This is a genomic window from Pseudomonas cichorii (assembly GCF_015471405.1).
Classification (GTDB): domain Bacteria; phylum Pseudomonadota; class Gammaproteobacteria; order Pseudomonadales; family Pseudomonadaceae; genus Aquipseudomonas; species Aquipseudomonas serbiensis.
The window spans coordinates 57,672-115,342 of record NZ_BLVZ01000006.1 but is presented as its reverse complement, the minus strand read 5'-3'; the positions used below and the strand labels follow the sequence as shown (position 1 = coordinate 115,342).

The window sequence follows — 57,671 nt, the reverse complement described above, 5'->3', positions numbered from 1 at the left end:
CCCCATGCCTGCACCGATGAGAATCTGCTCACCAATCAACAGCAGCGCGCTGAGATCAAGGGCTTCGACCGGCGGCATGGCCGGCAGCACAGGCGCGACCACCACCGTGACCGCCACCGCAAAATACAGACGCACGCGACGCGGTACCAGGGTCGTACCAATGATCGGCATGGTCATCAGAACCGCGACGATGCGAAACAGAGGCAACATGAAGCTGGCGACCCAGGTACTGATCTGGGTGTCGGTCAGCGCAAGCAAAGGTTGCATGCAGTATTAGCCGATCAAGGTCGGAATACTGCCGTACAACGACAGGATGTATTCCATGAATATTTTCAAAAGCCAGGGACCCACGACAATCAGGGTCAAGAGCATCACGATCAGACGCGGAAGAAAACTCAAGGTCTGTTCGTTGATCTGCGTGGCCGCCTGAAACATCGCGACCAGCAGACCGCAGACAAGGCTCGGCACCACCAGAATCGCAACCAGCACAGTGGTCAGCCACAACGCTTCACGAAACAGATCGACTGCTACTTCTGGCGTCATCAGGCAGACTCCTCGTCAAAACGACTCATACACCACCAAAACTTCCCGCCAGCGTACCGACGATCAACGCCCAGCCATCCACCAGCACGAACAGCATGATCTTGAACGGCAAGGAAATGATCAGCGGCGACAGCATCATCATACCCATGGCCATCAGCACACTGGCGACGACCAGGTCGATGATCAGGAACGGGATAAAGATCATGAAGCCGATCTGGAAGGCCGTCTTGAGTTCGGAAATAACGAAGGCCGGGACCAGAATGGTCAAGGGTGCAGCGTCAGGCGTCTGAATATCGGTACGCTTGGACAGGCGCATGAACAGGTCCAGATCGCTGGTGCGGGTCTGGGCCAGCATGAAGTCCTTGATCGGCACCTGCGCCTTGGCCACTGCGTCCTGCGCACTGAGCGTTTCTGCCAGATAAGGCTGCAAGGCATCCTGATTCACCCGATCGAACACCGGCGCCATGATGAACATGGTCAGAAACAGCGCCATGCCGGTCAGAATCTGGTTGGACGGTGTCTGCTGCAAGCCAAGGGCCTGACGCAGGATAGAGAAGACGATGATGATCCGCGTAAAGCTGGTCATCAGCATGACGAACGCCGGGATGAAACTCAGCGCCGTCATGATCAGCAGGATTTGCAGGCTGACCGAATACTCCTGCTGACCGGCAGGATTGTTGGACAGTGTGATCGCCGGTATCGACAACGGATCGGCAGCGAACGCGACAGGTGCTGCCATCGTCAACAGCAGCAATATCAGGAAACGCAAGGCACCCATCACTTCTTGTCCTTATCCTTGCCCATCAACTCCAGAAGCCGCTGGGCGAACTCAGGGGTTGCCTGCTCGCGAACCGGAACCTGCACCGGCTCCTTGAGCACATGCAAAGGCGTGATATGCCCCGGCGTGACACCCAGCAGAATCTGCTCGTTACCCACCTGAACCAGCAACAGGCGATCACGTGTCCCGAGCGCCCGGGAGCCAAGCAGCTCGATCACCTGACCACTGTTTGGCCCAACGCTCTGGACACGACGCATGACCCAGGCCAGAACGAAAATCAGGCCGACCACTACCAGCAGACCGAGCAGCAGTTGCAACACTTGCCCGCCCATTCCGCCAGAAACCGTGTTGGCGACCTGCGGGGCGGCAGCAGCCTGAGCCACAGGCTCGGCCGCCCACGCCAGCGAAGGCAGCGTCAGCAGAACACCCAGCAAGCGCCTCACTTAGCGCAACTTCTTGATGCGTTCACTCGGACTAATGACATCCGTCAGACGAATGCCGAACTTCTCGTTGACCACCACCACCTCGCCATGAGCAATCAAGGTGCCGTTGACCAACACGTCCAGCGGCTCGCCAGCCAGACGATCCAGCTCGATCACCGAACCCTGGTTGAGCTGCAACAGGTTACGGATGTTGATATCCGTGCTGCCCACCTCCATGGAAATCGACACCGGAATATCCAGAATCACATCCAGGTTAGGGCCGTCCAGAGTGACGGGCGCATTGCTCTTGGGCACGCTGCCGAATTCTTCCATCGCCATGCGCGACGAAGAATTGCCTTCATCGGCCGCCAGCAATGCGTCGATATCAGCCTGACCTCCCTCACCGGCTTCACCCAGTGCCGCGGCCCATTCATCGGCCAACGCCTGATCTTCAGCAGACGTCATTTCGTTTTCATCAGCCATCGGTTGTCCTCAGCGGGCATTTATTCAGTTACGCAACAATTCCGGCATCGACCTGACAGATCAACGCCGCTCTATGGGTTCGATTACTTGCAGGGCAAGGTTGCCCTTGTGCGAGCCTAGCTTGACCTTGAAAGAAGGCACGCCATTGGCACGCATGACCAGCGTTTCGGGCAACTCGACCGGAATCACATCGCCAGGCTGCATGTGCAGGATGTCGCGCAGCAACAGCTGACGCTGAACGATGGTCGTGCTCAGCGGAACATTGACGTCGAGAACGTCTTCCTTGAGCGCCTTGATCCAGCGCTCGTCCTGATCGTCGAGGTCCGACTGGAAACCGGCGTCGAGCATTTCGCGGATCGGCTCGATCATCGAATACGGCATGGTCACGTGCAAATCACCGCCACCACCATCGAGTTCGATATGGAAAGTGGAAATCACTACCGCCTCGCTCGGGCCGACAATGTTGGCCATGGCCGGGTTCACTTCCGAGTTGATGTACTCGAAGTTCACTTCCATGATCGCCTGCCAGGCTTCCTTGAGGTCGATGAACGCCTGATCCAGAACGATACGCACCACGCGCAGTTCGGTCGGCGTGAATTCGCGCCCTTCGATCTTGGCGTGACGACCGTCACCACCAAAGAAGTTGTCCACCAGCTTGAACACCAGCTTGGCATCGAGGATGAACAGGGCCGTACCACGCAGCGGCTTGATCTTGGCCAGGTTGAGGCTGGTCGGCACGTACAGCGAGTGAACATACTCACCGAACTTCATGACCTGGACACCGCCCACCGCCACATCAGCCGAGCGACGCAACAGGTTGAACATGCTGATGCGGGTGTAACGGGCAAAACGTTCGTTGATCATTTCCAGGGTCGGCATCCGACCCCGCACGATCCGGTCCTGGCTGGTCAGGTCGTAACTCTTGATGCTGCCAGGCTCATTGTTACTTTCGGTCTGGACCATCCCATCGTCAACGCCATGCAGCAGCGCATCGATTTCGTCCTGGGACAGCAGGTCTTGAACGGCCATGTCAGAGTCCTACTGCAATACGAAGTTAGTGAAGAGCAACTGTTCGATCACGGTCTTGCCGAGTTCTTTCTGTGCCACTTCCTGGATGCTGGCGGTCGCTTTCTGACGCAGCATTTCCTGGCCGATTGGCGTGGCCAGCGACTCGAAAGGAATCGCAGCGAACAACATCACCAGATTGTTGCGAATGACCGGCATATGAACCTTCAAGGCCTCCATGTCCGCAGCATTGCGCGCCAGCATGGTGATGCTGACCTGCATGTAACGCTGACGACCATTGGAATTGAAGTTGACCACGAACGCCGGAGTCAGGGCTTCAAAGACTGCCACTGGCTTGACGTTGGCTGCCGCCGCTACCGCCGCCGGATCAGGCGCGCTCGCAGACTTGTGCATGATGAACCAGGTCGCGCCTACCGAGAGGCCTACAGCAAGCAATAAAGCCACGACTGCGACGATGATGAGCTTGAGTTTGCCTTTGGAAGCGGGGTCTTTAACTTCTTCGCTCTTCGCCATGCCAATAATCCGTCACTATTCAAGGGGTTCGCTGATGCGTGAGAGAGGCAGAGCAAGTGTTATGCCAGAGTTGCGAAGAGGAAGGCGGGAGCGTGAATGAATTCGTTACATATGCGGAGGTTTATCGCGAATGAATTCGCTCCTGCGGGCGCAGGAGCGAATTCATTTGAGAAAAGATCAATCAAGCGTAGAAATCGATCTCGCTGGAGCCGATCACGCGAGCCGCTGGCTGGCTGACCGGAGTGGCGGCATCGGCAACAGCGGTATCGTCCTGCCCGTCACCGGACCCCGAACCACCGCTACGGCCACCGCGCTGTGCGCGACTGGCCTGTTCCTGCGCCTGCTGTTGGGCTTGCTGCTGAGACTGGTCGGATACGTTGACATCCACCTGACCAAGCCCTTGCTGCACAAACGACTCACGCAAGCGTGACATCTGGCTTTCCAGCGCTTCGCGCACACCCATATGGGCGCTCATGAAGGTCACCTGGGTCTGTTGCTCCGGCGCCATATTGACGCGAATGTCCAGACGACCAAGCTCGGCAGGTTCCAGCTTGATTTCAGCCGACTTCAGGTTCTGGCTCGACAGGTACATCACGCGATCAACGATCCCTTCGCTCCAGCCGCTCTGGTTCATGGCCAGAGGCTGGTTGATCAGAGGCGCAGGCGAAGCCGCAGTCCTGGCAGGCTGCGCAGCCTGACTCAAGGCCGCCAGACGCTCGGCGAAGTTATCGACCCGCGTATCGCCAGTGACGCTCTTGGTGTCTTTCAGGCCGTCGCTGATCAGGTTGCTGAACGACTTGTCGCTGCTTTCGGTGCTGCTCTCGTCCGACGGCAACTGCTCGCTCAAGGCCGCCAGGTTATTGGCAACATTTTGACTCGGGTCATTATCGGCATTGTTTGTCCGACCCGACGCATGAGCCTGTTGCGCCGCCTGCGCCTTGGAGTTGGCGTTTTCCAGCGCAAGCTGCACCGCATGCAAGCCGTCCAGCGGATCGGCCTCAGGGTCGAACGAATCATCTTCAGCAACAGGCGCCGCCACGGACAACGCCGCCACGACCGGCAATGCCTGGACCGCATCGACGTCAGCCTTTGCCGCCGAAGTAACAGGCGTCTGGGCAGCAGCGAGCTGCAATGCCGGATCAAGCGCGGGATCGGTGACCACAGGCGTCACCACCTCGGCGACCGCTTCACCCTCGGCATGAGACTTGTCATCGGTGCTGGCACTGGCCGAGTCGGCAGGCAAGCCCTTGCCGCTTTCGGCAACGCTCGAGTCATCAGCGGCAGTTGCCGTGTCAGTGTCGGTCTTGTCCTTGCCAGCGACCGTCTTGTCCTTTTCAGGAACGGACTTGTCACGCGCAGGCTTGACCGCAGTATCGTTGCGATCAGCGACCTTGTCCTTGGCCTGCTTGGCGTAGACATTGGAAAAGCTGGAAGCATCGCCCTTGCCGCTGTCAGCAGACTTGATCGCATTATTGGCCGCACTGGACTTTGACGCCGCAGTCACATTGGCCTGAAGAAGCACGTTAGGGGCAAGGGGCATTTCGATCTCCGCACATAAGCAGCTGGTTACCCGAATGACAGCAAGATACGGGCCAGTTTTGCCAGAAAGCGGAAACGAGGGGAAATCAGGTTTGTCCGATGAACAATTGGCGCTCGGCGTCGAATAACCGGCGGATGGTCAGGTACTCGCTGTCGATCCTGCCAATCAACTCTTCGAGGCCTGCGCGCTGCTGCTGACGAGCACGCTCTTCAAGCTCGCGACACAGATCCGACAAGAGCAAGGCGCCCATATTGCTGCTGCTGCCCTTGAAGCTATGAGCCGTCAGGCTCAACTCCTGCAGGTCCAGCATCTCGGTATCGACAGCCCGACGCAATTGAGTCACGCGCTGCTCGGAATCCTTGAGGAAAACATCGAGCAACGTTGGATATTCGTCTTCCATGACTTCCTGCAAAACGCTTAACACGCTGTAATCCAGATGAATCGACACTTGCTCACTCCTTGATCAAGACTCTGCAGGCGATTATGCCATTGCTCTCCAGAAAAATTCCACGCAAGCAACCCGGCCGTCCTTAGACCATTGCGCCTGCTGGCTCAACTCACGAATCAACTTCAGACCACGACCATGCAGCCCATCCAGCGAAGGCGGCATGGCAAGCACCTCCTGCACATCGAACCCCTGGCCACTGTCTTCGACACGAACAGTCAGCCGACCACCCTGCTCTACAGGCTCGACCTGCAGATGCACGCGAATGAAGCCCGACTGCAACGCATCCAGACGCTCCGTCCGCTCTTTATAATAGCGGGCAAATCCGGTGGCATCCTGCTTGAGTGCCGAATCCAGCCCCAAAACACCATGCTCCAGCGCATTGCTGTACAGCTCGGTGAGAACGCTATGCAGCGCAGCACTCTGCGCCTGAAGCGCCGGCACCTCAAGCAATAACTGCATCAGATAGGGCAAAGGATTGAATCGGCGCAGAGTCGAAGCCCGAAACTCGAAGCTGACCGACCAGTCCAGAGGGCGCGACGCCGCACTCTCGAAATAATTCGATACCGCCGGTGTGTCCTGCGCCTCATCGATGACACTGATTTCCAGCATGCTGACGTCATCACGGGCACGTCCGCCAAAATCGTTCAGCGCCTGAAGAATCTCCTCAATCAACAAGGGCGGCTGACGGTTTGCCGTCAGGACTTCACGCAGGCGCTGCACACCAAACAACTCTTCGCGATTGTTGCTGGTATCCAGCACGCCATCGGACAGCAGAAAAATGCGATCCCCCGTCGACAGCGGATAAACCTCCGTCCGGTCATCGAAAGAACTGGCACTCAGTATCCCAAGCGGCAAATGCCGCGACACCATCGGCAAGTGACTGCCATCGGTCACTCGCAACAGATAAGCATCCGGCAACCCGCCATTCCATATCTCGACTTGTTGCTGCTTGAGATCGACCGAGAGCAGCGCTGCACAGCAGAACATGTCCACCGGCAGGATGCGCTTGAGCTTGGCATTCATTTCCCGAAGCATTTCAGACACGCCGTAGCCCTTGGCGGTCATGCCGTAAAACACTTCGGCCAAGGGCATCGCTCCCACTGCCGCAGGCAGGCCATGGCCGGTGAAATCACCGAGCAATACATGCATATTCCCGGCCGGCGTGTAGGCAGCAAGCATCAGGTCGCCATTGAACAGCGCGTAAGGCGATTGCAGATAGCGGATATTGTCCGCCCCCAGACACCCCGAATGCGCTACCTGATCGAATACGGCCTTGGCGACGCGCTGTTCGTTGAGCAGGTAGTCATGATGCCTGGCGATCAGGTCGCGCTGATGCAGGACGGTTTCCTGCAACAGCCTCAGCCGGTTCATGGCATTGATCTTGGCAGCCAGAACCAGCGGGTTATAGGGCTTGGAAATGAAGTCATCACCACCGGCATCCAGGCAGCGCGCCAAGGCTTCGCCTTCAGTGAGAGACGTCAGAAAGATGATCGGGACCAGCGACTCGCCGGACAGGCTCTTGATACGCCGCGCCGCCTCGAAACCATCCATGACCGGCATCATCGCGTCCATCAGGATCAGCTGCGGCCGCTCGGTCTCGAATATCGCCAATGCTTCGATGCCATTGGCCGCACTCAGGACTCTATGGCCCAGCCGCCCGATGATGGTCGACAGCAGCAGACGATCACTGGCGCTGTCATCGGCGATCAGTATGCACAACCCCCTGAATGCCGAGGACAAGGGCGTCAACTCAGCTGGAACAGCTTCGAGAAATTGGAAATGGTGAGAATCTTGACGATATCGGGTGTGCAATTGGCCAGCCGCACCACGGCATCATCACCGCCGGCGTGATCACGCAGCAGCAACAGCATGCCCAGTGCCGAACTGTCCAGATAGTGAGTTCCCCCCAGATCCACCACGTAACTCAGGCTGCCAGCATGCCCTTCATAAGCACCGCGAAAATCTTGATGAGTGGAAAAATCGAAACGCCCCTCAATGAATACGGTCAGTTGCTGACCGTCTTGAGAAAGCCCGGAAGTGATCTTCGCCATAAGGATTCCTGAAGTACGCCATCACACCTCTCGCAAGCGTAGCCGAGAGAATCGACATATCAATACTGCTCATGGCGCGGCAGGCGCTGGGACAACTCATCGAGCAGCTTCTGCTCGCGCTTGTCTTCAAGTTGACGCGCTTCGTCGATATAGCGCTGCACCAGCTTGCGCAGCCCCTCGACTCGCGCATAACACTCCTGCCAGGCACCACGAGCCTTTTCGAGGTTGACCTTGTGCCACTCCAGGCTCTTGTTCTGCTGGCCGACGGCAGTCTCCAACTGATTGAGAAAGCGCTGGTAGTTGGTCAGCCATTGGCCGGACACACCGTTACTGCCCTGGTTGATCCATTGTTCCTGATAACTCAGGCGGAACCGCTCCAGCTCTTCAAGCTTGCTGTAGGCCAGGTTGACCTGCCCCTGAAAGTGCCCCAGACGCTGGGCCGCCGTACGCTCGGCGGCCTCTGCCATCTCGACCACGGGCGCCAGACGCGCCGCACGACTCTGGGCCATGATCTATCAGCCGCCAGGAGCCGGAGCGAACACGGCCGCCAGTGCATCGCTGCTGGCCTGCATGCTTTCGTTGTCGCGCAAACCCTGGCGCAGGTAACGCGCAAGGGCGGGTTGCAGGGCAATGGCCGTGTCGGTTTCCCGGTCGCCACCTGCCACATAGGCACCCACGCTGATCAAATCGCGACTCTGCTGATAACGGGACCACAGCTGTTTGAAGAACTGCGCACGCCCCATGTGATCAGGGCTGACAACCGCCGGCATGACCCGGCTGATGGAAGCTTCAATATCGATGGCCGGGTAATGCCCCTCCTCGGCCAGACGCCGGGACAACACGATATGACCGTCAAGCACACCCCGCGCGGAGTCGGCAATCGGGTCCTGTTGATCGTCACCTTCGGACAGCACCGTATAGAACGCGGTGATGGAACCGCCACCGGCCTCGGCATTACCGGCACGCTCGACCAGCTTGGGCAAACGGGCAAATACCGAAGGCGGATAACCCTTGGTTGCAGGCGGCTCACCGATGGCCAGGGCGATTTCCCGCTGGGCCTGGGCAAAACGGGTCAGAGAGTCCATCAGCAGCAGAACATTCTTGCCCCGGTCACGGAAATACTCGGCAATGCGCGTGCAATACATGGCAGCGCGCAGACGCATGAGTGGTGCATCGTCAGCAGGCGAAGCCACGACGACAGAGCGTTTGAGCCCCTCTTCTCCGAGGATATGCTCGATGAACTCCTTGACCTCACGACCCCGCTCACCGATCAGGCCGACGATAATAATGTCCGCCTCGGTAAAGCGCGTCATCATGCCCAGGAGCACACTCTTACCCACGCCAGTACCGGCAAACAGGCCGAGACGCTGGCCGCGACCGACCGTCAATAATCCGTTGATACAGCGAATCCCCACATCCAGCGGCTGGCTGATGGGGTCACGCTTGAGCGGGTTGATGGCCGGGCCGTCCATGGGCACCCAGTCTTCGGCCTTGATGGGCGGACGTCCGTCCAGCGGTCGACCGGCACCATCGAGTACACGACCCAGCATGCTCATGCCCATCGGCAGGCGTCCGGTATCGGCAAGCGGTACAACCCGCGCACCCGGCGCGATACCCGCCACACTGCCCACAGGCATCAGGAATACCTTGTTACCCGAAAAGCCCATCACCTCGGCATCGACTTCGACCGGATGATGGCTGTCATCGTTGATCACCACACAGCGACTGCCCATGGCTGCACGCAACCCTTCGGCTTCGAGGGTCAGGCCGACCATGCGCAGCAGGCGCCCTTCCACCACCGGCTGGGCAGGCAAGGTGATGGAGTCGGCATACGAGCCCAGGCGCTTGCCGAAGCTGGTGCGATCAAGGCGCATCGTTTTTCTCGATATCGACTGCACTGGCAGGAGTGCCGGTCAGTTCGATATTCAGATCGGCTGCGCCGGGGTGTGCGACCTGCTCGTGCAATTGGTCGTACATTTTGGAGATGGCCAGGGAAATGCGCGTCTCGACACTGGCATCGATGCGACTATGTTCGGTTTCGATCCGGCAGCCGCCGGGCAACAGGCTATCGTCCTCAAGGATTTTCCAGCTTTCCTCATGGCGCTCACGCAACGCCTTGACGAGCCCGAAGTCTTGCGGATTGATAAAGATACGCAGGTTCTGCGCGCCCATCGGCAGCAGTTTCAAGGAGTCACGCAAGACATGGGCGATCTGCTGCGAGTCAGTCTGCAACTCGCGCTGAATGACCTGACGCGCGATGTGCTCGACAAGGTGGATAACCGCCTTTTCGATCTGCGTGTCCTGCTCGGCAACCGGCTCCAGCAGATTGAGCATCAACTGCTCAAGGCTGGCGATCTTGGCCGCCAGCGCCACTTCCGCTTCCTGGCGAACCTTGAGTTGTGTGCTGTGAAAGCCTTCTTTTTCGCCCGTGGCGAACCCTTCGTTCCAGGCTTCCTGGCGAATGCTTTCCAGCTCTTCCAGGGTCAGCGGCTGAACCTCCTCCAATGGAACTTCTTCCATTTCGGCAGGTTCTTCCTCCACTGGCTCCGGCTCGGGTTCCGGCTCAGGTTCTTTATGTGGGTCAAAGCTGGGCAATGACCACATGTCGAAACCAACGACATCCTTGGCGCGAATAAGATCGCTAACCGATTCTTTACTGGAGCTGGACATGAGTCAGGGCAATCCTTAGATCATTTCCTCGCCACCTTTGCCACCGAGCACGATCTCGCCGGCCTCGGCCATACGACGTGCAATGGTGAGGATTTCTTTCTGTGCGGTTTCCACGTCGCTGACACGCACCGGACCCTTGGCTTCCAGGTCGTCGCGCAACAGTTCGGCAGCACGCTTGGACATGTTCTTGAAGATCTTTTCCTTGATCGCCTCGTCCGAACCCTTGAGCGCAAGCACCAGTACGTCCGAAGACACTTCGCGCAGCAGCGCCTGGATACCACGGTCGTCCACGTCGGACAGGTTGTTGAACACGAACATGAGGTCTTCGATCTGCACCGACAGGTCTTCATCGACCTCGCGGATCGAATCCATGAGCGCGCCTTCGATAGAACTGTCGAGGAAGTTCATGATGTCGGCAGCGCGCTTGATACCACCCAGGGTAGTACGCGAAGTGTTTGCGTTGCCGGAGAACTGCTTCTCGAGAATCTGGTTGAGCTCCTTGAGAGCTGCCGGTTGAACGGTATTGAGCGATGAAACGCGCAGGATGATGTCCAGACGCACCTTATGGTCGAAATGCCCAAGCACTTCACCCGCCTGGTCGGCATCCAGATACGCCACCACAATCGCCTGGATCTGCGGGTGCTCGAAACGGATCACATCGGCGACCGCACGCGGCTCCATCCACTTGAGGCTGTCCAGGCCGCTGGTGTTGCCACCCAGCAGAATACGGTCGATCAGGCCGTTGGCCTTGTCTTCGCCCAGGGCCTGGGTGAGCATCTTGCGGATATAGCCATCAGAACCAACGCCAAGGCTGGTCTGGTCGCCGACGATATCGACGAACTCGCTCATGACCTCTTCGACCTGCTCGCGATGCACGTTGCGCATCTGAGCCATGGCCACACCCACTTTCTGGACTTCCTTTGGTCCCATGTGCCGAAGCACCTGGGCCGCATCGGTTTCACCCAGAGAAAGCAGCAGCACGGCTGCCTTCTCCACCCTGCTCAGTTTGGCTACGACGGCTCGATCATTCATCAGTGTTAATCCACTCTTTCACAACCTGGGCCACACGACCCGGGTCTTCGGCCACCAAACTCTTGATTGCATTCAACTGTGCGTCATAACCCTCGGTCGGGCTAGGCAGCAGGATACTTTGCGGACCACCCAGGCTGACGCGGTCATTGGACAGTTCGCCATCCATGCCACCGCCGCCCATACCACCGAAGCCACCCAGCTCCGAGTCGCCGAACCCGCCCAGTTCCTTGCCCTTGCCGCTGGTGATGTTGTTCAGCACTGGACGCAGAACACCGAACACCAGAATCAGGATGAAGATCACACCCACGGCCTGTTTGAGGATGTCCCAGAACCATGGCTGCGAGTAGAACGGAATTTCCGGAATCACTTCACCGCGCTCAGTAGAGAACGGCACGTTGATCACGCTGACACTGTCACCACGGCTGGCATCGAAACCGACGGCATCCTGAACCAGGCGCGTGAAGCGGGCCAGATCAGTAGCACTCCATGGCGCACGGGTCACTTCGCCATTGGCCGGGTTGGTCTTGACCATGTCATCGACGACCACCGCCACCGACAGACGAGTCAGACGACCCTGCTGTTGCTTGGTGTGGCTGATAGAGCGATCCAGCTCGAAGTTCTTGGTCGACTGCACACGCTTGTCGGCCGGGTACGGAGCCAGGGCAGGCTGACCGGTAGCCGGGTCCATGATCTGCTGGCCGTTGGCATCAAGCAGCGGCTGGCCGGGCGCGATAGCCGCTGCGGCACCGGCAGCACCGCCACCGGCAGTCTGAGGTGCGGTCGCAGGGCCTGGAGGCTGGTTGCTCAAGGCACCCGGCACACCTTGCGGGCCGGAACTGCTGGAGCGCTGTTCATTGACCGACTGCTCGCTGCGCAGGGCAGGCTGGTCAGGATTGAAGCTTTCGGCTGTCGATTCGACGGCGCTGAAATCCACCACTGCCGAGACTTCGGCCTTGTAGCGGTCACTGCCCAGAATAGGTTGCAGGATATTCTGCACGCGCTGGGTCAGCATGCCTTCCATGCGACGGCTGTAGTCGAACTGCTTGCCAGCCATGGTCAGCTCGGAGTTTTCGGCCTGATCGGAAAGCAGGTGGCCCTTCTGATCCACAACCGTGATCTGCGATTTGCTCAGTTCGGGAACGCTGGTCGCAACCAGGTTCACGATAGCCACGACCTGACTTGGCTCAAGAGTGCGCCCGGCGTACAGCTCGACCAGAACCGAAGCACTTGGCTTGCGATCGTCGCGTACAAAGACCGAACTCTTTGGAATCGCCAGGTGCACGCGCGCAGCCTTGACGTTGTTCAAGGACGAAATGGTGCGAGCCAGCTCACCTTCCAGGCCACGACGGTAGCGTGTGGCTTCCATGAACTGGCTGGTACCCAGGCCCTGGTCCTTGTCCAGAATCTCGAAACCGATGTTGGAGTCGTTCTGCACCACACCTGCCTGAGCCAGCTGGATACGCGCACGCTGCACGTCATCGGCCTTCACCAGCAAGGCACCGGAGTTGGGCTCGACGGTATAGGAGATGTTCGCGGCAGTCAGGGTTTCCATGATCTGCTTGCTGTCCATCCCCGCCAGGCTGCCGTAAAGCGGCCGGTAATCGGGTTGCTGGGACCAGAGCACCACGGCAAAGCCAATGGCCACGCTGGCAGCCAGACCGACCATGAGGCCAATCTGACGCAGCATGGTCATTTCAGAAAGATTTTCCAGAAAAGACAGACCAAACAATGGCTTCTTGTCTGGAGAGCCCGCTCTTGCCGGAACGGTTTCGGCTGTTGCTTCGGCCATGACTCAGTACGTCCTTTAAACCGGCATCTGCATGATGTCTTGATAGGCTTGAACCAGCTTGTTACGAACCTGGGTCAAAGCCTGAAACGAGACGCTGGCTTTTTGTGAGGAAATCATGACGTCAGTCAAATCGACACCACTCTTGCCGATTTCAAATGCGTTAGCCAGCTGACCTGCGGCCTGCTGGGTTTCGGAAACCTTGTTGACGGCCTGGCCAAGCATATCGGCAAAGCTGCTGGTGCCGACTTCCGGCGTAGCGGTCACTGGTTTGGAGGCCGCCATGGCATCCATCTGCATGGCCCGCATATCCAACATCAAGCGATTAAATTCAACACCTTGGCTCATGGACATTTTCTCTCGTAAGGCCCGCAATTTTTTGACACTGATTCAGCGGATAGTGAAGACATAGCAACAAGAGTGCCAAATAGATAACGACATCTCGTTTCGCCCTGCTCTCACCCGCGACCCAGACCTTCTGGGTGAACCCCTTCCCTTGCACCAATGACGTCAATATGCCATTGAATTACATCATTCATACGACAAAGCCAAAAGAAAGGATCACCCTCCCCGACCTGCCTGAACAACTCAAGTCGCGAACAGATAACCCTCGACATCCATGCCCGCATCACGCATCTGCGCCAGCTTGTAGCGCAAAGTCCTTGGGCTGATCCCCAATCGCTCGGCCGCCTCCTTTCGACGCCCACGCTCAGTACGCAGCGTGTCAATAATCACTTGAAACTCACGACGCCTGAGATCATCTCCCAGCGCACCAGCCGACTCGGCACTCGCGCCTGCCTGCACAGTGTCGACCGCAGCCACAGGCGCCGACGGCAGCGAAGCTACAGACTGCACGGCCCCCGTGACAGGTCCCGCCAGACAGAAATCCTCGGCCTCGATCACGCCGCCCTGCTGCAGGATCAAGGCCCGCTGCACGGCATTATCCAGTTCCCGCACGTTGCCCGGCCACGAATACCCCACCAGACACGCCTGCGCCTGGGCAGACAACCGCACAGGCGCATGCTTCATTTTATTGACGTGCTTGGCCAACAGACGCTCAGCCAACGGCAGAATATCGGCAGTCCTTTGACGCAGCGCCTGCCATGCCAATGGAAATACCGATAACCGATAAAACAGATCCTCACGAAACCGCCCTGCCGACACTTCACCCGCCAGATCACGGTTGGTGGTCGCCAGCACCCGAATATCCAGACTGATCGGTTTACGGGCACCCACACGCTCTACTTCCCGCTCCTGAAGCACTCGCAACAGTTTGGCTTGCAAGCCCATGGGCATCTCAGAAATCTCATCAAGCAGGATCGTACCGCCATCAGCCTGCTCGAACTTGCCTGCCTGCGCCGCAATGGCGCCGGTAAACGAGCCCTTCTCATGACCGAACAGCGTCGCCTCCAGCATGTTGTCCGGAATCGCCGCGCAGTTGATCGCGATAAAAGGCTTATCGGCACGCGGAGAATTTTGATGAATGAATCGCGCCAATACTTCTTTGCCGGTCCCGGACTCGCCTGAAATCAGCACGGTGGAATCGCTTTTCGCCACCCGGCTTGCCAGATTAAGAAGCTGAATACTGGCGGGCTCCACAGCAATCGGCCCATCGCTTTCAACAGGCCCCAAGCGCCCAAGCGCATGCCTGGCAACCAACGCCAGCAAGGCTCGCGGCTCGAACGGCTTGACCAGATAATCCGCCGCCCCCTGACGCATGGCATCGACGGCACGCTCGACAGCGCCATGAGCCGTCATCAGCAGAACAGGCAATTGCGGATGGCGAGTGCGCAACAGCGCCAGCAATTGATGCCCATCCATGCCCGGCATGTTCACATCACTGATGACCAGACTGAACGGCTCCTGATCCACCGCGAGCAAGGCATCTTCAGCCGAACCCACCGCACGGTAGCCGTATCCGGCCAACTCAAGAGTCTCACCCAGCGCCTCGCGCAATGAACGGTCGTCTTCGACCAACAGCACCTTGATCGACATCAGCTATTACTCACTGAGGCGCAGACCGGAATCAACGGCAAACTGACGATTGCACAAGTCCCGCGATTGACAGTGGAACGGTACTGCACACCACCCTGGTGAGCCCGTGTTACCGCCGTGACCACCGCAAGACCAAGGCCGGTGCCGGTCGTCTTGGTAGTGAAAAACGGCTCACCAATACGCGATAGCGCTGACTTGTCCATGCCGCCGCCGTTATCACTGAAGCACAGGCGCAAGGTATTGCCACGGCTGTAGGCATGAATTTTCAGGCGGGTCCTGCCCACACTGGCCTGCACTGCGTTTTCCACCAGATTGAGCAACGCACCCACCAGCGTGTCGCGATTGCACAGCAACTCACCATCAATCGAATCGCACTGCCAGCGCACCGCCACATCCTGGACATGAGTCTGCGCCGCAGACTGCAAAGCCTGGAACAACTCGCCCGGCGTCAGACGATCGGTCAACGGCAGTTCGCCACGCGCAAAGACCAGCATGTCACGCACTTGATGCTCAAGCTCATGCAAGCGCTCCTTGAGCCGCGAAGCAAAACGCTGCTGGGTTTCGACTGGCAACTCCTGCTCGGTCAAATGACTGGCATAGATCATGGCTGCCGACAGAGGTGTGCGGATCTGATGCGCCAGAGAAGCGACCATTCGCCCCAGAGAAGACAAGCGCTCATGGCGCGCCAGTTGCTCCTGAAGATGACGGGTTTCAGTCAGATCGTTGAGCAATACCAGTTGCCCTGGCTCTGCATCCAGCGATCGAGTGGCAATGGACAGACGACGCCCGTCCCGTAGAGAGATTTCGTGCCCGTCATCTTCACGAGGGGCAAAGCAGCGACTGATAACGTGACGCCACAACATGCCCAGCAAAGGCTGACCCAACATTTCGATGGCCGCCGGATTAGCCTCGCGCACAACCCCCATGCCGTCTATGACGATCACGCCACCGGGCAGCAGATCCAGAAGATTCTGCAAACGGTTGGCCAGGCGCTCTTTCTCTGCCAACTCCTGCATACGCTGAACACCAGCCTCGGCCAGCTCTCCTTTCAACTCCGCGACGCGAGTTTCCAGCAGGCCGTAGGAATCAGACAGTTGTGCTGACATCTGGTTAAACAACGAGAACGCCTGCTCCAGCCCCTGGCGACTTTCCAATTCCAGGGAAGGTTGAGCTTGGCTGGGCAAGTCAGAAGACATTTGGGCGGCCTTGGACATAAATCATCTCTCGCATGGCGAACCGTCATTAAACGGTATGTTGAGAGTGACTTAGCAATCCTCGTGCCTAAAAAAAACCCCTGAAAATTCAGAGGTTTGATTTTTGGCACCCGAAAGAAGCGTCAATCATCCGCCTGATCATCACCTTCCCGGCGACTCATGCCATATTTGCGCATCTTTTCCACAAGCGTTGTACGACGAATCCGCAAACGCTCTGCAGCACGGGCCACGATGCCATTTGCATCATCCAGCGCCTGCTGAATCAGACCTTGCTCCAGACCACCCAGGTAGTCCTTGAGGTCCAGACCTTCCGGTGGGAGCACAGCGCCGGAAGCGAAGTTCGGCGTATGGCCATTGATAGCCACACGCTCTTCCAGATCACTGCGCAGGCTGTCGACCATCTGCTCGTCTTCATCGTCGACATAGCGGAATTTCTTCGGCAGTTCCGCAACACCGATAACACCATATGGATGCATGATCGCCATGCGCTCCACAAGGTTGGCCAGCTCGCGAACGTTACCCGGCCAGGCATGGCGACACAGCGACATGATGGCGGCCGAATTGAAACGGATCGAACCGCGCTTTTCGTGCTCCATGCGCGAGATAAGCTCGTTCATCAGCAACGGAATGTCTTCGACGCGCTCACGCAGCGGTGCCATCTCGATCGGGAAAACGTTCAGACGATAATAGAGGTCTTCACGGAAACTGCCGATCTCGATCATGTTTTCGAGATTCTTGTGAGTCGCAGCAATGATTCGCACATCGATACTTTGAGTCTTGTTGCTGCCGACCCGCTCGAAAGTGCGCTCCTGCAGGACACGCAGCAGCTTGACCTGCATCGGCAACGGCATGTCACCGATCTCATCGAGGAACAGAGTACCGCCATTGGCCAGTTCAAAGCGCCCGGCACGACTGGTGATCGCCCCGGTAAATGCACCCTTCTCATGACCGAACAATTCGCTTTCCAGCAACTCGGCCGGAATCGCACCACAGTTCACCGGAACAAAAGGCGCGTCGCGACGCTTGGAGTGATAGTGCAGGTTGCGAGCGACCACTTCCTTGCCCGTACCCGACTCACCCAGAATCAGCACGCTGGCATCAGTATCGGCAACCTGCTGCATCATCTGCCGCACGTGCTGAATGGCACGGCTGGTACCTACCAGGCTGCGGAACAGATTGGGCTCGCGATGCCGACCACGCTCGCGGGCCTGATCGTACATTTCACGATAAACCTGGGCACGATGCAGAGCATCCAGCAGCTTGCTGTAGCTGGGAGGCATTTCGAGGGTGGAAAGCACACGCCGACGCAGGTCTTCGGGAAGGTCGACAGCAGAATTTTCGCCCATCAACAGAACGGGAAGGAACTCATCCCATGCAGCGACTGTCTTAAGGAGTCCTTGCAGGCTACCTGGAGCGCTCACACTCCCCACGAGGACGCAGAGAACTTCGCGAGTGGAGGCCAATGAACCGACAACCTGCTGCCAGTCCTGGCTGGAACAGGATAAATTTTCTTCGCCCAGAAAATTCAGGATAACCGCCAGATCCCGGCGGCGCTGGCTATCGTCATCGATTAGCAGAATCTTGATTTCACGCCACATGCAATAGCAACTTCCCTAGTCAACTCAATGCCCGAGATCGGGGGCAGCTTGGCATCTCAGCCGTAATATCCGATAAGACGCCAGAAAATAGTGAACATCACTAGTTAAGTCAAAAAAACATACACAGTCAAATTTATGGCGAAACTATTGTCGAACAATCAAACCGACAATTAAAAGCTAGCCAAACAGATGGTATACCTTCGCGGCATTTTTGGCATTGCGGATTTGTGTCATTTCATCGGCGATTGCCTGACGCTCATCTGTAGCAACGTCAATCAATTGTCGATATACACCCAGCAGCTCTTCGAGATTGCTACGCAAACCCGGCTCATCGGCAGGCGCTTCGCTGACAACTGCTTCAACACATTCACGGCACGCCAGATCAAGCTTGACGATTGCTTCCCAGTCACGCTCGGCCAAGGCCCCGACCAACGCTTCACGGGTTTCTTCGATACGCTTGAGCGCAGCACTCATGGTGTTTTTCTCCAGAAGACAGCGAACTTATTGTTGTACAGCGCCGATTGCATCCCAGCCTTCCTTGACAGTAATCAGCAGGCCGGCAACTTCATCGAGCATTTTTTCATCGTTCTTGGCATTGGCTTCAGCCAGGCGCTTCATCATGTAGTGATAAAGACTGTCCTGGCGAACCAGCGTCGGGTCGTTTTCCAGATCCAGTCCTTCACGCAACCCACCCACAATGCCAATGGCCTTGCCGATAAAAATGCATTTATTGGGGATATCCTTACGCGCCATGGCGCCCTTGGCCTGGGCGATGCGATCAAGGCCACCCTCCATCAACATCTGAACCAGACGGTGAGGGCTGGCTTCAGAGGTCTGTGCCTGGGAGCCAATCTTCTGATACTGACGCAGTGCTAACATCGGGTTCATAGGGGGCCTCGTAGCAGATCCATATTACGTATACCCAAGCTATCGACGTACGGTCAAAAAACTTTAGCCCAAAAGCAAAAACCCGACACGGGGTCGGGTTCTTGGCATCATCTTTAATTTACGAAGCGTTTTTCTGTGCATTCATCGCCTCGAAAATCGAGGTGATACTGCTGGCCGTTGCCTTGAGCTTACCTACCGCCAGGTCCATCGCGTTGTACTTTTTGGTCAGCGTATCAGTCAGCGTATCAATACGACGATCAAGAGCCTCTTGCTCAGCAGTGAGTCGAGTCTGAACCTGAGTCAGCATGGTTTTCTTGGAAGCAAGAACCCCTCCCGACTTCGTGTAGGGTTCGAGGGCTTTTTCCATACGCTCGATCAAGCCACCACTACCGGTGAATAACTGCTGAATATCACCGCCAAACTTCTTTTCATTCAGAGCAGCAGTAAATTCAGTGGTATTCAAAAACAGCGTACCGTCGTTTTGCTGAGTCGTGATACCCAACTGAGCCAGAGACCCAAGACCACTGCTGGAGGTCGCCGTAGCAATCTGGTTACGAACAACCGCGAGCAAGGCACGAGGCGTCGAATCACCGGTCATGGCAGCTGCAGTGAAGCTTTTCCCATCGGCAGATACAGTGCCTTTGGTCAGCGTCGTTACAAGCTTGGCCAAGGTGTTGTAGGAGTCGACAAAAGTCTGCAGCGAGGTTTTCAAACCCTCAGTGTTGGTCGCGACCGTGATCGCAGTGTTCGTGTTGGCGTCGACGCTCTTGGCCACCAGCTCGAACGTCAGACCGGATACAGCGTTGCTGACCGTATTGGTCGCACTGGTAATCTTCAGCCCGTCGATAGTGAACTCGGCATCCATGGCCAAGGCCGAAATCGCGCCGGCGCCTGGAATAGGATTGCCATTGGCGTCGTTCGAGGTACTGGTGGTGCTCATCAACTTGGTGCCATCAACACTCAGCATGCTGAGGTCTGTACCACCATCCACTGAAATATCACTGCCCTTGCCGGTAGTCGTCGAGCTATACACCAACCGAGAGCCGTTGCTGTCGGTAATGATGTTCGCCGTAATACCCTTACCCTGGAGCGTGGAGTTGATCGTGTCACGCACCTGCTGCAGCGTAGAAGTCGAAGTAATCTTGACTTCGTGAATAGTGCCATTTTGAGTGATTTTCAGGGTACCACTCGGAATAGCACTGATTTGAGACGAATTGAGCGCAGCCGTCGCAACCTTGGAACTGGTCGCCAACTGGCTCACGTTAAGAGAGTAAGTACCACTGACCGCCGCATTACCCGCAGTTGCCTTGACCACAGACTCATTGGCCGAAGTGGCGGCAAAACCCTGAAAGGCAGGTGTTGTGGTGCTCTTGAGAGCGGTCATCGCCGTCTGGAAGGCACTCAATGCAGCAGTCAGCTGATCGACACCACCAGAAGCCGCAGTATTGACACTTGTCTGCCTGGTGATCTGGTTTTGCTTGGCAGCCTTCTCGACCCCAACCAGACCATCAACGATATCTTTGATATTCAGACCAGAGTTGATGCCTGTACTTGCTGTAATTGTAGCCATGATGCTTACCCCTCAAGAATGTCGCCGATCTTTTGACCCTTTCCAAGGAATCGGAAAACCTGCAACAAGTTTCGTGCCAGTAGTCAGGCCTTGACGTGAAACAACAAGCTATGCGCGTTGTTCAAGCTATCGGCCAGTTTCAGGATTTCCGCATTGGGAATCTGTCGAACCACCTCACCGGAGTCACTCGCAATCACTTTGACAATGACTTTTCCAGAATCTTCGTCAATCGAAAATTCGAGGTTACGCTTGAACGACTGAAAGAACTTCTGAATGTCTTCCGCCGCAGCTTTCACCTTCTCCTCATCCTGTGAGTCGTCCTTTTGCAAGTCGGAACCCTTACTTTCGGACGTCGGAGCCACTCGCTCGACGGAAGGCTTATCAACTGGCTTATCCGTTGCTACAACAGGACTTGCCGGTTGAGCGGGTGGATAAGACACGTTCAGCTTTACACTCATATCCATGACCATCACCTCCGAAAGTAAAAAAGCGAGAGAGCACTGTTAAGCACTCCCCCGCCAAACTCATTCCGATATTACTGAAGCAGTTTCAGTACAGCGGAAGGCAGCTGGTTAGCCTGAGCCAGAACAGAGGTGGAAGCCTGTTGCAGGGTCTGTTGCTTGGTCAGCTGTGCAGTTTCAGCAGCGAAGTCGGTATCTTGTACACGACCCAGTGCAGCACTGGCGTTTTCGTTGATGTTCTGCAGGTTGGAGATGGTGCTGGTCAGACGGTTTTGTGCAGCACCGAGGTCAGCACGAGTGGCGTTGATGGTCGACAGAGCGGAGTCGATAGCGTCCATTGCAGCAGAGAATTTCAACTCTGCATCAGCGCTGTCGGAACCGGCGATGCTGATAGTCGAACCAACACCCAGGGTGCTCGCATCAAAGCTGGAGCTCAGAGTCAGAGTGATCTGGTTCGAAGCGCCAGTGTTGGAGCCGACCTGGAAGGTCATGGTGCTGGCAGTACCGTCGATCAGGTTCTTGCCGTTCAGGTTGGTGCTGTTTGCGATACGAGTCAGTTCTTCACTCATCGCGGTGAATTCTTTGTTCAGAGCGTCACGGTCAGTAGCGCTGTTGCTGTCGTTTCGCGACTGGACAGCCAGTTCACGCATACGCTGCAGAATGTTGGTGGACTCTTGCAGAGCACCTTCAGCGGTCTGAGCCAGGGACATACCGTCGTAGGCGTTCTTGATGGCCATGGTCTGGCCTTTGATCTGCGAGTTGATACGGGTGGAGATTTGCAGACCGGCAGCGTCGTCTTTGGCGCTGTTGATTTTCAGACCGGAAGACAGACGAGTCATCGAAGTCGACAGTGCGTCAGAGGCGCGACCCAGGTTCTTCTGAACGTTCAACGATGCAACGTTGGTGTTTACTGTTAAAGCCATGATGAATTCCTCGTTGGTTGGGTACTACGTGGCTTCCGGCCCCTGCAAGCGCCGGGTGTGCCTAGAGAACCTTCGTAATAGTTATCGTCGCGGTGGCAGGTTGCTTGAGCATTTTTTTGAAAATTTTTGCCAGCAATCTGCCAGCCCTTATAAAACAAGGGCTTGGGACCCTGCTCACGAGGAAATAACACCGGTAAACGGCCTTGCATGAAAGGACTTGCAAGTATGGAAAAAGCAGAAACTCAAAACTGCTGCTATTACGCAACCACTCTTTTTCATGAAAAAAGCGCTTGAGGGAGGCCCCGCAAGCGCTTTTTTTGAACAGGCCGGGATCAGGCCCTGTAGATGATCGCCGATCCCCAGGACAGTCCGACACCAAAACCGCTCAGTGCAACGCGCTTCCAGGAAGAGTCGAGCACATGTTTTTCAATCAGCAGCGGAATGCTCGAAGACACCGTATTGCCGGTTTCGACCATGTCCTTGAGAAACTTCTCGGGCTTGTCTTCAAAACGACGCGCCACGGCATCAACGATGGCTGCGCTTCCCTGGTGAATACAGAAGGCATCGATATCGTCAGGCTGCAGACCGGAATCACCCAGCAATTCATGCAGGTGCGCAGGCACTTTAAGCAATGCGAAGTTGAAGACCTGACGACCATTCATGAAGAACACGCCATTGCTGACCTTCAAGTGCGGCGCACCGGAACCGTCAGTACCGAACTTGGCCTTGCCCAACTGCCAGGGAGCATCTTCACCCATCCAGGTCGCAGTGGCGGCATCGCCAAACAGCATGGTGGTGTTGCGATCTTCAGGGTCGACGATCTTCGAGTAAGGGTCGGCAGTCACCAGCAGGCCGTTCTTCAGGCCCGCGGCTTCCATGAAGCCCTTGATCGCATAGATGCCGTACACATAACCGGAGCAACCCAGGGAGATATCGAACGCAGCGACACTGGTCGGCAGGCCCAGCTTGTCCTGCACGATGGCAGCAGTATGCGGCAGCCCTTCTTCGTCACCGTTCTGAGTGACAACGATGAGCACATCGATGCTTTCGCGTGTCAGCTGAGGATTGTTGGCCAGCAGTTTATTGACCGCTTCCACGCACAGATCCGACGTCTCCTGTGCGGAATCCTTGCGCGGGAGAAATGTGGAGCCTATTTTCCCAAAGATGAACTCTTCATCCTTGCCGAATCTGGCACCTTGAGCGTAGTTATCCACGCCATCTGTGGGCACGTAACTCGCTATGCTTTTTATGCCAATCATCATGGCTTCCCGATTAGTAAACAGGTAAATGTTCGTCCCAAAGAAATCAGGGCGCTACCGAATAGAGGCGATTTGCGGGCATTTTCAGGGGGCGGTGCATGCTTACGCAAGTCGAACGCACGTCGCTCCCTGTAACACGATACAGTGGAGATGCACTTTATGACCCGCAGGTCACTCCGAGATGCGTGCTTTACGGTTTGTGGAGCATGGAAAAACAGAAAAAAGCGTCTCCCCTGACCTTGCCAGGGAAAGGTGATCCGCCTGCGTTACAGACGGATCACCTGATCAGGCAGGATTAACGCGCAGCCAGCGTGAAGCCCGGGCCATTGAGGTCAAGATTGCGACTGTAAGCTTCATCATGCGCGAACTGTGCCGACCATTTGTCGATCAGTGCCGCAAGCGCCTCGTCAGGAGCATTCACCACGCCGGAATGCACGACCTGGACATGGGGCGTCCAGACCGTCAGATAACCGGCCTGGGAAGCCTTGAGGCACAAATCGACATCGGACAGGGCCTCGGCAAAATCACCTTCATCCAGACCGCCTACCGAGTCAAACAACGACTTCTCGATCATCAGGCAAGCCGAGGACACAGCCGAGTAATTCTGCTCGACCACCAGACGGTGCATGTAGCCTCTGGATTTTTTCGACTCACCCACGAAGCCTGAACCGACACCGCCATTCAAGCCCAGAATCAGGCCCGCCTGCGTCACGGTACCTTCGCGATCCACCAGCCTGACACCAACGATACCGACTTCCGGACGCTGGGCCTGGTTGAGCAACGACTCGATCCAGCCAACGTTGACGATCTGGCTCTGGGCATCAAGCAGAATCAGGTACTCGCCCTTGGCTTCCTGGCTGACGAGGTTATTCAAGACCGCCGGGCTCAAACGCTGGTCAGACCTGAACACACGAACCCGGTTGGACAACTTCTCTTGCTGATCGAGCCAGGTCGACAGCTCAGGAGAACTGCTGTTGTTATCGGCAATCAACACTTCAAAGCGCTGATAACGGGTGCGCTGCAGAATGCTTTGCAGGCAGCGTTGCAACTGCGGCAGGTTGTCCTGGCTTTGCAGCAGGATCGAGACCATCGGCCGATGAGTGTGGCGGTAGTCGATCTTGTAGGTGCCCGGCAGTATCGAACTGACTTCAGCCTGATAGCCGCGCTTGCCAAGATGGCGAGTCAGCACCTTTTTCTCGTCTTCATTCTCCACAAGCTCGGGCGCTTCACAGATCAGAACCGGCTCACTCAGGTGCGCCAATCCGCTCATGCCACCCTGCTCGATCAAGCGCAGCAGCAGATCGAACTCCAGCGCTTTCGGGAATTCACGGGAGTAACCACCGGACTCGACCAGCAAGTCACGGCGGATCAGCCAGTGAGGCGCCATCAGCGCAGGCAGGCTTTGCAGCAGATCCAGGTTGAAGCCCGGACGGAACAGAGGTGCCAGCGTACCGTTAGGCTGACGATGGATTTCATCTACCGCCACCGCCCGGCATTGGGATGCGTCGATCAGTTCGATACTGGCCTGGAGCAGGCCGCTTTGGGTGAACTCTTCACCGGCACGCGCCAGCATCAGCCAGTCACTTGGAGACTGCTTGACCACCTGATTGATCTTGTCGACATAGTTGCTTTCGGTGACTTTCACGAAATGCAGGGTATTTTGCAGCGTGGTGGTCGCTGGCAGCTCACCCGTGGTGAAAACAATGACCTTGAACGCTCGATAATGACCATTGATCAAGCTATCGAAAGTGGCCTGCAATTTGAAAATATCGGCGTCAAGATCAAGCAGCAGAATGCCGACCTGCGAACCCGCCGGCTTTTTCTCCAGCCGGGCATTGAGCTTCTTCAGCTCTACAGGGCTCGGGCTGCGCGCACCCAGCCACTTGAGCAGACGACCGGAAGCCATGCCGTCGAGCAGTTTGCCGTTGTCATTGCCGGAAACAGCCTGCAGGCGCTTGCCCCAGGCCACGAGCCGCTCTGCCTCTTCCTCATCGTCTGCAGACTTGCCCAGCTCCTGAGCCAGTTTCTGCACAACGCCATGACTGAAGGCGTAGGCTCCATATGCCTGCCAGAGCCGGCTGACCAGCGTCTCGGCATCGGGGTTGCTTTGTGGGCGCAGCAGCTCGCTCTGCTTGAGTAACGCAGCTTCCAGCCCCTCCAGTTGCTGACGACCGGCCGGCAGGATATGAATCAGAAACTCGATCCTTGCCAGCTCGTCGAAAAATGACTGGTTGTAAAAAGGCATTTCGACGAACTGCTGGGGCTCGAAACGCGGCTCGGAACGCTCGAAGGCAACGCTCCATACCGCACTGACAATTTTTTCCTTGCCTTGAAAGCTCTGAGTGTCCAAGGACTCGCCCATAACCTCAAAACCGGCCAGAATCTGCTTTTTACCCTCTTCGCCCGCAAAGCCCGCAGCCGAACCCAGGACAGACACCAGCGTCTGGGCAAAACCTTCGCGCCCAGCCCTGGCCTTGGGATCCATATGCGTAAGCGCAGCATTGATCGCAGCATTATGACTCGACAGCACTTCTTCACTTTCAATGAAGTGCAGTCCATAGGGAACGGGCAGGACACGCAGTTTGGCAGCCGCTGCCAGATACGCCATGTAGCCGATTTCCTGCCAGTGCAGATCCGTATTTTCGGGTACAGCGGCGAACCACTGCCGGGCCAGTTCAGTTCGGGTGACGGCGTTGAGCAAGGAAATGCCCTCCCTCAGGAAGCCGACAAGCCGCTCACCCGGCTGATCCGATGAATGATCCTCGATGACCTTGCGATCGCGACGCAGATAATCCACCTGACCAACCTGGGCCTGATAGCTCAGGCTATAGCCCTGGCTAGCACCGTATTGGTCATTCTCTTCAAGAAAGCGCAATGCCTCAGTCAGTGCGCCTGGCAACAGGAAACTGCCGGCATCGAGATAGGCAACAAAAGGCGTGGTAACACGCTTGATGCCCTCGGCAATCCGGGCGCTCAGAGCCGCCTCGGCGAGTGCCGCATCGTGCAAGTACTCAAGGCCTGGGGTCCTGGCGATTTCGGTATCGGGTGCCCGAGATGTATCCACAACCACCAGAGCGCAGGGATAGTCGCTGTAGTACTTCAAGGCTCGGCGCAGGAAATCCGGCTGATCCTGAGCCAGCAACACCAATGTCAGACGCTGATTCAACGGCGTAGCTTCATTCCCGAAATTGCTTTGCATAGTCTTTCCCATAGCGAACCGATGACTCTCTCAACAGAGGGGACTGCTCGGCCCGCTGTTGAAGCAAGAGCAAAAACATAGCATCTCCAGCACAAGTCCTGCGCTGGAGAATATTCATTTTGTGCAGATCAATCCGGCAACCAGCCGTTGGCCCAGTACTGCAGATTCTCGCCGCGCAGCATGAAGTCACGCAGCACGGCTTCGCGCAGCTCGTCACCCATGCGATAGCTGGCATTGGGGTCGGACAGGTGCATGCGGATCGCCTGCAACCACTCATCCGAACTGTTGGTGTGGATGCGCGTGGCTGGCAAGTGACCGCGATAGGCCTCGGTATCCGAACAGATTACCGGGTAGCCGCAAGCCCCGTACTCCAGCAGACGCAGGTTACTCTTGCAGTCGTTGAAGATATGGAACTCCAGCGGTGCCAGAGCCAGATCCAGATTCAGGCTCGCCAGTTTGGCCGGGTACGTGCTCAGGTTTACAGCCGAATGGAATTCATGGATGTAAGGCCTGAGCAAATCAGGACACATGCCGAAGAAGACCCATTCCACTTCATCGGCCAGCTCGCGTATCACATCGACAATCAGCTCCAGATCACCCCGGTGGCTGGTTCCGCCGCCCCAACCGACCCGCGGCTTGCCGGAGCTACGACGCAAACTCCTGAGGTTGCTCCACAGATGGGGTGCCAGCATGTTGGGCACCACGCGAATATCGCTGTGCATGCTGGACAAGGCCTGAGCCAGTGGATGAGTCGACACCACGACCCGGTCACAGAGCCCGATCCCCTTGCGCAACATGGCCGCAATGTTGTCCGGCATATTGCGGCGATGCTCGTTTTTCTCGGGAACATCGGCGATGTAGTCATCCAGCTCGAAAATACGCATTGCGCTGGAGTAATTCTTTGCCAGGACAATATCCGGCACCTTGCCTTCGCTGTAGCGCCCCTGGAAGACGATGACATCAGGGGTCTGGCGCTCGATCTCGATAGCCGAAGGCGACTCGTAGGTCATTTTCCCGAGCACACGCCCGGCGGCCACCAGCTCCAGCAAAGGCTGACTGACCCGATAGTGACCCACCGCCGAGGAATTGACGGCCATGCCCAGAATCGAGGGCAAATGGCGAGTGCAGAACGGGTTCCAGCCTGCCAGCAACCCGGTTTCCAGATTGAAGGAGGATACCTCGCCCAGACACAGATTCGGGTTATAGGCCGGATCCCTGGCCATTTTCGGCAGCCATTTCAGGTAAAAGGACTTCTGCTCGTTATCAAGCTTCTCGCGAGAAGACTCCGAACGCTGAGCAGCGGCGGGCTCGGCCAGGACTACAGAGGAACATGGTGTTCCGACAATCAGATAACCTTCGCCACCAACGCGCATACACAGGTCAAGATCATGCAGCCCCAATGAGAATGAGGCCGCATCCATCCCGCCAACACTGTCAAATACCTCTTTGCGCACCATCAGACAGTTGCCGCTGACAGCACTCCAGTTTTGCGTCAGTTGCAGCCGATGCATGTAACCACTCGCCCCTGCGGGCAAGTTGATGAACGGCCTGCCTGCCAGCCCTTCCAACCCCAGCACCATACCGGCGTACAGGATATTGCCCTGCGGGTTGAGGATCCGCGAGCCGACAATACCGACCTCCGGACGCTGGGCATGATTAAGCAACTCGTCAAGCCACTCGGCCTGATGAATCAGCGCGTGAGGGCTGAGAGTAACCAGATACTGGCCGCGGGCATGGGAAGCCGCAAAGTTCTGCGTGGCCGCTTCATTACCAGCATCGGGCGAAACGAAAATCCGCAGTTTCTCGCTACCCAGTTCACCCATGGCAGCAAACCAGGCCCGGGCCTCGTCGCTCTCGCTGGCCTTGTCGACAATCAATACTTCGTAATTCGGATACCGGGTCTTGCTAAGCAAGCTGTCGAGGCAGCGTTCCAGATCGGCCAATTGATCACGGGTGCTGATGATGATCGAGACCAGAGGACTGGACGCATGCAGATACTCGATACGGTTGAGCAGCGGCAACTGGTCATGATGGATGACATGCTCCAGGCCGATACGCTGCAGATGAGTCGACACCAGAGGCTCGCTACGCTCGATCACTTCAGGCAGTGACAGCCATTGAGCAAACGACAGGCTGGACTCAACCTGTATTTCAGCAATGTGTTCGATGGTTTGCGGGCCAGCACTTTCCACCAGACGCCAGATCACATCATGGGGCGCCAGCTCGCCATGGGCCGAGTCAAAACCGCCCATTGTCAGCAGGTGTCGACGCTCGAACGCCAGCGTACGGCCCACATAAGGGTAACCTCGCATCAGATCGAGGTTGAAGTCCGGCTTGAACACCGGCTCCTGCGACTCGTCATCAACGATTGCGCCTTCATCACTGTAGACACACAACAGACCTGAAATCTGGGCGACACGCTCGGCCAGAACCAGCAGTGCAGGCTGGGTCAGACGGTCACCGGCACGCAGCAGGTACACCCAGTCGGCGTGCTCCAGCAGCGGCAGCACATCGTTCAGTTGCTGCGACCAATCGGCCTGTAGCGGGAAACGCAATACCTGCTGATCCTCAAGGCTGGCCGCATTGGTCAAGACCACAACGGACTCAGCCGGGTAATCCTGATCGGCAATGCTCTTGAGGGTCATTTCCAGCGCGTCGGGGTCATTCTGCGCATCGATCACCACAGGCACAATGCGTGGATTCCATGCCCAGCGCGCGATACGCTGCTCCAGTAGCTTTTTCTGAGGCTCAGTGAAGAGACGGCATGACAACCACTCGGCATAGAGCTCGGCGTAACTTTGACTGCCACTGCCGACCCGGCTGCGCATGATGCCTTGCCGGCTGGCCATGACGCCGTTCATGTCAACCTCATCCCACTCCCTTGGAGACTCCAGAGCCTTGTGCAAGGCCATGAAGCGCACCCAACCCTTGGCCGGTGCCTGCTCGCCGCTACGCGCCTTGAGCATCTCGTTCAGCCAACCCCATTCCGTGGTTGCAATGTGGTACATGTCCGGCTGACTGCTGAGGCGAGCTGGATGCAAGCGTTCAAGACATTCAAGACTGTTCAGCGCAATCAGGTTGCCGCGTCGCAAAAGGCAGTTGAACAACGCGAAGTCGAGCAGTGCAACAAAACCCTGCCCCGGCTGCGCCAATGATGGCAAATACTCCAGAACATCGGCTCTGCGCATCAGGGCGCTACTGAAACAACCCAGAGTATTGCGTGAGGTACGCTCGAAAATCGCCAGCATGTCCTCACCCTTGAACAGGGCATCGTAGGGAACAAGACCAACGTTCTCCATACGGGTCGGCAGCACATAGTCATCGACATCGACCAGATGTCGCTTGCCGACCACCAACTGGACATCAGGGCACATATCCAGTGCCTGAGCCTGGCGTGCGATGCAGTACGTGTACAGACGATCGTCATCACACAGGAACTTGATGTACTCGCCCTTCGATTCTTCAAGACACTTGAGCAAATTGCCTTGAAAGCCCAGGCGATAAGGATTGCCTACGTAGCGTGCAATGCCATCCGATGAGGGCACCAACTCGTCGAAGATCTCTTTGATTTCACCAGTCTGACAGTCGTCGCAAACTATGATCTCAAGATTGTCGTAGCTCTGAACCAGAGCACTTTGCAGCGCTTCGCGGAAGAACCGTGGATTGAGGGCGGGAATGACAATGCTGACGAGAGAAGTTTGATTCACAGTACGAACTCATGAGCGGCGGGAAACCAGCCAGTCGAATGGCTTCCCTCACCGCTGAAAAAAGACGGCGGATGCTCAATGCCAGGAATCAGATCTGGCTGAACAGGTTCAACTTGGACAGTTGGACAAAAACTGCCTGGGATGCGTCCAGCATAGTCTTCTGCAACGTCAGCCGGGTGGTTGCCTCAACCATGTCCGAGTTGACGAACGTACCCTGCTCAACCTCGTTATTGCCCTTGAGCAAGTCGTTGGTCACGCCTTGCGCAGTGGCAGCGACCTGACGCGCACCGCCAGCCGAGCGCGCAGTGGAAGCCTGCTCCATGCTGCTGATGATGTTGCCCAGCGCCGAGGACAACGCCGAATCCAGATTTTGAGAAGCAACCAGGTTGCCATCGGTAGGCGTAGTCAATGCCTTGATCGCGGCAGACAAGGTGTTCAGCACGTTTTCGGTCTGATGCGTAGAGGATTGCACCACGAACTGGTCACCGTTGGCCGGCGTGCCGCTGATGGTGAAGTTGACGCCCGCCGCATTGGCGGTTGTTCCGGTCAGCGTGCCTGTGGACACCGGCGTACTGCTGCTGGTGACGGGCGAGGCATACAGTTCGTAATTCGTGGCACTGGTGAACTTGAGAATCGCACCCGTGGTAGGGAATGTATTGTTGAACGCGGTCAGGTCCGCAGCGCTGGTCCCCACTACCGAACTGCTGATGTTCGCAGTCGAAGGGTTGCCCGGGCTACGGGAGGTGGTCACGCTGTCCGGCGTAGAAGCCAACTGATAGGTACGGTTGGTCAGGACCGCATCCGCAGCCGCAGTCGTGGCCCTTTCCGCCGCCGTCAGGTTGACGTTCATGGTCAGCTCGACACCGCGGAAAGTGAATGACTGATCATTGAAGCTGCCGTGGGTAAAATTACCCGCCGTCGAAGCATCGGCGGTCACATCATTGCCCGAACCATCCGTGATCTTGAACTGGGTGCTGCTCAGGAAGGTCAGCGTGTAAGGCTCGCCTGCCTGATAGTTGTTGTTATAGGCGTTGCTGGACTTCACCAGACCACCGGTCAACGAGACCTTGCCATCTTCCACAGCAGGGGAAGTCAATGTCGCCGAAGTACGGGAGGTGTTGACGGCCTGCTCGAACGCCTCGAAACCGGTGGTATTGCTTGCCAGGACCAGGCCATCACCCACCGCGAGGTTCACGTGGGTCTGGTCACCGTTGTAGCTGTAGGTGCCGTCGGCATTCTGCGAGTACGGAGGAATAGACGACTTTGAACCCGAGAACATGTACTGCCCGTTGGAGTCCTGGCTGTTCATCAGGCCCAGAATCTGGCTTTGCAACTGCTTGAGTTCATCTGCCGTGGAGATACGGTCCTTGTCGGTATACGAACCGTTACCGGCCTTGACGATCAGCTCCTGAGCAGTCTGCATGGCATCAATGATGCTGCTCAGCGCAGTTTCAGAGTTGGTGGTGTTGGTATTGATCGTGCCGATGTTCGACGAGTACTGGGTCAGCATGGAGTTCTGCTGTGCCAGTTGCAGCACACGCGACGCGCCCACCGGGTTATCACTGGCGGTATTGAGCTTGATCCCGCTGGAAACCTCTTCGCCAGTCTTGATCATGTTCGAATAGTTGCGCTGATAGTTTGAAGTCGTGGCTTCGTAGAACTGGGAAGTTGAAATACGCATGGTTCACGACTCCTTAAAGACTGTTGATCAGCGTGCTGAAAATGGTTTGTGCCGCCTTGATGATCTGCGAAGAGGCGGTGTAGTACTGCTGATACTTGATCAGGTTGGCCGCTTCTTCATCCAGGGACACGCCCGATACCGAATCACGCGCTGACTTGGCCTGAGCCAGAACGGCATCGGTGGCCGTCACATCACTCTTGCCCTGACTGGCGCGAGTACCGATCTTGGCGACCAGATCCCCGTAGGCACCCGACAGGCTGGTGCCGACACTGCCACCGGTCACGTCAACACTCTTGGCGGTCTGCAAGGCCACACCGGCCAGGGCGTTACGGTTGTCGGAAGAACCGGCACCGGTCATATCGATACTGAAGGTGTCATTGACGATTGGAGACCCCGAGAGCGTCATCTCGATCTCGAATGCGGTCTGGGTGCTTGGCGTGGTACGGGTATCGGTGTAGCCCACGCTGAGCTTGATATTATTGCTCTGCCCCTGAACGATGGAACCGCCCACGGCATTGCCATTCTGGTCGAGCACAGCTGCACCGGTGGAATCCACCAGCGTATAGCTCTGCACGCCTGTGCTGCTGACCGAGCCCATCACCAGTTTCATCGGGGTGGAGTTTTGCAGCGCATTGCGCAGATCACTGGTCTGGGTCGAATCGTAGATGTCGGCCTTGGTATTGAGGACCGGCTGGGTAAAGCCACCAGTACCGGAGTTGCTGACACCCGCCTTGGCGGTCAGTGGCGCAGCAGCGGCAATGTCCTTGGCGTCGGTCAGGGCAACAGCGATCCCCGAAGCACCGTTACGTGTTGGCGAGACCTTGAAAGAATCACCTGCGGCCAACGTATTGCCGTTGAGGCTTACAGTGAAGCCCTCGAACTGGGTCGGCGGGTTATCCGTCAACGAACCGGTGCCGACGCTTTCGCCATTGGGCAGGCGACGCACAGTGAAGTTGTTCGCATCGCTGAAGGTGACTTCGTAATCGTCGGCCGTCAGTTTGCTGGTGTCCTTGATCGTGACATCCAGATTGCCCGAACCTGCACTGTTACCCACCTTGCCGGTGCTGCGCTGTGTGATCAGATCAGCGCTGTTGATATTGGTGAACAGGCCCGAGCCGAAATTGCCCTTGCTGTCGATACCCTGACTCATCTGGCTGTTCATCTGATCAGCCAGCACCAGCGCCACCCGACCCAACTCATTGGATGCAGGCGTCAATACTTCGGAGCGATAACGCAACAGACCACCGATGGCGCCACCTGTCACTACCGAGGTAACGTCGGTGCTGGTCTGGCCTATCTTGATCTGCAGGTTGTACTGCAAAGGGTCGGTCTTGCTTGGACCAGCCGAAAGGGTCGCCGCTGTAGAACCACTCACCAGGGACTGCCCGGTACCAGTCATGACATCATAGTTGCCATTACTGCTTTCAAGCACCTTGACACCGATCAGCTCGTTGAGTTTGCGCACGGTTTCGTTGCGCGTATCAAGCAATGTGTTGGGTGTGGTATTTCCGGCAGAAGCTGCAGTGATCTGCTTGTTCAGGCTGGCAATCGTACTCGTCAGTTCGTTGACCTGAGCGGTCAATGTAGTCAGCTGTGCATTGACGTTCTCGTTCTGCGACGACAACTGTGAAGCAATCGAATTGAAACGGGCGCTCAACGCGCTTGCCTGGGTCAGGAAAGTCGAACGCTCTGCCGACTGGGTCGCATTGGAGGCAACGGATTGCAGGTCGGTAAAGAACTTCGACATCTGCGCCGCAACACCCGTGGTGCTGTCCGACAGCAAGGTATCGGTCTTGCTCGCCTGACCAGAGTAAGCCACTGCATCGGCACTGAGCGCCGTGCTGGTTTGCAATTGGGCGTCGAGATAGCCGTTGTAGATACGACGCACATCGGACAACGTGGTACCGGTACCGATGTAGCCGATACCCAGGCCAATGTTGATCTGCGCCGAAGCCGTGGTCATTACCTGCTGACGCGAATACCCGGCAGTGTCCACGTTGGCCGTGTTGTTACCGATGGTATTGATCGCGGCACTGCTGGCGGTAATACCCGAGAGCCCAATTGAAATCAGCGACATGATTCAAACCTTATAAAGTCGTGGAAGAGCCCGTTGCGGCGGCGTAGTTCTGGTAACTCTTCATCTGTTTCGCAATCTGCGAAATCTTGCTTGCGTAGGCCGGGTCCGTGGCGTAACCGGCCTTCTGCAATTCTTTTACATACTGTTCAGAGTTATCGGCGGAGTTGATGACTTCTTTATAACGATTGTTGTTCTGCAGCAGACTGACCAGGTCATGGAAGCTGTCAGCGTAGGAATCGTAGGAACGGAAGTCCGCCGTTTCCTTGACCATCTTGCCGTCACGGAACTCGCTGGTAATCGCACGAGCCTGCGCGCCCTGCCAACTGCCGGTTGCCTTGATGCCAAACAGGTTGTGGCTGCTACTGCCATCCTGTTGACGCATGATGGATTTACCCCAGCCGGTTTCCAGCGCAGCCTGCGCCACCAGCATGACGGGATCGACCCCGATACGCGCTGCCGCCTCCTTGGCCAGAGGCAACATGGTCGCCACAAACTGGTCGGAGTTGCTGAAGGCGCGCTTGGCAGGAGCCAATGGCGGCTGAGCCATGGTACGAACATATTGTGGCTCGGCAAGATTGGGGTCCAGCGTCCAGTCACCATTGCTGCCAGTCGCCGTCGCGCGCTGCGCAGACAATGGGCTATTGGTGTTGGCCGTTGCCGTCGAAGGCACAATCCCCAGCAACAATCGGTCAGTAAGCTTGCTGGGCAATGCCAGACGACGCGAATTGAGCAGCGCCATGTCATTGCGCCCCTCGACAGAGCCTGTAGCGCCCACCTTGTCTGCTGCCGCCGAGCGCGTCGCCCACAACGGACGCTGATAGACACTGGTGGCCAATCCCGTCTTGGCGGCATCCGCAGCGGCAGCCGGGCTTTCAGTCGTCGCAGCCGCGTGATTGACACCCTTGTCCTTGGACAACTGACGCATCAGCACATCCTGCAAGCCGATACCATTGGCGCGGGTCGACAAGGTCACTGCCAACTGCTGGTCATACATGTCCTGATACTGCCGTGTTGCCGCAGTATTCAGCGGATTGTCCTTGGCCAGGACTTCGTTGGCCGAACGCATGGCCTTGAGCATCTGGCTGACGAACAGCGACTCGAACTCCCGGGCAACCTTCTTCAGGTTTTCCGGGCTGTCCTTGTCGCCATTCTTCAAAGCGGCCAGACGATTGACGTCGGTATAGGCACCCGAATCGACCGTCGTGGAAATTCCGCTCTTGGGCATATCCATGCTCGATTCCTCAGATCACGATCAGGTCGGCTTGCAACGCGCCAGCCTGCTTCAATGCTTCAAGAATGGCCATCAAGTCGCCAGGAGCAGCGCCCACCTGGTTCACCGCACGGACGATCTCATCCAGCGTGGTGCCCGGGCCGAACTTGAACATCGGGTGCATTTCCTGCTGGGCGTTGAGCCTTGAACGCGGCACGACAGCCGTCTGCCCGTTGGAAAGCGCGCCGGGCTGACTGACGATCGGATCTTCAGTGATGGTCACGGTCAGGCTGCCGTGAGTCACGGCGGCTGGCGATACCTTGACGTTCTGACCGATCACGATAGTGCCGGTACGCGAGTTGATGATGACCTTGGCGGCGGTCTGGCCCGGATCGATTTCCAGGTTTTCCAGAATCGACAGGTAATCCACACGCTGCCCCGGATCCAGAGGCGCGGTCACACGAACCGAACCACCGTCCAGAGCCTGGGCGACGCCTGGGCCAAGCATGTCGTTGATCTTGTCCACAATGCGCTTGGCAGTGGTGAAGTCGGAGCGATTGAGGTTCAGCGTCAGGCTGTTGCCCTGATTGAAACCGCTCGGCACTGCACGCTCAACCGATGCACCACCCGGAATACGACCAGACGAAGGAACGTTGACAGTAATCTTCGAGCCGTCGCGACCTTCAGCATCGAAACCACCGACCACCAGGTTGCCCTGGGCAATGGCGTAGACGTTGCCATCGACACCTTTGAGCGGAGTCATCAACAGGCTGCCGCCGCGCAGGCTTTTGGAGTTACCGATGGACGACACACTGATATCCACCACCTGACCTGGCTTGGCGAATGGCGGCAGGTCCGCATAGACCGCTACTGCAGCAACGTTTTTCAACTGCACGGTGCCGGAACCGCTCGGCACCTTGATACCGAACTGCGACAACATGTTGTTGAAGGTTTGCAGAGTAAACGGCGTCTGAGTGGTCTGGTCACCCGTACCATTGAGGCCCACGACCAGACCATAACCGATCAATTGGTTGGCCCGGACGCCCGAGATACTGGCGATGTCCTTCAGGCGTTCGGCCTGAACACCGAAGGCGGTGGACAGCAGCAGGGTTGCCGCAATCAGTTGCTTGAACTTGATCATGTCTATCCCGCTATCAGAAAGGGAACAACGGGCTGAGGAAGAACCGGTCGAACCAGCCTGGCTGGTTGGAGTCGGCAAATGCACCAGTACCTGAATACGTAATACGCGCATCAGCCACTCGCGTGGATGACACAGTGTTATCGGTGGCAATGTCGTCGGCACGAATCAAACCGGCAATACGGACCAGCTCGTCACCGGTATTGAGGGTCAGCCATTTTTCGCCACGCACTGCCAGAATTCCGTTAGGCATCACATCAGCCACCGTCACCGTCACCGAACCGGTCAGGCTGTTGCTCTGGGCGGCCTGCCCCTGACCTGCGGTAGAACGTGCTCCTGTGTAACCGGCATTCAGGCTCAGATCGTTACTGCCGATCGGGTTATTGGTCGTCAACCCGGAACCGAACAACGAAGTCAGACCCAGGTTGGCAGTGCTGTCCTTGGTAATGGCAGAACTGGCAGCCTTGCTGGAAGCCATACGCTCGGAAAGCGTGATAGTGATGATGTCACCCACCCGGAAGGCCTTGCGGTCGCCGTACAGGTTCTGCTCGAAACCGGCCTGATAGATCGCGCCATTGTTGGCAGCGGCAGACATGGGCGTGCGCGGCAACACCGGCGCGTAATAAGGGTCATTAGGCTTGGCAGAAGGCGCCACACAGCCTGACAGCAAAGCGATCCCGCACAAGGGGGCGATCAATACTGAAAAACGCAGAACACTAAGGCGTTTCATGACACTTGAAACCTCGCGGTGTAGCAGGCGCCGATCGGGCGCCCTGTCGATTTGAGCAGATACATCAGGGTCTTACAGATTCTGAGTCAGGTTCTGCAACATCTGGTCGGCAGTGGAGATCACTTTGGAGTTCATCTCGTAGGCACGCTGAGTGGTGATCATGTTGACCAGCTCTTCAACCGTGCTCACGTTGGAGTTTTCCAGAGTGTTCTGCAGGGTCGTACCCAGGCCGTTCAAGCCAGGAGTACCCACTTGAGGCGCGCCGCTGGAACCGGTTTCCAGGTACAGGTTGCCGCCAATGGCCTGCAGACCGGCCGGGTTGATGAACTCGGCAGTCTGAATATTGCCGATGACCTGCGGCGTTGCAGTAGCACCCGCCACAGTGATCGAAACAGTACCGTCCTGACCGACCGTGAAGGTCTGGGCGTTTTGTGGAACGACAATCGCAGGCTCCAGGGCATAGCCATTGGCAGTCACGATCTGGCCGTTGGCATCCAGGTGGAAAGTACCGTCGCGGCTGTAGGCGATGGTGCCGTCAGGCTGCGAGATCTGGAAGAAACCGCGACCATTGATTGCCAGGTCCAGAGGGTTTTCCGTGGTTTGCAGGCTGCCTGCGGTGAAGTTCTTTTGCGTGCCGACAATGCGCACACCGGTACCCAGTTGCAGACCGGACGGCAGTTCGCTGTCCTGGGTCGACTGAGCACCTGGCTGACGCTTGATCTGATAGAGCAAATCCTGGAATTCGGCACGATCACTCTTGAAACCTGTGGTCGAAACGTTCGCCAGGTTGTTGGAGATTGTGGTCAGGTTGGTGTCCTGAGCAGCGAGGCCGGTTTTCGCAACATATAGTGCAGGAAGCATTCGTTTTCTCCTCAAGCGCCGGATTGTCGACGCAAGCTGTCAATGGTTAGCCAAGTTGCAAGACGCGAGCCATCGCCTGATCATCTTCTTCAGCTGTTTTCATCATTTTGACGTGCAATTCAAACTGCCGGGCCAAGGCCAGTACCGAGGTCATTTCCTCCACGGCATTGACGTTGCTCGCCTGCAGAAAGCCGGACTCGACACGCACATTGGCGTCGACCGGCGCAGCCTGGCCACTCTTGGTGTGGATCAAACCGTCAGGGCCTTTTTCCATGGTGCTCAGGTCAGGGTTGACCAGCTTGATACGGTCAACTTCCGCCATGACCTGCGGGCTTTCACCCATCGAGCGAATACTGATCGTGCCGTCGGCACCGATTTCGATCTGCTGCTCAGGCGGCACGGCAATCGGCCCGCCGTTGCCCATGACCGGCAAACCACTGCCGTTGCGCAGCACACCCAGAGCATCGATATTCATGCCGGCACTGCGGGTATAGGCCTCACCACCATCGGCAGTCTGAACCGCAATCCAGCCATCACCCTTGACGGCGACATCCAGCTCACGACCGGTCTGGACCAGCGCGCCACCGGAAAAGTCAGTACCCGGACGTTCGCCCATCGCATAGGCACGCGAAGGCATGACCTCGCCAAATACCGGCATCGAACGGGCCTGTTGCAGGTCGCGCATGAAGCCATTGGTCGATACGTTAGCCAGGTTGTTGGCATGAACCTTTTGCGACTGAGCGTTTTCAGACGCCCCGCTCATTGCGACATAAAGCAACTTGTCCACAGTCTTCCTCCTCCGACAGACGCTTGCCGCCTGTAGCTGTTCTGCATGGGAGAAAGCAATTTTTGAACCAACTTTTCAGAATGGATACAAACGCCTGATTCTCTTGTAAAAACCGGAGCATGCCGGACAACCTTCGGCACCGCGCCACACAAGAGCGGCGGTAGATTGCCGCCACCCAGCAAACCGGCCTGACACACCGCCAAAAAAACTTCGCTCACCCTGACCGATACGCCTGACGAGGGTGATAATCTTGCCGGGAACCCACATAACGGGAATCGTCATGCACTTTCGAGCGCGTCTTCTCGCCAGCATTGCAGCCCTGCTGATGACCAGCCCCCTCCTCGCCCAGGCCGCTCCTGCGCCTTATTACAGATGGCAGGGCGACAGCAGGATCGTCTGCGCCCAGACCAGCCCGGGACCGGGATGGAAACGACTGAACGGCTCGTTTATCAAGTCCGACTGCTCGGTCTGAACAGCACCCCGAAAAGCGCTCCCTGCATCGGATTTCACAACCGCCACAAACAAGAAAGCCCCTCGCAAGGGGCTTTCTTCAACACTTCATCAAACCTGATTATCAGGTCATCTGAATAGTGGTCTGCATGATGGTGCTTTCAGTCGAAATGGTTTTCGCATTCGCCTGATAGTTGCTTTGCGCCTTGATCAGGTTGACCAGCTCCAGTGTCAGATCGACGTTGGAGTCTTCCAGCGCCTGGCCCGTGATGTAACCCAGAGTGCCTGACTGCGGAACACCGGTCACAGGCAAACCAGAGGCGAAGGTTTCACGCCAGTTAGTACCACCCGCCGGAGAGAGCCCCTGCACGTTGGCGAATGTCGTCAGAGAAACCTGACCAATCACCTTCGACTGACCATTTGTGTAGGACGCAAACAGGTTGCCACTGGCATCCACGCTCATATCCTTGATCTGTCCGGCTGCATAACCATTCTGGGTCTGAGTGATAGGACCCGAAACAGAAGCCGTCTGGGTAGCCTGAGTCATGTCCAGCCTGATACCCGAAGTGACGCCAACAGCACCGTTGGCAACCCAGGTCGCCGAGGTACCCGTACCGGTTTGCATGGCAGGGACCCAATTGTTGACCTGGAAAGTACCATCGGCATTGACTGCAACGTTGGTACTGGCCGACGGAACAGACGGGGTTGCCGCCGTATTGATGACCATGTTGCCGGACGTGTCGAAAGTCAGGTCGTTACGGTCAGCTGTGGTACTGGCCGGGTTGCTGATACTGCGACCATCGATCAGCGAATACATGGCCCAGGTGTTGGTACCTGTTTTAGCCAGGTAAGTTTCCAGAGAGTGCTCGTTACCCTGAGAATCGAAGACCTTGGTGCTATAGGTAAAGTTATAGCTATTGGTATTCGTCGCATCGAAAGGCGTGATAGTCGGAACTGTAGAGGTCGAATTAAGGTTGGCGACGTTGGTGATAATGCTGGTCGGACTCGCCGCCTGATTTGAACTGTCAACCCTCAGGTTGCCCGAGACACCAACAGCAACATTGCCGTTCGCATCAACGTTGTAACCCTGAAGATTCATACCCGCACTATTGACGACGAAGCCATCCTTGTCGGTACGGAATGCACCGGCACGGGTATAGAGCGTCTCGCCGCTGTTGCTGAGCATGAAGAAGCCATTACCGTTGATTGCCAGGTCCAGACTGTTACCCGTCCCAGTGGTAAGACCGCCTTGGGCAAACTGCTGAGAAACGGCAGCCGTGGTCACGCCACTACCAATACTGGTGCCGCCGGAAGTGCCACGAATCGACTGAGCATACTGATCAGCAAACTCGATACGCGATTGTTTGAAGCCTGTTGTCGCCACGTTGGCAATGTTGTTGCCGGTAACGTCGAGACTTTTGTTTGCCGCATAGAGCCCACTAAGGCCGATATTGAATGACATGTACCACTCCTACGCCGTCTAGTCGGCTCTATATTCCGATTGATTGCACTTTGGACAAAGCGATCGAACTGCCGCCAGCCAGGTTTAGAGTCATTTCCCCGCCACTCACAGCCGTGGTCACACTGTTGACCGTTGCTGGAAGATAAGTCGAGAGACCATTGTTTGTGCCGTTGATAGTGCCATTTGCAATAAAACTGTAGGTACCGGACGGCATGGCGGTGCCCTCACTATTGAGGCCATCCCAGGTGAAACTTGCATTGCCTGCACTTCTGGAACCCAAATCGATGGTATCGACCAGATTATTGCTGGCGTCGTAGACCTTGACCGTCGTCGCTGACGTTGAAGCAGGCACTACAACAGAACCAGTCAAACCTTTACTGGTATCCACCTGAGCGGTACCGGTTTCGACAATCACCGAACGACCCACCAGCGAAGAAGCCTGCAATGCCTGCGAGGACTTGTAGCTGGTCGCAATCGAGTCAACGGTCGACGTCAGGTTCTGCATGCTTTCCAGACTACTGAACTGCGCCAACTGCGCAACGAATTGCGTGTTGTCCTGCGGATCCAGCGGGTTCTGGTTCTTCATCTGCGTGACGAGCAACTGCAGGAACGCATCCTTGCCCAGCGCTTCGCCCGAACTGCTCGCACTGGCTTTGGGGTTCTGCAGCGAACTTATAAAATTCGTCGAGACATCGTTTTCAACGGCCATAACTTTCGCCCTTTATCACTGACCGAGGGTCAGAACCTTCTGCATCATGGATTTTGCGGTGTTCATGATTTCGGCGTTCGTCTGGAACGAACGGCTGGCGGAAATCATGTCGGCCATTTCTTCCACGACATTGACGTTGGGGTAATAGACATACCCGTTCTTGTCGGCAGAAGGGTGATTAGGCTCGAAGCGCGCCTCAAGGTTGGAACTGTCTTCAATGATGCCGCTGACCTGAACGCCCTGACCGGCATCGCCCTGATCCTGAAACAGCGAGCCACCGTTGGACTGCTGACCCTGCAACACGGTCGCAAATACCGGGTGACGGGCACGGTAAGTCTGATCCATGCTCGATGAAACAGTCTCGGCGTTGGCGATGTTACTGGCCGTGGTGTTCAGACGTGTGGTCTGGGCACTCATGGCGCTGCCGGCAATGTTGAACACATTGGCTAGTGACATGAATTATTCTCCGCGCAGGGCTGAAACCAGCCCTTTGAACTTGCTGTTAAGCAGGGTGAAACTGGCCTGGAAACCCATGGCGTTATCGGTGTAGCTGGCCTGCTCGACCTGCGAATCAACGGTGTTCTGGTCCAGCGAAGGCTGAGACGGAGTGCGGTACATCAACGTACCGTCGCCACTGCTCATGCCCTCGGCTTCGATATGACGGCTATTGGTCATGTTCAGCGCAAAACGACCGTTCTGAGCCTTCTCGCTTTCGGCGGCCAGCACCGAGGAGAAATCCAGATCACGGGCCTTGAAGTTCGGGGTATCGGCGTTGGAAATGTTGTTGGCCAACACCTCTGCACGCTGAGCCCGGAAGTTAAGGGCCTTTTCGTGTATGCCTAATGCTTTATCGAAGCTGATGCTCATTTCGGGAAACCTTTGCCGGTTGACCTGATTCTCGTATCACTGAGAAAGCAATCAGCGTGCCAAATCCACAAAACCAGTGTTTACGGGGGTTGTAGCGACGGCCAGAGCGGCAATGCCAGAAAAGCGGCAAGGCATTTCCGCTATGAGAGGGTAAAGCGGCAAGGGATGTGTCGTTTTTTTGCCATGTCAGCGGCAGGCATGGCCGGCCGCTGACAGCAGAAATCCCCGAGCCCGTCACTGTGCAGTGGCAGGCAACTCGACATAACCGGGTTTCAAGCCCGAAACTTCGACACCCTGAGGCATCGCACGGCCGACAGTGACAATGACCTGCTGCGGCGCATCGGCCATTTCCTGTCGATAGACAACAAAGGTCCTGCCTTCAGCATCCTGGCGCAAGGCTTCAGGAGCAAGTACGAAACCGTTTTCAGCGCGGTAAGTCACGATAGCCAGCCGCGCACTCATGCCAAGGCGCACTTTCGATTGCTGAGCAGCGGTCAAGGAAGCGATGTTTATGACAACTTCATAAGTCGTACCGCCACCGAACATATCGGAGGCCACACCCTGGGCAGCAATGGAAGAAATGGCCCCATCGAGGGTAATACCATCGAAACCATCACCCGTGACCTGCACAGGCATACCCTCAGCCAACTGATGCAGATCCGCCTCTTCGACACGAGCAACCGCCCTGATCTGTTCCAGGCTGGCCAACTCAAAAAGCGGTACACCCTGAGCCATGCGCATTCCTTGCTGGACCAAAGGAGAGGCGCCCCCTTCAGGCCTCTGGGGACGCAATACAATGCCGGCAAACGGAGCCTCGATTGTGCGCCGGGCATGCAGCGCCTGCAAAGCCTGATAGCGTGACTGGGCATTGGCCAGTTCCATTTCAGCTATCTGCCGGTTTTCCCCTTTCCCCTTCTCCATCACGGTGCGTAACTCCGCCTGAGAGGCAACCATATCAAGCTGCTGCATTCTGGCTTGTTGCTCAAGCGCCTCCACATCCATGCGAGCCACAATACCGCGCTCAAACAAGCGGCGAGTGTCAGCCAGTTTTCGCTCGGTATCACTCAAACCATATTGCGCAGTGGTCACGGTACGCCGCGCCCGTGCCATTTCCTCGCCCTGCGCCCAGTTCTGCATGTCCTTTACTGACCGCTGAAGCTTCAATTGAGCGGCAAGCGCCTCACGCAACTGAATATCCAGTTGTGCCGTATCCAGCGTCAGCAAATGCTTGCCACGCTCGACCTGCTGCCCTTCGACAACAGTAACCTCCTGCACAACACCCTCAAAGGGAGCCGCCAGAGTCGAGCGGCTGGCAGCTTCGATTCGCCCAACCAGCCCCAACTGGTTTTCCAGCAACTGCGGCTGCACAGGAACCCAGCTGACACCCGGAGATATCGGCTCAAGCCGCGATTGATAGCCATAGACAATGCCCGCAAAAAGCCCGGCCGCAACAACACCCGCGACAATAGCCCGGCCACTGACGCGAGATATGCGTAATCGCGCCAGATACTTAGTCATTGAGATCAATCTCCCAGCTCTCCAGGGTCGTACCCAGCCTCTGATCCAGGTCAGTCTGAGCATTAAGATAGGCAATCAATGCATTAAGGCGAGCATTCTCCGCGTTACGCAGATCCGCCTCGAAACTCAAGACCTGGAAGTTACTGGAACGACCGGCCTGCAACTTTTCCCGTTCGATATTCAGCTTGCGCAACGACAATTCACGGGCGCGCTGGGAAATCTCATACTGCCGCCAGCGCGTCCCCAGATCGCGCACCCCGTCACCGACATCACGCGCCAGGGACTGATTGGCCTCAGCCAGAAGCAGATCCTGATTTTCCACATCGACCCTTGCCCGAACCTCGGCTTGCCGCCGACTTAAATCACCAATCGGAATGTCGACCTGAATACCGGCATAGCCTTCCCAGGTGCGTGTAGTGCCCGGACCAAAGTCATTCTGAATGCGATCACGGATCTGAGAAGCACCGCCGATCAATGACACATCCCACAGCCGATCATTGCGGGCGACAGCGAGGTTGATTTCCGCCTGCTTGGTGGCGATCAACCGCGTGAGATAGGCAGGCTGTCGCTCTTGGGCCGTTGCAAGCGCCTGCGTCAGCCCCACCTCTATGCGGCGAGCCTCAAGCACCTCCGCCGCTCGCACTCGCGTCCCGAGGTCCAGAGCCAGAAGACGCAGCAACTCAAGACGACTGGCATCCAACTGATTGGAAGCCTCTTCGATGGCCAGCTCCTGAGTGGCGACATCGGCTTCAGTCTGAACGATATCGAACTCGGCCATCTGCCCCGCAGAAATCATGGCCCTGTTCGCGTCAAGCAACTGGCGTGATCGCTCCAGAGCATCGCGCGCGATACGCACCTGCTCCTGAGCGCGCAGCAACTCACGATAACCCGTGATGATCTGGGTAATGGTGTCCGAAACCGTCGACTTCAGAGCCAGACGGTTGACCTTTTCTGCAAGCACAGCCAGACGCACGGGAGCGGTGGCAATATCTTTCCCGGCACCGCGCAACAAAGGCTGAATGATGGTCAGGGTTGCACCATCATTACGACTGCGGCCGGTACTGTCGGCAAGCGTCAACTGGTTAGTCCAGGCCAGACTGAGCTGGGTACCGTACTCACCCAGCATTGTGGTTTGCGGGATAACCTGGGTCTGGCGATAGCTATCACTCTGACTGCGGTTGGCCAGATAACGACTGCTCAGAACGAGCTTGGGTGTAAAACGGTCCTTGGCAACCCGCAAGTCGAATTTCTGCGCAATACGCTCCAGATAAGCACTGCGGATGGAACGGTTTGCGCGCAATCCCAAAAATACGGCATCAGCCAGAGTAAGGTCGATCGTCTGCTCATTCAGCGAAACAGTCCTGGCCGGCATGCTCGGGGCATCAGGAGCCAAAGGCGCAGCAAGCGAAGGCTGGACACTGTAAAAAACCAGGCAGATCACTGCCGCGAAACGATAAAGATCAGTCATCGCGCAACGCCTGTACCGGCTCAAGCCGGGCTGCCATGAGGGCCGGGTTCAAGCCAAAGAAAAGCCCCACCAGCAGCGAGCTGGTAATGCCAAGGGGAAGAGAAGGAATAGAAAGCGTAAAGCCCCAGCCCGACACCACCGAAAACAGCCATGCCGCCAGCAAACCGATGCATGCACCCACCGACGCTCCAGCGATGGACAGCACAGCAGCCTCCAGCAAGAACAGCCGCCCGATATCCAGTGGCCTTGCCCCCAGCGCCATGCGAACACCGATTTCCCGGCGGCGCTCGGAGACATTCATCACCATCACGTTCATGACCCCGACCCCGCCGACAAGCAGGGAAATACCGCCAAGGCCTGCCAGCAGATAGGAAAAGGTGCGGGACTGTTGGGCCATGCCGTCAATCAATTGCTGGGGAATCTGCACCTGAACATCTCGTCCCGGCGCCAATGGCTGCAGAAAGTCCGTCAGGGCTTTGCCATCCTGCTCAAGGGTTTCACTCCCTCTCCCCCTGGCGACGATATTACTGATTTCAGGTTTTGAACTGATCCGCCGCATGCCCTCTATCGGCACGACAATAGCCTGATCGACAGCGACGGGAATAAGTGGATTCTGCCCGTGATCGGCCAGTATCCCGACCACTTCGAAGAGATAACTGTCGACCTGTATATGCCTGCCTGCCACATCCTGAATATTCAGGATGCCCAGATCCCTGGCCACTTGCGCGCCCAGCACGGCATAAGTACTTCTAGCGTCATGACGAGAAAGAAACCGGCCTTGAGTTACCCGAAGCCCCAGGACCGCCTTCAAATCACTGGATGTGCCGACAACACTTGCATTGTGCGCACGGCCATCAAAACGAACCCTGGTCGAAAGCACGATGAGGGGCGCGATATCAAGGATTCCGGGGACTGCATCCATGACAGCCTGGCTATCCAACGTAGAGGGCGCCGGACGCACCTTGACCCCAGGCATTGCCGCAAAGCTGACGACCAGCATATCGCTGCCGAGCCCCTTGAATGCACTGATTGCCTCGTTGGCCGCGTTCTGACCGATATTCAGCAAGGCAACTACGGAAGCGCACCCCACAGCGATCCCCAACAAGGCAAGCAACGACCTGCGCCCCAAAAGACGCAAACTGTTCAAGGGCTCCATGAAGATCTGCCCAAGCGACGGGCCGTAACGTACAGACTTATTCTCAGGCATGTGCAATCCCGACAGACGACACATGCTCTTCAAGGCAACCGTCTTTTACATTCAGGCATCGCTGCATGTGCCGGGCCATGGCGTTATCGTGAGTCACCACGATCAGCGTGACGCCCTGCTCCCGATTCAAGGAAAGCAGCAAGGCAAGAATCTCGGCGGCGGTCGTGCTGTCGAGGTTTCCGGTAGGCTCGTCGGCAAGAATCAAAGCAGGCTGCCCGACCAGAGCGCGAGCAATCGCAACCCTCTGACGCTGCCCGCCCGACAGTTCGGCAGGCCGATGGTGAGCCCTGTCGGCCAGGCCAACGCGCTCTATTTCACGCTGCGCCGCCACTCGCGCGGCATGACGGGAATAACCGCGATACAGCAACGGCAAGGCTACGTTATCAAGGGCATTGAGGCGCGGCAGCAGGTTGAAGCTTTGAAAGACAAACCCGATAAGCTGATTGCGCACCCTGGCTCGCTGCTCTGCCGAGGCGCTCCCCATATCCAGGCCATCAAGAAACAGACCGCCAGAGGTTGGACGATCAAGGAGACCGAGGATATTAAGCAGCGTGCTCTTGCCTGAGCCAGAGCTTCCGACGATGGCGCAGCTCTGGCCGCGCTCGATGGAAAGAGAGACATCGCGCAGGACCGCATGTGTCACGGCTCCTGCCTGATAGGAGTGGCAAATACGCTCCAGTTGAATCAGGTTTGCGCAAGGTAGCGGCGTGGCGCTTCTGCATTGCTCCTGAGTGACTTGCCCTTCCATTGCGTACAGCCTTCTCCATGACCTCGTATTCGCCCGCCCTTATAGCACTTCAACAGAGAAGGTTGGAGTATTTTCAAAAAAAGAATTCAACACCCGCCTCCCACATCCTGAGCAGACTTATTAACAACACGATAAGGAAAATCAAAATGTGACAAGAGATTTCAATTACAACCAACCCTTTCAGCAGGGCCTTTATATCAAAACTACCATAACCTCATGAAAATAAAGCACCTGTATGAAAACCTCCCAAGACAAGCACTTCCAAAGCTAAGTCAACCCGCCCCGCCCACCACATGACGCAACTATTTCGGCACGAAGAATGCTATAAAACCTTAAGCATCCTTAATATTGTTTTTTTATAAAACCTCCTTGTTTCAGTGAAAATGAGAAGGTATAAAGTGCCAGCCTTCCCGTGCACGACGGGAGGTAGCTGGTAATACAATATGGAATATAGGGATTATTAAAGATGAAAAGAAAAGGTATTTTAGGATGTCTGGCAGCACTGGCGATGGCAACAGTTGCCGGTAACGCCGTTGCGGCAGGCGGCGCCTATTCTGGAAACGCAGTCGTTAGCCCCACCTACTCCTCCAACCTCTGGAACACCACTAACTTTCCGATTCTGGGCGCACCTCCCGCCAGCGGCAGGATCACATCCATCAGCTGGAACTACTCGATCGGCACCATCCCAGCAAATGCAACTTTCACTGCCTACCTGTGCCAGGGCAGTACCAGCGCCTGCATCAACGTGACTTCCATGAGAAGCGGAGTGACACAGGCGTTCAACAACAGAGCGCCTAATCAGGCATTCTTCCTGTATCACCAGATCTATCGCTCAGGCACCTTCTCTCCGGTATCGGGTGGCCCGGCACAAGTCATCGTGAACTGGGATAATTAATACCGACCAGAAACTTGCAGAATCATCGACATTCAATTATCGGTGACTCTGCAAGTCTCATGAGACTCTTCGCTCGTTGCCTCCCAGAAAACCTGTTCAATCATATAAATCAGTCTTCACAACATCCCGCCCACAAAAAAGAGACCCGAAGGTCTCTTTCATGTTCATACAAAGCCCACCATCACTTGGCCTTGTAGATAATCCCCGGACTGCACTGAACCATCTGATAATGATCCGGCAGGCCATTGAGCGCTTCGGAGGCACCCAGGAACAGGTAGCCACCCGGCTTGAGCGTACCGTGGATGCGCAACAGAATGTCTTTCTTCACTTCGGCCGAGAAGTAGATCAACACGTTGCGGCAGAACACGATGTCGAACTTGCCAAGGCTCGCGTAGCTGTCGAGCAGGTTGAATGAACGAAACTCGACACGGCTCTTGATCGGCGCCTTCACAACCCAGCGACCCGGACTTTTCACGTCGAAGTAGCGCTGCAGGCGATCCGGCGACAGGCCGCGGCCGATTGCCAGGCTGTCGTACTCACCGGTCTTGCAGTTGGTGAGCATCAAGCCGGACAAGTCGGTAGCAACGATCTGCGCGCCAGCCTTGAGCTGGCCCGGATTGCTGCGCTCGAACTCGTCGATGGACATCGACAGCGAATACGGTTCCTGGCCGGATGAACAGGCGGCCGACCAGATGCGCAAACGCTGACCGGGGCTGGCCTTGATCTGCTCGGGCAGCACCTTGTTTTTCAGCACCTCAAAGGGGTAGGTATCACGAAACCACAGGGTTTCGTTGGTCGTCATCGCATCGACCACCTGCTCACGCAAACCGCTGCGAGGCTGAGACTGGATACGCTGGACCAGCTCGCCCAGCGATTTGAGTCCCTGCTGCTCCATCAGCTTGTTGAGACGGCTGGAGACCAGGTACTGCTTGTTTTCCCCCAGCAAGATGCCACAGGCTTTTTCCAGAAAGACCCGGAACTGTTCAAAATCCAAATTACCTGTAGACAAGGTGCCGCCTCTCAAAATCATGTGAACCACCAGGGACGACGCCCCTAGCTATTATCTGCCGCCTTGATCCGCGCCACGACCCTGGCCGCCAGGTCATCAGGTCGAAACTTCGCGAGAAAATCGTCAGCACCCACTTTCTTTACCATCGCCTGATTGAATACCCCGGAAAGCGAGGTATGCAAGGTGATGTGTAGTTTCTGCATCCGTGGATCATTGCGTATGGCTGTTGTAAGGGTATAGCCATCCATCTCCGGCATTTCAATGTCGGAGATCATCATCAGAAACTCTTCTTCAGGTTTCTTGCCCTCTTCAACCATTGCCTTCAGGTAATCCAGCGCCTGACGACCGTCATTCAAGGCAACCACCTCGACACCGACAGTTTCCAGACAACGACTCACCTGCTTGCGTGCAACCGACGAGTCATCGACCGTCAGCACTCGCAACGAAACGGCCTTGCTGTGAGTCTCTTCGTCGATCACACCATGGGAAACACCCTCGGTAATCGGCGCCACCTCGGCGAGAATCTTCTCGACGTCGATGATTTCCACCAACTGATTATCGACACGAGTCACGGCCGTCAGATAGTGGTCGCGCCCTGTGCCCTTGGGTGGCGGATGAATCTCTTCCCAGTTCATGTTCACGATGCGTTCTACCGAATGCACCAGAAAACCCTGAACCTTGGTGTTGTACTCGGTAATGATGACGAAGGAATTAACCAGCGAAATCATCCCGGTCGAGCCCGTCGCCATTGCCAGATCCATGATCGGGATCGTGCCACCGCGAATGTTGGCCACACCACGCACAATCCGGCTGGACTTGGGCATGATGGTCAGTTTCGGGCATTGCAGTACTTCTTTAACCTTGAATACGTTGATCCCATAGAGCTGCTTGCCGTCAAGACGGAACAAGAGCAGCTCAAGGCGATTCTGACCGACCAGCTGAGTTCGCTGGTTCACCGAATCCATTACACCCGCCATGCCCGACCCCCTTAACAAAAGCCACCGTTCGCCACACACCAGATTTGGCAAGCGGCACGAGCCTTGCTTTTTATACGCCATGAACACAAAGACGACAATTTTTCGACACCTGACACTGGAAACCCGCAGACTGCTCTGCGTGATCGCAATGCTGTGCCTTTCAAGCACTGCAAACTACGGCCGCGCCGAGAGTTTCACACTGCCTGAACAGCTTATCGGCGTCACTCAGGGGTTTCTTGAGTTCACAGTAGAAGACTATTTATCGAGTAACCAGATTGAAGGTCGATTTGAAATTCAGGTCAGGCAGTTGGACCCCAGATTACGCATGGGCTCCTGCGACAAGGATTTGACAGCAAAACTGGAAAGCGCCAAGCCGCTAGGCAGAGTGAGCGTGCGCGTACGCTGTGAAGGCTCATCGCCATGGACCGTATTCGTGCCGGCAGAGGTCAAGCTGTTTCGCAACGTGGTGGTTTCGGTACGCCCCTTGAAACGCGACAGTGTCGTGTCAGAAGAAGACATCGCCCTGCGTGAAAGGGATATTGGCAGCCTGGGGCTGGGTTTCATGACATCACTGGACCATGTAGTAGGACAAAAGGTAATCCGACCAACGGTCATCGACCAGGTGCTGTCCCCGGTTTATCTGGAACAGCCACAGATGATCCGCAAGGGAGATCAGGTGGTCATCACGGCCAGGAGCGGCTCACTGTCGGTACGCATGCCCGGCGAGGCACTGTCCGACGGCAGTTATAACGAGCAAATACGGGTGAAAAACCTGAATTCCAATCGCGTCATCAAGGCCAACATTACCGGCCCTGGACAGGTGGAAGTCGCCATGTAGATCGATTGAGGCTGGCGTCGAACGCGCGTTTTTCCTAGACTGCGGTGCATATTCCCGCGGTGGAAAGCGCGTTCCGTGTGCTTTTCACACAAAGCCTAAAGTTTTTTTGGGTTGGGCCGAAAACAAGGCAAGCGTCCAAACACCCAGAGGTTTTTTCAATCATGGTCATAGATTTCAGTCGCCTTGGAAATTCACAGTCTGTCGGTAGCACTTCGCGCACCGGGACTACAAAGGAAAGCGGTAAAACCGATGCAACGGAATCTGCAGCGACTGCTGCAAACGTCAAAGGCACCGGGGAATCCGTTCACTTGAGCAGTGAGGCTCAACAGTTGCAGAAGATCACTGATAAGTTGGGCGAACTGCCAACCGTCAACAGCGCTCGCGTAGCCGAGTTGAAGCAAGCGATTGCAGACGGTACTTACACAGTGGACAGCAACCGCGTAGCCAGCAAACTGCTTAATTTCGAAACCCAGCGCTAGCCCTGTGCTTGCGGTGGATAATCTGGACGCTTGAAAACCAGAGCATGCGATGCAAGATACTACTTTGCTTCAGATGATCACCGACGGCATGGTTCCGACCCGGCAACTGCTTGAGTTGCTGCAGGCCGAGTCACTGGTTCTGCATGGCCGCGACATGGGCGAGATGGAACATATTCTGGCGCAGAAACAGGCGCTGGTGATTCTGCTCGAACAACATGGTCGCAGGCGCAGTCAGTTACTCGCGGGCCTTGGGCTACCTGCGAACCGCAAAGGTCTCCAGGAGCTGGCCAGCCAGTCCGATGTGGGCGAACAGCTTCTCGCCGCGAGCGATGAACTGAGCGCACTGATCGCTGAATGCCAGGCTATCAACGAGCAGAATGGTAGCCTTATCCAGTTGCAGCAGGTGACAACCGCTCACCAGCTCCGCATCTTGAATGGTGTCGACACCCCGACGCTGTATGACAGCCGCGGGTCGACCGCAGGAAGAGCAAGACCACGCCCGCTCAGTCAGGCGTAACTTCCTGTTTCAAGGTTTAGTGCGTAGTGGCAGAATGCCTGTTGTTGCGTTGCCGTAGTATTTTGCCTGGAGAAGTAAAAACGTGAATGGCTCAAGCGCGGATGATGCTCCGCAGCCCCCGAAGGTTCTGAATACTCCTTTGGAAATCGCCGCCAACCTGCGGTTACTACTTGAACATAATGATCCGCTGATCATTACCTTTCATGAGCGCTCCCAACGCTTCCAGAGCTACCTGATCGAAGTTGACCGTGACAGTAACGTCATGGCCCTTGATGAAATGATCCCCCGCGACGGTGAACGATTCCTGGCCAACGGCGAATCGTTTCGGGTCGAAGGCTTCCATGACGGCGTGCGCATCGCCTGGGAAAGCTCGGAGCAGATGACCATCGTCGACGTGGATGGCCAGCGCCTCTACCGCGGCGCCCTTCCTACAGAAGTCGTCTACCACCAGCGTCGCAACGCCTTCCGTGCCGCTCTCAAGCTTGCACAACTGGTCGACATTGAAATCGGTGGTGACAAACTGAAGTTCCCCCTGGCCGGCAAGCTTCTGGATATCTCGGCAACCGGCTGCAAGCTGCGCTTCGAGGGCGATGTGTCCGAACGCATGCAACTGGGTCAAGTGTACGAACGCTTCATCGCCAAGCTGCCTTTCGGCGCAATGACGGCACCGGTGGAGCTGCGCTATCTGCACTTCGAAGAAAGATTCCACACCACCTTCGCAGGCGTACGCTTTCACAACATGAGCGGCCTGGTACAACGCCAGGTAGAACGCTTCGTTTACCAACTGCAGCGCGAAGCACGTCGGTTCGATAAAGACGACGATTTTTGATAGAAGCAGTTGCAAGCTGCAAGTTTTAAGCTGCAAGCTTTTGACTTGCGGCTTTTAGCTTGCAGCGCCCTCCCCATCAAGGCCTATTGATTTCCTCTTCTTCCAGCCTCACCGACGGTGCGGGTTCGGCACTCGCCTCAGGCTCGACTTGCGGCTCGACCGTGGTCTGCATCTGATCCTGAACCACCTGCTCATCGACCCGAGGGTCAAGCGCCACCACCAAGGGTGAACTGGACATGCTGTCCGGCATCGCCACGTGATGCAGCGGCGCGTCGTCCACCTGATGCTGATGCGTGACTGCCTTGGGTCGGGTAAGCAGCGCAAGTGCCAGCGCAATGAAGCTGACAAACGCATAAAGCATGTTATTGCCGAATAGCTTCATCAGGGCTCCGGCGACCAGAGGGCCGATACTGGCGCCAATCCCGAAAGTCATCAGCAGCATTGCTGTCAGCGATACCCGCCGCTCACCTTCAACGTGGTCATTGGCAAAGGCCACCGCCAGTGGATACAGGCTGAACTGCACCAGAGAAGCGATGAAACCCACTATAAACAGCATTTCCAGCGGCATGCTCGGCAGAACGGCAAGCGGCAAGGAGGCCAGCACCAGAACACCTGCAAAAGCGCGCATCAGGTGCGCCCGGTCATAACGATCGGACAACAGGCCCAGCGGCCACTGCACCAGCAGGCCGGCAAGAATGCAGACACCCATGAACATACCGACATGCTCGGTAGACAGCCCTTGCTGGGCGGCGTACAGCGGCGCCAGGCCATAAAAGGCACCGACGATAAGCCCGGACGCCAGCACAGTGGTCAACGACTGCGGCACGCGACTGATGAAAAAGCGCGGTTCCAGCGGAGCAGGACGCAACGGCGCCGGGTGAATGCTGCGGGTCATGGCCACGGGCACCAGACACAAGGCAAAACACATCGCAATCGACATCAGAAGCTCAGGCCCGAGCCCCGGATGGACCACCAGAATCATTTGCCCCAATACCAGCCCCAGATACGACGCAATCATGTAGCCACTGAAGACCATGCCTCGCTGGCGTGCAGCCGCCTGCTCGTTGAGCCAGCTCTCGATGACCATGTACTGACACATCATCCCCAGCCCGACGATCATGCGCAGGAACAGCCAGGCTGGCAGCCAGTTGATCAAACCCAGCCCCAACACCGCCGCGCCCACGATCCCGGCACAGGTCGCATAGGCACGGATGTGCCCTACCCGACCGATCAGGCGATGCCCTACCTTGCCGCCCAGCACAAGCCCGACATAGTTTGCCGCCATCATCGCACCGATCCACAGACCGTCGACCTCATCGGCAGCCAGCCGCAAAGCCAGGTAAGTGCTTAACAGACCCGAACCGATCAACATCATCAGCGAAGCGAAATAAAGACCCCGAAAAGACTTCCAGATTTGGCGCATGAACGTTCCAAAAATAAAGACACGCCCGAACAGGCGAATCCAAAACAGCGGTTTTTAAACCTGGGCACCCAACACACGCCGCTCCCAGGGGGTTATTTCATCAAGAAAGCTGGTCAGCTCCATGGTCTTGGAGGCGATGTAGCCTTCGATAAAAGCATGGCCAAACAGTTCCTTGGCCAGCGAACTGCGCTTCAGACGCTCCAGAGCCGCATGCAAGGTACATGGCAATGCCAATTCTTGCGGTACCACGATTTCACCCTGAATCGGCGCTGTCGGCTCCAGCTTCTGCTCGACGCCATACAGACCTGCCGCCAGACTCGCCGCAATGGCCAGATAAGGATTGGCATCGGCACCCGGCAAGCGATTTTCCACTCGCCTGGCCTCGGCCGAACTCGCCGGAATGCGCAGCCCCGCGCCGCGGTTGTCGCAGGACCAGCACGCATTGTTGGGCGAGGCATACGGATGAAACAGCCTTTGATAAGAGTTCACATGCGGCGCAAACAACGCAGTGAAATCGACAAGGCAGGCCTGCTGACCACCGATGAAATGCCGAAAAATCTCTGTCGGCTGGCCACTTTCATCACTGAAGACATTACGCCCCGACGCCGACTCCACCACGCTCTGATGAATATGCATCGAACTGCCTGCCGTCTGCGCTAACGGCTTGGCCATGCACACCACGTTCAGGCCATGCTTGAGTCCAACCTCTTTAAGCAGGTGCTTGAACAGAAAGGTCTGGTCAGCCAACAGCAAAGGATCGCCATGCCACAGATTGATCTCGAACTGACTGACACCCATTTCGTGCATGACCGTATCTCGGGGCAACCCCAGTTCCGCCATGCACCGGTAGACCTCACTGAAGAACGGGCGCAGGCCGTTATTGGAACTGATGCTGAACGCCGAAAAACCCTCTTCACGCCGACCATCCAGCCCTACCGGCGGCACATAAGCTCGGGAAGGATCGGGGTTGGGGGCAAAGACAAAGAATTCGAGTTCGGTGGCAACCACCGGCGACAGACCGCGCTCGGCATAGCGGGCAATGACAGCCTTGAGCTGTACCCGCGTCGATAGCTCGCAACCCTCACCGCTCAGATCGTCTGCATCGCAGATCGCCAGCGCACGAGGCTGCTCGCTCCACGGCAGACGGTGGATCTGCTGTGGATCAGCAACCAGAGCAAGGTCGCCATCATCGATGCTGTAAAAATGCGCGGGCGGATAGCCGCCCATGATGCATTGCAGCAAAACACCACGAGCCAATTGCAGGCGACGCCCTTCCAGAAACCCGGCAGCAGTCATCACCTTGCCACGCGGTACGCCATTCAGATCCGGCGTCACGCACTCCACCTCATCGATACCCGCCAGTCGCTGCGCAAGAGAGCGGGGGTCATTGGCTGTCATCACTCAGTCCTTGATTGTCATTAGGTCGCTCAGTGCAACCTGCACAAAATACGCATCGCCCGTTCGAGATATCAAGCACTGAAATGACTTCGTCGACAGGATCACAACCCGCGTACAGCAAATCTCAGCGCCGCACTCTTGGCCGACTTCTTGCTTTTACCATCGGCAAAACAGTTCGGCTGCCATTTTTATGTCAAAGCCATTCTCGTGAACAGGGAAGGCGTCAAGAAATGTCCTGTCGAGCAGCAATCATCTGCGACACGAGTAGAGAACTCTCCATGAGCGCACCGATTCCCGTAACTCGTCCCCTGTTACCGCCTCTTGAGGAATTCATTCCCTACCTCGAACAGATCTGGCAAAGCCACCAACTCACCAACGGAGGCCCGTTTCACCAGCAGCTTGAAAAAGAGCTGGCCGAGTATCTGGGCGTCCAGCATCTGTCGCTGTTTTCCAATGGCACCCTGGCACTGATGACCGCGATCCAGGCCCTGCGGATCAAGGGCGAAGTCATCACCACGCCCTACTCCTTCGTCGCCACCGCTCACTCCCTGCTCTGGAATGGCCTGACTCCGGTGTTCGTCGATATCGACCCCAACACCTACAGCCTGGACCCCGACCGTATCGAAGAAGCCATTACCCCGGCGACCACGGCAATCATGCCCGTGCATTGCTACGGAATCCCTTGCGATGTGGACCGCATCCAGCAGATTGCCGACCGTTACGGCCTGAAAGTCATCTACGACGCGGCCCATGCCTTTGGCGTGCAGTTCCGTGGCGAGAGCCTGCTCAACCACGGCGACCTGTCGGTACTGAGCTTTCACGCCACCAAGGTGTTCAACACCTTTGAGGGCGGCGCCATCGTCAGCCCGGATGCGAAAACCAAACAACGCATCGACTACCTGAAGAACTTCGGATTCGCCGATGAAGTCACCGTGGTCGCGCCCGGCATCAACGGCAAGATGAGCGAAGTGAATGCCGCGTTCGGCCTTTTGCAGTTGCAACATATCGACCAGGCGCTTCTGAAGCGTCAGCGTATCGACGAACGCTATCGGGAGGCTCTGGCCTCGGTGCCCGGTATCGACATCGTCTGGCAGAGCACCGAGAAGCACAATTACTCGTACTTTCCGGTGCTGGTCAGAAACGAGTTTGCCGTTTCCCGCGATGACCTTTACCAACGGATGCGCGACCGCAATATCCTCGCACGCCGCTATTTCTACCCACTGATTTCCACCTTCCCGATGTACAGAGGCCTGGACTCGGCCAAGCCCGATCGCTTGCCTATCGCAACCGACCTGTCCAACCAGATCCTCTGTCTGCCCATTTTCGACAGCCTCACCGATGAAGCCTTCGACAGCATCATCGATGTGATCGTCACTGCAAGTAATGAGAACTGAACATGCGAACGTGCCCGGTATGCTCCTGTCGTTTTCCGAACTTCTATCCCTTGGGTAGAACCTATCTGGAAGCCGCCCATCGTTTGAATGTTCACTACTCGATGGAGGACTACGAAACACTCAATGTCAGCCAGTACAGTTGCCCTGAATGCGCCGCCTCGGATCGCGACCGGCTCTATGCACTGTTCTCCATGCATATGCTGAACAACCCACAAGGCAAGGAACTGCGCATCCTGGACATCGCGCCAGCCCCGGTCCTGTCCAGATTCCTGCGCAGTCTGCCCAATGCCCGGTATCGCTCGGCAGACCTGTTTTCGCCCATGGCAGATGACAAGGTCGACATCATGGACATGAACATCTATCCCGATGAGTCATTCGATTTCATCGTCTGCTCACACGTACTCGAACACGTGCGTGACGACGCCAGGGCCATGTCAGAGCTGTATCGCGTACTGGCCAAAGGCGGCTCGGCCATTCTGATGGTGCCCTTGCTGCTGACCGCCACCGTAACCGACGAAGATCCGGACGAAGAAAACGTGGATGAGCGCTGGGCGCGGTTTGGCCAGGACGATCATGTGCGCATGTACGCCAAACATGACTTCGTGACCCGCCTGGAAACAGCCGGATTCCAGATCGATGCCCTGGGCACCCAAGCCTTCGGTGACGGGGTATTCAAACAGCACGGCATTACCGAGCAATCGGTTCTGTACATAGGCCGCAAGTGCTGAACGAACCTTGCCCACTTGCACCGACCCCGTTGAACGGCTGGTCCTCCCTACTCTCTTCACACGTGGTATTGCGATGAGTTCTTCACGCCTGGTCAGTATTGTCATCCCGGCTTACAAGGCCACCTTTTTCGAGACCGCGCTTGCCAGCGCGATCAGCCAGAACCA

Annotated in this window: 55 protein-coding genes and 1 pseudogene (2 of these 56 cut by a window edge); 9 read left to right on the top strand and 47 right to left on the bottom strand. The window is 56.7% G+C overall.

Annotation, left to right across the window (positions count from 1 at the left end):
- From fliR to JL015_RS10425, 35 genes are all read right to left on the bottom strand, one after another.
- Positions 1-267 carry the 5' end (the start) of a flagellar biosynthetic protein FliR gene (fliR, locus tag JL015_RS10595; RefSeq protein ID WP_201018441.1) on the bottom strand. The gene continues 519 nt to the left of window position 1, outside the view, so only the first 267 of its 786 coding nucleotides appear in the window; it begins with the start codon at positions 265-267; its stop codon lies beyond the left edge, outside the window.
- Positions 268-273: 6 nt separating this feature from the next.
- Positions 274-543, bottom strand: a complete 270-nt coding sequence (fliQ, locus tag JL015_RS10590; RefSeq protein ID WP_201018440.1) for a flagellar biosynthesis protein FliQ — start codon at positions 541-543, stop codon at positions 274-276.
- A gap of 25 nt (positions 544-568) precedes the next feature.
- Positions 569-1,321, bottom strand: coding sequence for a flagellar type III secretion system pore protein FliP (gene fliP, locus JL015_RS10585; RefSeq protein ID WP_201018439.1), 753 nt, complete (start codon positions 1,319-1,321; stop codon positions 569-571).
- Positions 1,321-1,764 carry a flagellar biosynthetic protein FliO gene (gene fliO, locus JL015_RS10580; protein ID WP_201018438.1) on the bottom strand — a complete coding sequence of 148 codons (444 nt, stop codon included), beginning with the start codon at positions 1,762-1,764 and terminating at the stop codon, positions 1,321-1,323. Before fliO ends, fliP begins: the two co-directional genes overlap by 1 nt.
- Complete coding sequence (fliN, locus tag JL015_RS10575) at positions 1,765-2,226, bottom strand: flagellar motor switch protein FliN (RefSeq protein WP_117181181.1); 462 nt, start codon at positions 2,224-2,226, stop codon at positions 1,765-1,767.
- Positions 2,227-2,286: 60 nt separating this feature from the next.
- A complete protein-coding gene (gene fliM / locus JL015_RS10570) occupies positions 2,287-3,255 on the bottom strand; it encodes a flagellar motor switch protein FliM (RefSeq protein ID WP_201004703.1) in 969 nt (322 codons plus the stop codon).
- A 9-nt stretch (positions 3,256-3,264) separates the two neighbouring features.
- Positions 3,265-3,765, bottom strand: a complete 501-nt coding sequence (gene fliL, locus JL015_RS10565; protein ID WP_201004704.1) for a flagellar basal body-associated protein FliL — start codon at positions 3,763-3,765, stop codon at positions 3,265-3,267.
- 181 nt (positions 3,766-3,946) lie between these two features.
- Positions 3,947-5,305: a flagellar hook-length control protein FliK gene (locus JL015_RS10560; RefSeq protein WP_201018437.1), complete on the bottom strand. Its 1,359-nt coding sequence runs from the start codon at positions 5,303-5,305 to the stop codon at positions 3,947-3,949.
- Between the two features lie 85 nt (positions 5,306-5,390).
- Positions 5,391-5,753 (bottom strand): Hpt domain-containing protein, encoded by a 363-nt coding sequence (locus tag JL015_RS10555; RefSeq protein ID WP_201018436.1) that lies wholly within the window; start codon positions 5,751-5,753, stop codon positions 5,391-5,393.
- Positions 5,754-5,786: 33 nt separating this feature from the next.
- Positions 5,787-7,493: an ATP-binding SpoIIE family protein phosphatase gene (locus JL015_RS10550; protein WP_201018435.1), complete on the bottom strand. Its 1,707-nt coding sequence runs from the start codon at positions 7,491-7,493 to the stop codon at positions 5,787-5,789.
- A gap of 5 nt (positions 7,494-7,498) precedes the next feature.
- Complete coding sequence (locus tag JL015_RS10545; RefSeq protein ID WP_201018434.1) at positions 7,499-7,804, bottom strand: STAS domain-containing protein; 306 nt, start codon at positions 7,802-7,804, stop codon at positions 7,499-7,501.
- 59 nt (positions 7,805-7,863) lie between these two features.
- Positions 7,864-8,313, bottom strand: a complete 450-nt coding sequence (fliJ, locus tag JL015_RS10540; protein ID WP_201018433.1) for a flagellar export protein FliJ — start codon at positions 8,311-8,313, stop codon at positions 7,864-7,866.
- A 6-nt stretch (positions 8,314-8,319) separates the two neighbouring features.
- Positions 8,320-9,678 carry a flagellar protein export ATPase FliI gene (fliI, locus tag JL015_RS10535; RefSeq protein WP_201004710.1) on the bottom strand — a complete coding sequence of 453 codons (1,359 nt, stop codon included), beginning with the start codon at positions 9,676-9,678 and terminating at the stop codon, positions 8,320-8,322.
- Positions 9,668-10,474 (bottom strand): flagellar assembly protein FliH, encoded by an 807-nt coding sequence (fliH, locus tag JL015_RS10530; RefSeq protein WP_201004712.1) that lies wholly within the window; start codon positions 10,472-10,474, stop codon positions 9,668-9,670. The genes fliI and fliH overlap by 11 nt, the downstream gene beginning before the upstream one ends.
- A 15-nt stretch (positions 10,475-10,489) precedes the next feature.
- Positions 10,490-11,506, bottom strand: a complete 1,017-nt coding sequence (gene fliG / locus JL015_RS10525; protein ID WP_117181174.1) for a flagellar motor switch protein FliG — start codon at positions 11,504-11,506, stop codon at positions 10,490-10,492.
- Positions 11,499-13,295, bottom strand: a complete 1,797-nt coding sequence (gene fliF / locus JL015_RS10520) for a flagellar basal-body MS-ring/collar protein FliF (RefSeq protein ID WP_201004713.1) — start codon at positions 13,293-13,295, stop codon at positions 11,499-11,501. The genes fliG and fliF overlap by 8 nt, the downstream gene beginning before the upstream one ends.
- 15 nt (positions 13,296-13,310) lie before the next feature.
- Positions 13,311-13,640 carry a flagellar hook-basal body complex protein FliE gene (fliE, locus tag JL015_RS10515; protein ID WP_025260897.1) on the bottom strand — a complete coding sequence of 110 codons (330 nt, stop codon included), beginning with the start codon at positions 13,638-13,640 and terminating at the stop codon, positions 13,311-13,313.
- A 240-nt stretch (positions 13,641-13,880) separates the two neighbouring features.
- Positions 13,881-15,287, bottom strand: coding sequence for a sigma-54-dependent transcriptional regulator (locus JL015_RS10510; protein ID WP_201018432.1), 1,407 nt, complete (start codon positions 15,285-15,287; stop codon positions 13,881-13,883).
- The gene (locus tag JL015_RS10505) at positions 15,287-16,501 is read right to left on the bottom strand and encodes a sensor histidine kinase (RefSeq protein ID WP_201004715.1); all 1,215 of its coding nucleotides are present in this window, start codon (positions 16,499-16,501) and stop codon (positions 15,287-15,289) included. The genes JL015_RS10510 and JL015_RS10505 overlap by 1 nt, the downstream gene beginning before the upstream one ends.
- Positions 16,502-16,623: 122 nt before the next feature.
- Positions 16,624-18,099, bottom strand: coding sequence for a transcriptional regulator FleQ (fleQ, locus tag JL015_RS10500; protein ID WP_201004718.1), 1,476 nt, complete (start codon positions 18,097-18,099; stop codon positions 16,624-16,626).
- Between the two features lie 177 nt (positions 18,100-18,276).
- Entirely contained in the window at positions 18,277-18,573 is a 297-nt protein-coding gene (gene fliT / locus JL015_RS10495; RefSeq protein ID WP_201004719.1) for a flagellar protein FliT, read from the bottom strand.
- A gap of 27 nt (positions 18,574-18,600) precedes the next feature.
- Positions 18,601-18,987, bottom strand: a complete 387-nt coding sequence (fliS, locus tag JL015_RS10490; RefSeq protein WP_201018431.1) for a flagellar export chaperone FliS — start codon at positions 18,985-18,987, stop codon at positions 18,601-18,603.
- Between the two features lie 118 nt (positions 18,988-19,105).
- Entirely contained in the window at positions 19,106-20,560 is a 1,455-nt protein-coding gene (fliD, locus tag JL015_RS10485; protein WP_201018598.1) for a flagellar filament capping protein FliD, read from the bottom strand.
- Positions 20,561-20,640: 80 nt separating this feature from the next.
- The gene (locus JL015_RS10480) at positions 20,641-21,021 is read right to left on the bottom strand and encodes a flagellar protein FlaG (protein WP_201004720.1); all 381 of its coding nucleotides are present in this window, start codon (positions 21,019-21,021) and stop codon (positions 20,641-20,643) included.
- 71 nt (positions 21,022-21,092) lie between these two features.
- Positions 21,093-21,941 carry a flagellin domain-containing protein gene (locus tag JL015_RS10475; protein WP_201018430.1) on the bottom strand — a complete coding sequence of 283 codons (849 nt, stop codon included), beginning with the start codon at positions 21,939-21,941 and terminating at the stop codon, positions 21,093-21,095.
- Between the two features lie 332 nt (positions 21,942-22,273).
- Complete coding sequence (locus JL015_RS10470) at positions 22,274-23,200, bottom strand: ketoacyl-ACP synthase III (protein WP_201018429.1); 927 nt, start codon at positions 23,198-23,200, stop codon at positions 22,274-22,276.
- 295 nt (positions 23,201-23,495) lie between these two features.
- Positions 23,496-26,399, bottom strand: a complete 2,904-nt coding sequence (locus tag JL015_RS10465) for a TIGR00180 family glycosyltransferase (protein ID WP_201018428.1) — start codon at positions 26,397-26,399, stop codon at positions 23,496-23,498.
- A 128-nt stretch (positions 26,400-26,527) separates the two neighbouring features.
- Positions 26,528-30,106, bottom strand: coding sequence for a glycosyltransferase (locus tag JL015_RS10460; protein WP_201018427.1), 3,579 nt, complete (start codon positions 30,104-30,106; stop codon positions 26,528-26,530).
- 88 nt (positions 30,107-30,194) lie between these two features.
- Complete coding sequence (locus tag JL015_RS10455) at positions 30,195-31,787, bottom strand: flagellar hook-associated protein 3 (RefSeq protein ID WP_201018426.1); 1,593 nt, start codon at positions 31,785-31,787, stop codon at positions 30,195-30,197.
- Between the two features lie 13 nt (positions 31,788-31,800).
- Positions 31,801-33,864 (bottom strand): flagellar hook-associated protein FlgK, encoded by a 2,064-nt coding sequence (flgK, locus tag JL015_RS10450; RefSeq protein ID WP_201018425.1) that lies wholly within the window; start codon positions 33,862-33,864, stop codon positions 31,801-31,803.
- A 10-nt stretch (positions 33,865-33,874) separates the two neighbouring features.
- Positions 33,875-35,095 carry a flagellar assembly peptidoglycan hydrolase FlgJ gene (gene flgJ, locus JL015_RS10445; protein ID WP_201018424.1) on the bottom strand — a complete coding sequence of 407 codons (1,221 nt, stop codon included), beginning with the start codon at positions 35,093-35,095 and terminating at the stop codon, positions 33,875-33,877.
- Between the two features lie 10 nt (positions 35,096-35,105).
- Positions 35,106-36,215, bottom strand: coding sequence for a flagellar basal body P-ring protein FlgI (locus JL015_RS10440; RefSeq protein WP_025260912.1), 1,110 nt, complete (start codon positions 36,213-36,215; stop codon positions 35,106-35,108).
- Between the two features lie 13 nt (positions 36,216-36,228).
- Positions 36,229-36,942 carry a flagellar basal body L-ring protein FlgH gene (gene flgH, locus JL015_RS10435; RefSeq protein ID WP_201018423.1) on the bottom strand — a complete coding sequence of 238 codons (714 nt, stop codon included), beginning with the start codon at positions 36,940-36,942 and terminating at the stop codon, positions 36,229-36,231.
- Positions 36,943-37,014: 72 nt separating this feature from the next.
- Positions 37,015-37,803 (bottom strand): flagellar basal-body rod protein FlgG, encoded by a 789-nt coding sequence (flgG, locus tag JL015_RS10430; RefSeq protein ID WP_201018422.1) that lies wholly within the window; start codon positions 37,801-37,803, stop codon positions 37,015-37,017.
- 46 nt (positions 37,804-37,849) lie between these two features.
- Positions 37,850-38,590, bottom strand: a complete 741-nt coding sequence (locus JL015_RS10425) for a flagellar basal body rod protein FlgF (RefSeq protein WP_201018421.1) — start codon at positions 38,588-38,590, stop codon at positions 37,850-37,852.
- A 280-nt stretch (positions 38,591-38,870) separates the two neighbouring features.
- On the opposite strand from JL015_RS10425, the gene JL015_RS10420 reads away from it, so the two are divergent.
- Positions 38,871-39,062 carry a hypothetical protein gene (locus tag JL015_RS10420; protein WP_201018420.1) on the top strand — a complete coding sequence of 64 codons (192 nt, stop codon included), beginning with the start codon at positions 38,871-38,873 and terminating at the stop codon, positions 39,060-39,062.
- A gap of 102 nt (positions 39,063-39,164) precedes the next feature.
- On the opposite strand, the gene flgE is transcribed toward JL015_RS10420, so the two are convergent.
- The 8 genes and pseudogenes from flgE to JL015_RS10380 form a co-directional block, all read right to left on the bottom strand.
- Positions 39,165-40,502 carry a flagellar hook protein FlgE gene (flgE, locus tag JL015_RS10415; protein ID WP_201018419.1) on the bottom strand — a complete coding sequence of 446 codons (1,338 nt, stop codon included), beginning with the start codon at positions 40,500-40,502 and terminating at the stop codon, positions 39,165-39,167.
- 28 nt (positions 40,503-40,530) lie between these two features.
- The gene (locus JL015_RS10410; RefSeq protein WP_201018418.1) at positions 40,531-41,211 is read right to left on the bottom strand and encodes a flagellar hook assembly protein FlgD; all 681 of its coding nucleotides are present in this window, start codon (positions 41,209-41,211) and stop codon (positions 40,531-40,533) included.
- Positions 41,212-41,226: 15 nt separating this feature from the next.
- Positions 41,227-41,667 carry a flagellar basal body rod protein FlgC gene (gene flgC, locus JL015_RS10405; RefSeq protein WP_201004738.1) on the bottom strand — a complete coding sequence of 147 codons (441 nt, stop codon included), beginning with the start codon at positions 41,665-41,667 and terminating at the stop codon, positions 41,227-41,229.
- A 3-nt stretch (positions 41,668-41,670) separates the two neighbouring features.
- A complete protein-coding gene (flgB, locus tag JL015_RS10400) occupies positions 41,671-42,078 on the bottom strand; it encodes a flagellar basal body rod protein FlgB (RefSeq protein ID WP_201004739.1) in 408 nt (135 codons plus the stop codon).
- A 234-nt stretch (positions 42,079-42,312) separates the two neighbouring features.
- Complete coding sequence (locus tag JL015_RS10395; RefSeq protein WP_201018417.1) at positions 42,313-43,596, bottom strand: efflux RND transporter periplasmic adaptor subunit; 1,284 nt, start codon at positions 43,594-43,596, stop codon at positions 42,313-42,315.
- The gene (locus JL015_RS10390) at positions 43,589-45,064 is read right to left on the bottom strand and encodes a TolC family protein (RefSeq protein WP_201018416.1); all 1,476 of its coding nucleotides are present in this window, start codon (positions 45,062-45,064) and stop codon (positions 43,589-43,591) included. The genes JL015_RS10395 and JL015_RS10390 overlap by 8 nt, the downstream gene beginning before the upstream one ends.
- Positions 45,057-46,271, bottom strand: a complete 1,215-nt coding sequence (locus JL015_RS10385; protein ID WP_236124211.1) for an ABC transporter permease — start codon at positions 46,269-46,271, stop codon at positions 45,057-45,059. Before JL015_RS10385 ends, JL015_RS10390 begins: the two co-directional genes overlap by 8 nt.
- A 162-nt stretch (positions 46,272-46,433) precedes the next feature.
- Positions 46,434-47,019: pseudogene (locus JL015_RS10380) on the bottom strand (ABC transporter ATP-binding protein); the annotation flags it as partial.
- A gap of 466 nt (positions 47,020-47,485) precedes the next feature.
- Here JL015_RS10380 and JL015_RS10375 point away from each other — a divergent pair.
- A complete protein-coding gene (locus JL015_RS10375) occupies positions 47,486-47,914 on the top strand; it encodes a flagellar protein FlhE (RefSeq protein WP_201018415.1) in 429 nt (142 codons plus the stop codon).
- Between the two features lie 181 nt (positions 47,915-48,095).
- Here JL015_RS10375 and cheR read toward each other — a convergent pair whose 3' ends face one another.
- Together cheR and JL015_RS10365 are read right to left on the bottom strand one after the other, a co-directional pair.
- Positions 48,096-48,923 (bottom strand): protein-glutamate O-methyltransferase CheR, encoded by an 828-nt coding sequence (cheR, locus tag JL015_RS10370; RefSeq protein ID WP_025260925.1) that lies wholly within the window; start codon positions 48,921-48,923, stop codon positions 48,096-48,098.
- A 44-nt stretch (positions 48,924-48,967) separates the two neighbouring features.
- The gene (locus tag JL015_RS10365; RefSeq protein WP_201004748.1) at positions 48,968-49,900 is read right to left on the bottom strand and encodes a chemotaxis protein CheV; all 933 of its coding nucleotides are present in this window, start codon (positions 49,898-49,900) and stop codon (positions 48,968-48,970) included.
- 79 nt (positions 49,901-49,979) lie between these two features.
- On the opposite strand from JL015_RS10365, the gene flgA reads away from it, so the two are divergent.
- The 4 genes from flgA to JL015_RS10345 all read left to right on the top strand — a co-directional run bounded on the left by flgA (position 49,980) and on the right by JL015_RS10345 (position 52,563).
- On the top strand, positions 49,980-50,738 hold the full coding sequence (gene flgA / locus JL015_RS10360; RefSeq protein ID WP_201018414.1) for a flagellar basal body P-ring formation chaperone FlgA: 759 nt from the start codon (positions 49,980-49,982) through the stop codon (positions 50,736-50,738).
- A gap of 161 nt (positions 50,739-50,899) precedes the next feature.
- Complete coding sequence (flgM, locus tag JL015_RS10355) at positions 50,900-51,217, top strand: flagellar biosynthesis anti-sigma factor FlgM (protein ID WP_201004752.1); 318 nt, start codon at positions 50,900-50,902, stop codon at positions 51,215-51,217.
- A 49-nt stretch (positions 51,218-51,266) separates the two neighbouring features.
- Complete coding sequence (locus tag JL015_RS10350) at positions 51,267-51,734, top strand: flagella synthesis protein FlgN (protein WP_201004753.1); 468 nt, start codon at positions 51,267-51,269, stop codon at positions 51,732-51,734.
- An 82-nt stretch (positions 51,735-51,816) separates the two neighbouring features.
- Positions 51,817-52,563 (top strand): flagellar brake protein, encoded by a 747-nt coding sequence (locus tag JL015_RS10345; RefSeq protein ID WP_201018413.1) that lies wholly within the window; start codon positions 51,817-51,819, stop codon positions 52,561-52,563.
- A 76-nt stretch (positions 52,564-52,639) separates the two neighbouring features.
- Here the strand turns inward: JL015_RS10345 and JL015_RS10340 are convergent, their stop codons facing one another.
- Positions 52,640-53,986: an MFS transporter gene (locus JL015_RS10340; protein ID WP_201018412.1), complete on the bottom strand. Its 1,347-nt coding sequence runs from the start codon at positions 53,984-53,986 to the stop codon at positions 52,640-52,642.
- A 54-nt stretch (positions 53,987-54,040) separates the two neighbouring features.
- Complete coding sequence (locus JL015_RS10335) at positions 54,041-55,282, bottom strand: glutamine synthetase family protein (RefSeq protein ID WP_201018597.1); 1,242 nt, start codon at positions 55,280-55,282, stop codon at positions 54,041-54,043.
- 380 nt (positions 55,283-55,662) lie between these two features.
- Here JL015_RS10335 and vioA point away from each other — a divergent pair, with 380 nt between their 5' ends.
- The 3 genes from vioA to JL015_RS10320 all read left to right on the top strand — a co-directional run.
- Entirely contained in the window at positions 55,663-56,778 is a 1,116-nt protein-coding gene (gene vioA / locus JL015_RS10330; protein WP_201018411.1) for a dTDP-4-amino-4,6-dideoxy-D-glucose aminotransferase VioA, read from the top strand.
- A 2-nt stretch (positions 56,779-56,780) separates the two neighbouring features.
- Positions 56,781-57,506 carry a class I SAM-dependent methyltransferase gene (locus JL015_RS10325; protein WP_201004759.1) on the top strand — a complete coding sequence of 242 codons (726 nt, stop codon included), beginning with the start codon at positions 56,781-56,783 and terminating at the stop codon, positions 57,504-57,506.
- Positions 57,507-57,579: 73 nt separating this feature from the next.
- A protein-coding gene (locus tag JL015_RS10320) for a glycosyltransferase (protein WP_201018410.1) crosses the window boundary here: on the top strand, positions 57,580-57,671 show its 5' portion. The gene runs 3,403 nt beyond the window's last position; only the first 92 of its 3,495 coding nucleotides appear in the window; it begins with the start codon at positions 57,580-57,582; its stop codon lies beyond the right edge, outside the window.

Coding starts and splice junctions, on each gene's coding strand:
- fliQ (WP_201018440.1), bottom strand. CDS start 543: ATGACGCCAGAAGTAGCAGTCGATCTGTTTCGTGAAGCGTTGTGGCTG.
- fliP (WP_201018439.1), bottom strand. CDS start 1,321: ATGGGTGCCTTGCGTTTCCTGATATTGCTGCTGTTGACGATGGCAGCA.
- fliN (WP_117181181.1), bottom strand. CDS start 2,226: ATGGCTGATGAAAACGAAATGACGTCTGCTGAAGATCAGGCGTTGGCC.
- fliM (WP_201004703.1), bottom strand. CDS start 3,255: ATGGCCGTTCAAGACCTGCTGTCCCAGGACGAAATCGATGCGCTGCTG.
- fliL (WP_201004704.1), bottom strand. CDS start 3,765: ATGGCGAAGAGCGAAGAAGTTAAAGACCCCGCTTCCAAAGGCAAACTC.
- JL015_RS10560 (WP_201018437.1), bottom strand. CDS start 5,305: ATGCCCCTTGCCCCTAACGTGCTTCTTCAGGCCAATGTGACTGCGGCG.
- JL015_RS10545 (WP_201018434.1), bottom strand. CDS start 7,804: ATGGCGAAGATCACTTCCGGGCTTTCTCAAGACGGTCAGCAACTGACC.
- fliJ (WP_201018433.1), bottom strand. CDS start 8,313: ATGGCCCAGAGTCGTGCGGCGCGTCTGGCGCCCGTGGTCGAGATGGCA.
- fliI (WP_201004710.1), bottom strand. CDS start 9,678: ATGCGCCTTGATCGCACCAGCTTCGGCAAGCGCCTGGGCTCGTATGCC.
- fliH (WP_201004712.1), bottom strand. CDS start 10,474: ATGTCCAGCTCCAGTAAAGAATCGGTTAGCGATCTTATTCGCGCCAAG.
- fliG (WP_117181174.1), bottom strand. CDS start 11,506: ATGAATGATCGAGCCGTCGTAGCCAAACTGAGCAGGGTGGAGAAGGCA.
- fliF (WP_201004713.1), bottom strand. CDS start 13,295: ATGGCCGAAGCAACAGCCGAAACCGTTCCGGCAAGAGCGGGCTCTCCA.
- fliE (WP_025260897.1), bottom strand. CDS start 13,640: ATGAGCCAAGGTGTTGAATTTAATCGCTTGATGTTGGATATGCGGGCC.
- JL015_RS10510 (WP_201018432.1), bottom strand. CDS start 15,287: ATGTCGATCAAGGTGCTGTTGGTCGAAGACGACCGTTCATTGCGCGAG.
- JL015_RS10505 (WP_201004715.1), bottom strand. CDS start 16,501: ATGTCCAAGGCCGCCCAAATGTCTTCTGACTTGCCCAGCCAAGCTCAA.
- fleQ (WP_201004718.1), bottom strand. CDS start 18,099: ATGTGGCGTGAAATCAAGATTCTGCTAATCGATGACGATAGCCAGCGC.
- fliT (WP_201004719.1), bottom strand. CDS start 18,573: ATGAGTGCTGCGCTCAAGCGTATCGAAGAAACCCGTGAAGCGTTGGTC.
- fliS (WP_201018431.1), bottom strand. CDS start 18,987: ATGAACCCGATGTTAGCACTGCGTCAGTATCAGAAGATTGGCTCCCAG.
- JL015_RS10480 (WP_201004720.1), bottom strand. CDS start 21,021: ATGGATATGAGTGTAAAGCTGAACGTGTCTTATCCACCCGCTCAACCG.
- JL015_RS10475 (WP_201018430.1), bottom strand. CDS start 21,941: ATGGCTTTAACAGTAAACACCAACGTTGCATCGTTGAACGTTCAGAAG.
- JL015_RS10470 (WP_201018429.1), bottom strand. CDS start 23,200: ATGATTGGCATAAAAAGCATAGCGAGTTACGTGCCCACAGATGGCGTG.
- JL015_RS10465 (WP_201018428.1), bottom strand. CDS start 26,399: ATGCAAAGCAATTTCGGGAATGAAGCTACGCCGTTGAATCAGCGTCTG.
- JL015_RS10455 (WP_201018426.1), bottom strand. CDS start 31,787: ATGCGTATTTCAACTTCCCAGTTCTACGAAGCCACGACTTCAAACTAT.
- flgK (WP_201018425.1), bottom strand. CDS start 33,864: ATGTCGCTGATTTCAATTGGGCTCTCGGGTATTACCGCCAGCAGTGCC.
- flgJ (WP_201018424.1), bottom strand. CDS start 35,095: ATGGATATGCCCAAGAGCGGAATTTCCACGACGGTCGATTCGGGTGCC.
- JL015_RS10440 (WP_025260912.1), bottom strand. CDS start 36,215: ATGATCAAGTTCAAGCAACTGATTGCGGCAACCCTGCTGCTGTCCACC.
- flgH (WP_201018423.1), bottom strand. CDS start 36,942: ATGAAACGCCTTAGTGTTCTGCGTTTTTCAGTATTGATCGCCCCCTTG.
- flgG (WP_201018422.1), bottom strand. CDS start 37,803: ATGCTTCCTGCACTATATGTTGCGAAAACCGGCCTCGCTGCTCAGGAC.
- JL015_RS10420 (WP_201018420.1), top strand. CDS start 38,871: ATGCACTTTCGAGCGCGTCTTCTCGCCAGCATTGCAGCCCTGCTGATG.
- flgE (WP_201018419.1), bottom strand. CDS start 40,502: ATGTCATTCAATATCGGCCTTAGTGGGCTCTATGCGGCAAACAAAAGT.
- JL015_RS10410 (WP_201018418.1), bottom strand. CDS start 41,211: ATGGCCGTTGAAAACGATGTCTCGACGAATTTTATAAGTTCGCTGCAG.
- flgC (WP_201004738.1), bottom strand. CDS start 41,667: ATGTCACTAGCCAATGTGTTCAACATTGCCGGCAGCGCCATGAGTGCC.
- flgB (WP_201004739.1), bottom strand. CDS start 42,078: ATGAGCATCAGCTTCGATAAAGCATTAGGCATACACGAAAAGGCCCTT.
- JL015_RS10395 (WP_201018417.1), bottom strand. CDS start 43,596: ATGACTAAGTATCTGGCGCGATTACGCATATCTCGCGTCAGTGGCCGG.
- JL015_RS10390 (WP_201018416.1), bottom strand. CDS start 45,064: ATGACTGATCTTTATCGTTTCGCGGCAGTGATCTGCCTGGTTTTTTAC.
- JL015_RS10385 (WP_236124211.1), bottom strand. CDS start 46,271: ATGCCTGAGAATAAGTCTGTACGTTACGGCCCGTCGCTTGGGCAGATC.
- JL015_RS10375 (WP_201018415.1), top strand. CDS start 47,486: ATGAAAAGAAAAGGTATTTTAGGATGTCTGGCAGCACTGGCGATGGCA.
- JL015_RS10365 (WP_201004748.1), bottom strand. CDS start 49,900: ATGGCGGGTGTAATGGATTCGGTGAACCAGCGAACTCAGCTGGTCGGT.
- flgA (WP_201018414.1), top strand. CDS start 49,980: ATGAACACAAAGACGACAATTTTTCGACACCTGACACTGGAAACCCGC.
- flgM (WP_201004752.1), top strand. CDS start 50,900: ATGGTCATAGATTTCAGTCGCCTTGGAAATTCACAGTCTGTCGGTAGC.
- JL015_RS10350 (WP_201004753.1), top strand. CDS start 51,267: ATGCAAGATACTACTTTGCTTCAGATGATCACCGACGGCATGGTTCCG.
- JL015_RS10340 (WP_201018412.1), bottom strand. CDS start 53,986: ATGCGCCAAATCTGGAAGTCTTTTCGGGGTCTTTATTTCGCTTCGCTG.
- JL015_RS10335 (WP_201018597.1), bottom strand. CDS start 55,282: ATGACTGCTGCCGGGTTTCTGGAAGGGCGTCGCCTGCAATTGGCTCGT.
- vioA (WP_201018411.1), top strand. CDS start 55,663: ATGAGCGCACCGATTCCCGTAACTCGTCCCCTGTTACCGCCTCTTGAG.
- JL015_RS10325 (WP_201004759.1), top strand. CDS start 56,781: ATGCGAACGTGCCCGGTATGCTCCTGTCGTTTTCCGAACTTCTATCCC.